Origin of the sequence: Sphaerisporangium flaviroseum (assembly GCF_039537005.1) — a bacterium.
Taxonomy (GTDB): Bacteria; Actinomycetota; Actinomycetes; order Streptosporangiales; family Streptosporangiaceae; genus Sphaerisporangium; species Sphaerisporangium flaviroseum.
The window spans coordinates 628,048-685,718 of the sequence record NZ_BAAAZR010000008.1 but is presented as its reverse complement, the minus strand read 5'-3'; the positions used below and the strand labels follow the sequence as shown (position 1 = coordinate 685,718).

Annotated in this window: 28 protein-coding genes (1 of these 28 running past the window's edge); 16 read left to right on the top strand and 12 right to left on the bottom strand. The window is 72.0% G+C overall.

Annotated features, from left to right (window positions below; translation table 11 throughout):
• The 3 genes in view from ABD810_RS19210 to ABD810_RS19200 are tightly spaced (at most 55 nt apart) and all read left to right on the top strand, a layout consistent with a single transcriptional unit that may run on beyond the window.
• Positions 1 to 1,319, top strand: the 3' portion of a protein-coding gene (locus ABD810_RS19210) for an ABC transporter ATP-binding protein (protein WP_344941682.1). The gene continues 376 nt to the left of window position 1, outside the view; 1,319 of the gene's 1,695 nt are visible here — the last part of the coding sequence; the start codon falls outside the window, past its left edge; its stop codon occupies positions 1,317 to 1,319.
• Between the two features lie 55 nt (positions 1,320 to 1,374).
• Positions 1,375 to 3,228, top strand: coding sequence for an ABC transporter ATP-binding protein (locus ABD810_RS19205; protein WP_344941679.1), 1,854 nt, complete (start codon positions 1,375 to 1,377; stop codon positions 3,226 to 3,228).
• A 22-nt stretch (positions 3,229 to 3,250) separates the two neighbouring features.
• On the top strand, positions 3,251 to 4,327 hold the full coding sequence (locus ABD810_RS19200) for an iron-siderophore ABC transporter substrate-binding protein (protein ID WP_344941676.1): 1,077 nt from the start codon (positions 3,251 to 3,253) through the stop codon (positions 4,325 to 4,327).
• Between the two features lie 77 nt (positions 4,328 to 4,404).
• On the opposite strand, the gene ABD810_RS19195 is transcribed toward ABD810_RS19200, so the two are convergent.
• Positions 4,405 to 4,608, bottom strand: a complete 204-nt coding sequence (locus ABD810_RS19195; RefSeq protein WP_344941673.1) for an MbtH family protein — start codon at positions 4,606 to 4,608, stop codon at positions 4,405 to 4,407.
• A gap of 32 nt (positions 4,609 to 4,640) precedes the next feature.
• Complete coding sequence (locus ABD810_RS19190) at positions 4,641 to 26,852, bottom strand: non-ribosomal peptide synthase/polyketide synthase (RefSeq protein WP_344941670.1); 22,212 nt, start codon at positions 26,850 to 26,852, stop codon at positions 4,641 to 4,643.
• Between the two features lie 197 nt (positions 26,853 to 27,049).
• Between ABD810_RS19190 and ABD810_RS19185 the strand changes: the two genes are divergently transcribed.
• The 3 genes from ABD810_RS19185 to ABD810_RS19175 are packed head-to-tail and all read left to right on the top strand — an operon-like array spanning position 27,050 to position 30,022.
• A complete protein-coding gene (locus tag ABD810_RS19185) occupies positions 27,050 to 28,075 on the top strand; it encodes a FecCD family ABC transporter permease (protein ID WP_344941667.1) in 1,026 nt (341 codons plus the stop codon).
• Positions 28,076 to 28,077: 2 nt separating this feature from the next.
• Positions 28,078 to 29,181: a FecCD family ABC transporter permease gene (locus ABD810_RS19180; protein WP_344941664.1), complete on the top strand. Its 1,104-nt coding sequence runs from the start codon at positions 28,078 to 28,080 to the stop codon at positions 29,179 to 29,181.
• 4 nt (positions 29,182 to 29,185) lie between these two features.
• The gene (locus ABD810_RS19175) at positions 29,186 to 30,022 is read left to right on the top strand and encodes an ABC transporter ATP-binding protein (protein WP_344941661.1); all 837 of its coding nucleotides are present in this window, start codon (positions 29,186 to 29,188) and stop codon (positions 30,020 to 30,022) included.
• 13 nt (positions 30,023 to 30,035) lie between these two features.
• On the opposite strand, the gene ABD810_RS19170 is transcribed toward ABD810_RS19175, so the two are convergent.
• Positions 30,036 to 30,983, bottom strand: coding sequence for a methionyl-tRNA formyltransferase (locus ABD810_RS19170; protein WP_344941658.1), 948 nt, complete (start codon positions 30,981 to 30,983; stop codon positions 30,036 to 30,038).
• 84 nt (positions 30,984 to 31,067) lie between these two features.
• Between ABD810_RS19170 and ABD810_RS19165 the strand changes: the two genes are divergently transcribed.
• Positions 31,068 to 32,444, top strand: a complete 1,377-nt coding sequence (locus ABD810_RS19165; RefSeq protein ID WP_344941655.1) for a lysine N(6)-hydroxylase/L-ornithine N(5)-oxygenase family protein — start codon at positions 31,068 to 31,070, stop codon at positions 32,442 to 32,444.
• Positions 32,445 to 32,456: 12 nt separating this feature from the next.
• On the top strand, positions 32,457 to 33,953 hold the full coding sequence (locus tag ABD810_RS19160) for an SIP domain-containing protein (RefSeq protein ID WP_344941652.1): 1,497 nt from the start codon (positions 32,457 to 32,459) through the stop codon (positions 33,951 to 33,953).
• Here the strand turns inward: ABD810_RS19160 and ABD810_RS19155 are convergent.
• Together ABD810_RS19155 and ABD810_RS19150 are read right to left on the bottom strand one after the other, a co-directional pair.
• A complete protein-coding gene (locus tag ABD810_RS19155; RefSeq protein ID WP_344941649.1) occupies positions 33,934 to 35,337 on the bottom strand; it encodes an amidohydrolase in 1,404 nt (467 codons plus the stop codon). The two genes, ABD810_RS19160 and ABD810_RS19155, sit on opposite strands and share 20 nt — an antisense overlap.
• Before the next feature lie 331 nt (positions 35,338 to 35,668).
• Positions 35,669 to 36,196, bottom strand: coding sequence for an NUDIX hydrolase family protein (locus ABD810_RS19150; protein ID WP_425566916.1), 528 nt, complete (start codon positions 36,194 to 36,196; stop codon positions 35,669 to 35,671).
• A gap of 149 nt (positions 36,197 to 36,345) precedes the next feature.
• On the opposite strand from ABD810_RS19150, the gene ABD810_RS19145 reads away from it, so the two are divergent.
• From ABD810_RS19145 to ABD810_RS19135, 3 genes are all read left to right on the top strand, one after another.
• Positions 36,346 to 36,576, top strand: coding sequence for a hypothetical protein (locus ABD810_RS19145; protein WP_344941643.1), 231 nt, complete (start codon positions 36,346 to 36,348; stop codon positions 36,574 to 36,576).
• Between the two features lie 231 nt (positions 36,577 to 36,807).
• Complete coding sequence (locus ABD810_RS19140; protein ID WP_344941641.1) at positions 36,808 to 37,494, top strand: SDR family oxidoreductase; 687 nt, start codon at positions 36,808 to 36,810, stop codon at positions 37,492 to 37,494.
• Between the two features lie 402 nt (positions 37,495 to 37,896).
• Positions 37,897 to 39,099, top strand: a complete 1,203-nt coding sequence (locus ABD810_RS19135) for an NAD(P)/FAD-dependent oxidoreductase (RefSeq protein WP_344941638.1) — start codon at positions 37,897 to 37,899, stop codon at positions 39,097 to 39,099.
• Here the strand turns inward: ABD810_RS19135 and ABD810_RS19130 are convergent.
• Genes ABD810_RS19130 through ABD810_RS19110 form a run of 5 tightly spaced genes read right to left on the bottom strand, consistent with a single transcriptional unit; the run spans position 39,062 to position 44,689 of the window.
• Entirely contained in the window at positions 39,062 to 40,042 is a 981-nt protein-coding gene (locus ABD810_RS19130; protein WP_344941635.1) for a hypothetical protein, read from the bottom strand. The genes ABD810_RS19135 and ABD810_RS19130 overlap by 38 nt on opposite strands.
• Entirely contained in the window at positions 40,039 to 40,971 is a 933-nt protein-coding gene (locus ABD810_RS19125) for an SCO2521 family protein (protein ID WP_344941632.1), read from the bottom strand. Before ABD810_RS19125 ends, ABD810_RS19130 begins: the two co-directional genes overlap by 4 nt.
• A gap of 14 nt (positions 40,972 to 40,985) precedes the next feature.
• Positions 40,986 to 41,942 (bottom strand): SCO2522 family protein, encoded by a 957-nt coding sequence (locus tag ABD810_RS19120; protein WP_344941629.1) that lies wholly within the window; start codon positions 41,940 to 41,942, stop codon positions 40,986 to 40,988.
• Positions 41,939 to 42,853: an SCO2523 family variant P-loop protein gene (locus ABD810_RS19115; protein ID WP_344941626.1), complete on the bottom strand. Its 915-nt coding sequence runs from the start codon at positions 42,851 to 42,853 to the stop codon at positions 41,939 to 41,941. Before ABD810_RS19115 ends, ABD810_RS19120 begins: the two co-directional genes overlap by 4 nt.
• The gene (locus tag ABD810_RS19110) at positions 42,854 to 44,689 is read right to left on the bottom strand and encodes an SCO2524 family protein (RefSeq protein ID WP_344941622.1); all 1,836 of its coding nucleotides are present in this window, start codon (positions 44,687 to 44,689) and stop codon (positions 42,854 to 42,856) included. It lies immediately after the preceding gene.
• 250 nt (positions 44,690 to 44,939) lie between these two features.
• On the opposite strand from ABD810_RS19110, the gene ABD810_RS19105 reads away from it, so the two are divergent.
• Both ABD810_RS19105 and ABD810_RS19100 read left to right on the top strand, forming a co-directional pair.
• Positions 44,940 to 46,022, top strand: coding sequence for a 2-hydroxyacid dehydrogenase (locus ABD810_RS19105; RefSeq protein WP_344941619.1), 1,083 nt, complete (start codon positions 44,940 to 44,942; stop codon positions 46,020 to 46,022).
• A gap of 94 nt (positions 46,023 to 46,116) precedes the next feature.
• On the top strand, positions 46,117 to 47,760 hold the full coding sequence (locus tag ABD810_RS19100) for a thiamine pyrophosphate-binding protein (RefSeq protein ID WP_344941616.1): 1,644 nt from the start codon (positions 46,117 to 46,119) through the stop codon (positions 47,758 to 47,760).
• A gap of 70 nt (positions 47,761 to 47,830) precedes the next feature.
• On the opposite strand, the gene bdeA is transcribed toward ABD810_RS19100, so the two are convergent.
• Together bdeA and ABD810_RS19090 are read right to left on the bottom strand one after the other, a co-directional pair.
• Complete coding sequence (gene bdeA / locus ABD810_RS19095; protein ID WP_425566915.1) at positions 47,831 to 48,763, bottom strand: bis(hydroxyethyl) terephthalate hydrolase; 933 nt, start codon at positions 48,761 to 48,763, stop codon at positions 47,831 to 47,833.
• Between the two features lie 223 nt (positions 48,764 to 48,986).
• Positions 48,987 to 51,722: a helix-turn-helix transcriptional regulator gene (locus ABD810_RS19090; RefSeq protein WP_344941613.1), complete on the bottom strand. Its 2,736-nt coding sequence runs from the start codon at positions 51,720 to 51,722 to the stop codon at positions 48,987 to 48,989.
• Positions 51,723 to 52,334: 612 nt separating this feature from the next.
• On the opposite strand from ABD810_RS19090, the gene ABD810_RS19085 reads away from it, so the two are divergent.
• From ABD810_RS19085 to ABD810_RS19075, 3 genes are all read left to right on the top strand, one after another.
• Positions 52,335 to 55,919, top strand: coding sequence for a discoidin domain-containing protein (locus tag ABD810_RS19085; protein ID WP_344941610.1), 3,585 nt, complete (start codon positions 52,335 to 52,337; stop codon positions 55,917 to 55,919).
• 340 nt (positions 55,920 to 56,259) lie between these two features.
• Positions 56,260 to 56,775, top strand: a complete 516-nt coding sequence (locus tag ABD810_RS19080; protein WP_344941606.1) for a sigma-70 family RNA polymerase sigma factor — start codon at positions 56,260 to 56,262, stop codon at positions 56,773 to 56,775.
• Positions 56,772 to 57,548 (top strand): hypothetical protein, encoded by a 777-nt coding sequence (locus ABD810_RS19075; protein WP_344941602.1) that lies wholly within the window; start codon positions 56,772 to 56,774, stop codon positions 57,546 to 57,548. Before ABD810_RS19080 ends, ABD810_RS19075 begins: the two co-directional genes overlap by 4 nt.
• Positions 57,549 to 57,671 lie beyond the last annotated feature (123 nt).

Sequence of the window (57,671 nt, the reverse complement as noted above, 5' to 3'; positions counted from 1 at the left end):
AGGACGCCAAGCGGGTCGGCGCCGTGAACATGGCCGTGGTCTCCGCGCTGTCGGCGCTGATGGGGCTGCTGGTCGGCGCCGTGGTGCTGCTGTGGACCTCGCTGACGCTCGGGCTCATAGTGCTGATGGGAACGCCGGTGCTCCTCTGGCTCGGGCACCTGCTGAGCAAGCCGCTGGAGCGGCGCAGCGAGGCCGAACAGGAGAGGGTCGCGCACGCGTCGGGCGTCGCCGCCGACCTGGTGACCGGGTTGCGCGTGCTCAAGGGCATCGGCGCGGAGTCCGCGGCGGTCGCCCGCTACCGGCGTACCAGCCGTGACTCGCTGGTGGCCACGATGCGGGCGGCGCGGGCCGAGGCCATGCAAAGCGGCATGGTGCTCGCCCTGACCGGCGGCTTCATCGCCGTCGTCGCGCTGGTCGGCGGGCGGCTCGCGGCCCAGGGGGACATCAGCCTCGGCCAACTCGTGTCGGCGGTCGGGCTCGCGCTCTTCCTGCTGGGTCCGCTGGAGGTGCTCTCCTGGGTGAACGCCGAGTTCGCCCAGGGCCGCGCCTCGGCGGCGCGCATCGCCGGGGTCCTGTCGGCGCCGCCTGCCGTCACGGCCGGCGGCATGCGGCTGCCGCGACCGGTGCGGGGGGAGATGCGGCTGCGTGGCGTCAGCCACGGCGGGCTGCGGGAGGTCGATCTGCACGTCGGGCCCGGCGAGGTGCTCGGCGTCGCCGCGACCGACCCGGCCGACGCGACCGCTCTGCTGCGCTGCCTGAGCCGGCAGGCCGACCCCGACGCCGGGGTGGTCGAGCTGGACGGGATACCCCTGCGCGACCTGGACCCGGCCGACATCCGCATGGCGGTGCTGGTGGCCGAGCATGACGCGGAACTGTTCGAGGGCACCGTGATCGGCAACACCGGCGCCGCCGCTCCCGAGTCGGCCGACCTGGACCGCGCGATGGCGGCCGCCGCCGCCGACGAGATCGTCCGGGCCCTGCCGCGAGGCGGCCAGACGTTGGTGAGCGAGCGCGGGCGCTCGCTGTCCGGCGGGCAGCGCCAGCGCGTGGCCCTCGCCCGCGCCCTGGCCGCCGACCGGCCCGTGCTGGTGGTGCACGACCCCACCACCGCCGTCGACGCGGTGACCGAGGCGCGTATCGCCGGCGGCATCCGGGAGATCCGCCGGAACCGCACGACGATCCTGGTCACCACCAGTCCCGCGCTGCTCGCGGTCGCGGACCGGGTGGTGCTGCTCGACAACGGACGCGTCACCGACACGGCCCCGCACGCCGACCTGGTACGACGCCATTCCGCCTACCGGACGGCGGTGCTCGCATGAGGCAGGACAGGGCTCGCGAGCTGCTGCCCACCGCGAACCGGACGGCGGTGCTCGCATGACGCAGGACAGGGCTCGCGAGCTGCTGCCCACCGCGTCCCCGGCTCAGGTACGCGCGACCGTCCGCGTGCTGCTGCGCCCGCACCGCGGGCTGGCGGTCGGCGGGTTCGCCGTGATGGTCGCGGCGACCGCCGTGGGACTGCTCACCCAACCGCTGCTGGGTCACATCGTGGACCTGGTCGCCGGCCGGCGGCCCATGGAGACGCTCACACTCCCGGCGATCCTCCTGGTGCTGGTCGCGGTCACGCAGGGAGCCACCACCTCGCTCGGGCTGTCGCTGATCTCGCGGCTCGGGGAGACCGTGCTCGCCCGGCTGCGCGAGCGGTTCATCGAACGCGCCCTGCGGCTGCCGCTGGAACAGGTGGAGGAGGCCGGCTCCGGCGACCTGGTAGCCCGTGCCACCGGCGACGTCTCGCAGGTGGCCGAGGCGGTGCGAACCGCCCTGCCCGAACTGGCCCGCTCGCTGCTGGCGATCGTGCTGACCTTCGGGGCGCTGGCCGTGCTCGACTGGCGGTTCCTGGTCGCGGCGCTGCTCGCCGTGCCGATCCAGGCGCACACCGCGCGCTGGTACGTGCGCAACGCCGTCCCGCTCTACGCCGAGCAGCGCGTCGCCAACGGGGCGCAGCAACAGCAACTGCTCGACAGCATCGGGGGCGCCGCCACCGTGCGGGCGTTCCGGCTCGAGGCCGAGCACGCCGAGCACGTCGCCCGGCGGTCCCGGGCCGCGGTGGAGCTGACGATGCGCGGGGTCCGGCTGGTGCTGCGGTTCTACAGCCGTCTGCACCTGGCCGAGTACACCGGGCTCGCCGCGGTGCTGGTGGTCGGCTTCCTGCTGGTACGCAGCGGATCGGCCTCCATCGGCACCGCGACGGCGGCCGCGCTCTACTTCCACAGCCTGTTCGCGCCGGTCAACACCGCTCTGGTGCTGGTCGACGACGCGCAGTCGGCCGCCGCGGGCCTCGCCAGGCTGGTCGGGGTCGCCGACCGGCCCGCGCCGGAGGAAGCCACCGGCCCGCCCCCCTCTGAGCAGGCCGCCGACCGGCCCGCGTCTGAGGCGCCGGGCATCTCGCGTCAACGGCCGCGGGCCCCCCTGGACGGGGTGGTGACGGTCACCGGGCTCGGGCACGCGTACGAGCCAGGCCGGCCCGTGCTGCACGACGTGAACCTCACCCTCCACGAGGGCGAACGCGTGGCGCTGGTCGGCCCGAGCGGCGCGGGCAAGACCACGCTCGCCAAGCTGATCGCCGGCATCCACCGTCCGGCCACCGGATCGGTACGGCTGGCCGCCGACCGGCGCGGGACCGGCCGTACGGTCGCCCTGATCACCCAGGAGGTGCACGTCTTCGCGGGGCCGCTCGCCGACGATCTGCGGCTGGCCCGTCCCGGCGCCACCGACGACGACCTGCGCGAGGCCCTCGCCCGGGTGGACGCGCTGGCCTGGGCCGAGGCGTTACCCGAAGGCCTGCGGACGGTCGTCGGCGAAGGCGGCCACCGCCTCACCGCCACCCAGGCCCAGCACCTCGCCCTCGCCCGCCTGGTCCTGGCCGACCCGCCGATCGCCGTCCTCGACGAGGCGACCGCCGAGGCGGGCAGCACCGGGGCCCGCACCCTGGAGAAGGCCACCGAACTGGCGATCGAGGGCCGCACCGCCCTGGTCGTCGCCCACCGTCTCGCCCAGGCCGCGACCGCCGACCGCGTCATCGTCATGGACGAGGGCCGGATCGTCGAGAGCGGCGGGCACGACGAGCTGAGCGCCGCGGGAGGGACCTACGCCGCTCTCTGGGAGGCGTGGTCGGCCACCCGTTCCACGGCCCATCACCGACCCCCCACGCACGACGCATCCACCATCTGACGAGAACGTGAAGGACCCCCTGATGCTCCGCTCCCCCGTAGGCAACCGGCTCACCGTGGCCCTTGTCTCCGTCCTGCTGTTCGGCTCCGTCGCCGCATGCGGCTCCGGCTCCGAGTCCCCCGCCACGGCCACCGGCGCCGGCACCACCTCCGGCTCCGCCGCTCCGGCGGCCGGCGCCTTCCCCGTGACGATCGAGCACAAGTTCGGCGCCACCACGATCAAGTCCGAGCCCAAGCGGATCGTCACGGTCGGCCTGACCGACCAGGACGCCGTGCTCGCCCTCGGCAAGGTCCCCGTCGGCACCACCGACTGGGTCGGGGGCTACGCCGGGGCCATCGGCCCATGGGCCGCCGGCAAGCTGAACGGCGCCGCCACGCCGACGATGATGAAGGACACCGGCACGGGCCCGCAGGTGGAGAAGATCGCCGCGCTCGCCCCGGATCTGATCCTCGCGCTGTACGCCGGCCTCACCAAGGAGCAGTACGCGACCCTGTCCAAGCTCGCTCCCGTCGTGGCCCAGCCGAAGCAGTACAACGACTACGGCATCCCCTGGCAGGAGCAGACCACGACCATCGGTAAGGCCCTCGGGAAGGAGGCCGAGGGCAAGAAGCTCGTCGAGGACGTCGAGGCGGAGTTCGCGGCCGTCAGGAAGGAGCACCCGGAGTTCGCGGGGACCACGGCCGTGGTCGCCACGCCGTGGGAGGGGTTCTTCGTCTACGGCAGCCAGGACCCGCGCTCCCGCACCCTCACCTCGCTCGGCTTCGCGCTGCCCTCGGACCTGGACAAGGTCATCGGCGACCAGTTCGGCGCCAGCATCAGCAAGGAACGCGGCGACCTGCTCGACCAGGACGCGATCGTGTGGACCGTGCCCGACACCGCCAAGGACTCGGCCAAGCTGCACGGCGACAAGCTCTACAAGGACCTGAACGTCGTCAAGCAGGGCCGGGAGGTCTTCCTCGCCGAGACAAGCGACTACGGCAAGGCCTTCTCGTTCGTCACCGTGCTGAGCCTGCCCTACGTCATCGAACGGCTCGTGCCGCAGCTGGCGGCGGCGGTCGACGGCGACACCGCCACGAAGGTGGCCGAGCCGACCTCCTGATCGCCTGACACCGGAAAGGGCCGGGCCGCGAAGCACGCTTCGCGGTCCGGCCCCTTTTCGCGTACCCGCCCGCCGGGTCAGCCCTCCTGCTCCACGAGGCTCTTCGGCCGCATGTCGGTCCAGTTGGCCTCGATGTAGCCGAGGCACTCCTGGCGGGTCCCGCCGTGGGCGACGGTCCAGCCGGCCGGGACCTCCGCGAACTCGGGCCACAGGCTGTGCTGGCCCTCGTCGTTGACCAGCACGGAATAGACGCCGTCGGGGTTCTCGAACGGATTGGTCATGTCGATCTCTTCTCTTCTCGCAGGGACAGGTGTCACTTGTTCAGCGCCTCCGCGCGGCGCACGAGAGCGCGCAGCGCCCGGAACCAGGTGCCGGCCAGGTCTCTGACCGCCTCCTCGGACAGCACCGTGGAGGCGAAGGACCAGTGGGCGACGAGTTCCGGCCCGCCGGGGCGGTCCTCGGTCAGCGCGTTGACGGTCAGCAGGTGCGACATCGGCATGTCCGGATCGGCGTCCAGGTCCGCGGCGTCGTCCTCGGGCGCGTAGGACCAGTCGGCCGCCTCCGGACGGGCGAAACGACCCATGTAGTTGAACTCGATCTGCGCCTCGCCCAGCCGGGCCAGCTCCGGTCCGGTCACCGGGTTCAGGTGCCGCAGCAGGCCGTGACCGATGCCGGCCGCCGGCAGCGCGGCAAGATGCTCCTTGACCCGGGTCAGCGCGCGGTCGAGGTCCGGGCCGCCCGCCAGCGCGTCGGCGAGGTCGACGGGGCCCGGGTCCAGGCGGACCGGGACGACGCTGGTGAACCAGCCGACCGTGCGCGACAGGTCCGCGTCGCCCGCGAGTTCCTCCTCGCGGCCGTGGCCCTCCAGGTCGACCAGGACCGAGGTGCCGCCGCTCCCCCCGTCGGTCCGGCGGGCGCGCCAGTCGGCGACCGCCAGCGCCAGCGCCGTGAGCAGCACGTCGTTGACGGTCGCGCCGAAGGCGGCGGGCACCCGGCCGAGCAGCGGTGCCGTGAGGCCGGCGGGCAGGGCCTGGGACAGGTACCTCGTGGTGGCGACCACATCGCGCTCGGGGTCGAGTGCCCGAGCGACGGGAAGCGGGTCGGCGCCGGAGAGGATCGAGGTCCACAGGGGAAGCTCGTCCTCGCGGGCCGGGTCCGCGGCCCGCTCGCCGAGCAGGTGCGACCAGCGCCGGAAGGACAGCCCGGCCGGGGCGAGCTCCACGGGCCCGCCTGCCGTGACGTCCCGCCAGGCCGCGGCGAGGTCGGGCAGCAGGACCCGCCAGGACACGCCGTCCACCACCAGGTGGTGGATCAGCAGCAGCAGCCGTCCGGGACGTCCACGGCCGGCGTCGAACCAGACCGCCCGCACCATGTCCCCCGCGTCCGGATCGAGCCGGGCACGGGCCTGGTGCGCGTGCCGGGCGATGGCCGCGCGCAGCGCCGTCTCACCGGCGCCCGCCGTGTCGACCCGTACCAGCATGGACGTCACGTCCACCGAACCGGGGGCAGGCACCCGCAACGCCCACGACTCGCCGCCGTCGCCGCCGGGGGTCCGCTCCAGGCGGGCCCGCAGCATGTCATGCCGGTCCACGACCGCCTGAAGTACGGTCCTGAGGCCGGGCTCGTCCAGGGTCGCGGGCGTCTGGAGCAGGGCCGCCTGGTGGTACCCCTGGATCGGGCCGCCCCGCTCCCGCATGGCGTGCATGATCGGGGTCAGCGGAACCGTTCCTGTGCCGTCGTCGTGCGCCCGGTCGCGGGAGCCGGGGTCCAGCGCAACCGCGACGGTGGCCAGGGCCGCGACCGCGCGGTGCTGGAAGACCTGGCGCGGAGTGATGCCCAGGCCCGCCGCGCGGGCGCGGCTGACCAGGTGCATGGCGACGATGCTGTCACCGCCGAGGCCGAAGAAGTCGTCGTCGGCGCCGGCCACGGGCAGGCCGAGCACCTCGGCGAAGAGCGCGCACAGCGTGCGTTCCACCTCGCCTGCGGGCTCGCGCCCGCCGGCGCCCGCCGTGAAGTCCGGGGCGGGGAGCGCCCCGCGGTCGAGCTTGCCGTTGGGGAGCAGCGGCAGCTCGTCCAGGATCACCACCGCCGCCGGGACCATGTACTCGGGCAGGGACGCCGCGGCGTGCGCACGCAGGGCGCCCGGATCCGGCGACCCGATGTCCGGTACGACGTAGGCGACCAGCTGCTTGATCGGCGGCCGGTCCTCCCGGGCGACGACCACGACCTGGGCGACGGACTCGTGCCGGTCCAGCACGGCCTCGATCTCGGCCGGCTCGACGCGGAACCCGCGTATCTTCACCTGGTGGTCGGCACGACCGCCGTACTCCAGTTGCCCGGCGGCGTTCCAGCGGGCGAGGTCGCCGGTGCGGTACATGCGCGCGCCGGCCTCGCCGTACAGGTGCCCGTACGGGTCGGCGACGAACCGCTCGGCGGACAGGGCCGGACGGCCGAGGTAGCCCCGGGCCAGCCCGGCGCCGGCCAGGTACAGCTCTCCGGTGACCCCCGGGGGGACGGGCCGCAGGGCGGCGTCCAGCACGTACGACCGGGTGCCCGCCACCGGCCGGCCGATCACGGGAGACGCGCTGTCCCCGACACGGGCGGCCAGGGCGTCCACCGTGGCCTCGGTCGGGCCGTAGAGGTTGAACGCCTCGGTCGAGCGCAGGGCGGCCAGCTCACTCCACAGCGAGTCCGGCACCGCCTCGCCGCCGACGCCGACCACGGCGAGCGGGCACTCGCCGTCCTCGAACAGGCCGGTGCCGGCCATCTGCGCGAGGAAGGAGGGCGTGACCTCGATGAAGTCGAGCCGCTGCTCGCGGATGGCCTTGGCCGTCAGCTCCGGGTCGCGGCGCGTCTCGTCGTCCAGGATGTGCAGCGCGTGCCCGTCCAGCAGCCACAGTTGCGGCTGCCAGGAGGCGTCGAAGGAGAACGACCAGGCGTGGCCGACACGCAGGTGCCTGCGGCCGGTGACGCGCTTGGCCAGGTCGTGGAGCGTCCGGCGGTGGCTGTGGAACAGGTTGACGACGCTGCCGTGGCAGACCACCACGCCCTTGGGCATGCCGGTGGATCCGGAGGTGTAGATGACGTACGCCGGGTGCCGGGGGTCCGGGGCCGTGGTGAGGTCGTCGCCTGGCTGCGCGGCGAGCCGTCCGCCGGTCTCGGGAGCGTCCAGGCGCAGCATCGGGATCCCGCTGCCGGGGAGCGTGTGTCCCGCGCCGGTGAGGATCAGCAGGGGCCTGGCGTCGGCGAGCATGCCGAGCACCCGCTCCGTGGGCAGGTCGGCGTCGAGGGGCAGATAGGCCGCGCCCGACTTCAGCACGGCGAGCATCGCCGGCAGGAAGTCCGCCGAGCGCGGTAGCGACAGGGCGACGATCCGCTCCGGTCCCGCGCCGTGCTCGACGAGCAGGCGGGCGAGCCGGTTGGCGCGCTCGTTGAGCTCGGCGAAGGTCCAGGTGACCTGGTCCGACACGACGGCCACGGCGTCCGGCGCGGCGGCCGCCTGGGCCTCGAAGAGCGCCGGGATGGTGGCGGGCGTGCCGGGGGCGACGGCGGGGATGGTGTGGTTCCAGGCGGTGAGGACGGCGTGGCGGTCGGCGGGGGTGAGGACGTCGACCCGGCCGACGAGCCGCCCGGCGTCGGCCGTCATCGCCTCGAAGATCCGCACCATGGAGCCGGCCATGCGCTCGGCCGTCGCGCGGTCGAACAGGTCGGGCCGGAACTCCGCCGTCAGGGTCAGCCGGTCGGCGGGCTCGACCGCCCAGGTGAAGGGGTAGTGGGTGGAGTCCTGGTGGTCGAGTACGGCGGTGCGCAGACCGTCAGCCGGTCCCTCGGCGCCGGGGTAGGACTCGAACACCACGAGCGTGTCGAAGAGCTCGCCCAGGCCGGCCCGGCGCTGGATGGCGGCCAGGCCGGCGTGCTGGTGGGCGATGAGCCGGGACTGCTCGTCCTGGAGGCGGTCGAGGAACGCCGACAGGGGCTCGTCGTGGCGCAGCCGGACGCGGACGGGGACCGTGTTGATGAACAGCCCGATCATCGTCTCGGCCCCGTCGAGCTCCGGGGGCCGCCCGGAGACCGTCGCGCCGAAGACCACGTCGTCGCGGCCGGTCAGCCGGGACAGCAGGATGCTCCAGGCGCCCTGAACCAGGGTGTTGAGTGTCAGGCCGCGGGACCGGGCGAGGGCGGTGAGGGCCTCGGTCGTCTCCCGGGTCAGGCGCGTGGTGTGCGTCTCCGGCACGAGCGGAGCCCGGTTGGGGTCGGCGTGCGCCAGGTGGGTCGGCTCCTCCAGTCCGTGCAGGGCCTCGGCCCAGGCGGCGGCGGAGGCGTCCGCGTCCTGCCGCGCGAGCCAGGCGAGGAACTCCCGGTACGGGGCCGGACGGGCCGGCAGGCCGGTCCCGCGGCCGTACAGCTCGGACAGCTCCCGCATCAGCAGCGGCATCGACCAGCCGTCGAGCAGCAGGTGCTGGTGGGAGATCGCCAGGCGATGACGGCCGGGACCCATGCGGGCCAGCGTCATCCGCAGCAGCGGCGGTTCCGCCGGCGTGAACCGGCGCCGCTCGCCGGCGAGGTGCCGGGTCCACCGCTGTTCCCTGGCCTCCTCGTCCAGCTCCGACAGGTCCACCTGACGCCACGGAAGGGCGGCCGTCCGCGGTACGACGGCCACCGGACGGCCGGAGGACAGGTACCGGAAGCCGGCGCGGAGGTTGTCGTGCCGGTCGAGCAGGGCCTGGCCGGCCGCGCGCAGCCGGGCGGCGTCGAGCGGGCCGTCGATGTCGTACGACACCTGGACGGTGTAGACGTCGGGCCCCTCGGCTCCGGAGTCGAAGGAGGCGTGGAACAGCAGGCCCGCCTGGAGCGGCGTCAGCGGCCAGACCTCGCCCGCGCCCGCGACCTCGGCACGCTCGTCCTCGGTGAGGGTGAGCGGCTCGGCGGAGGAGGCCGGGTCGCCCGCGGCCTCCAGCGCTCCGGCGGCGGCGGCCAGCGCGGCGGCGGTCTTGTGCCGGAAGACATCTCGGGGGGTGATCGCCAGGCCGGCCGACCGGGCCCGGCCGGCCAGCTGCATGGCGACGATGCTGTCACCGCCGAGGGTGAAGAAGTCGTCCTCCACCCCCACGCGTTCGAGACCGAGCACGCCGGCGAACAGCTCGCACAGCAGCTGCTCGCGCGGGTCGCGCGGCCGTGTTCCGGTCACCTCGGCCGCGAAGTCGTACGCGGGCAGGGCCTTGCGGTCGAGCTTGCCGCTGGGGGTCAGCGGAAGGGCGCCGACGGCGACGAATGCCGACGGGACCATGTACTCGGGAAGCGCGGCGCGGGCCAGGTCGCGCAGGGACGCCGGGCCGGGCGCCTCCCGGCCGGGCGCCGGGACGACGTACGCCACCAGCCGCTGGTCGTGGGCGGCCACCGTGGCGTGCGCCACCGTCTCGTGGCGCGCCAGCACCGCCTCGATCTCGCCGAGCTCGATACGGAAGCCGCGGACCTTGACCTGGTCGTCGGCCCGGCCGAGGAACTCCAGCGTCCCGTCACGGTTCCAGCGCGCCAGGTCGCCCGTGCGGTACATGCGCGTGCCGGGTGCCCCGTACGGGTCGGCGACGAACCGCTCGCCGGTCAGCCCTGGACGGTCCAGGTAACCCCGCGCGAGCTGGGCGCCCGCGAGGTACAGCTCTCCGCCGGCTCCCGGAGGCACCGGGCGCAGGGCGTCGTCCAGCACGTACACCCGGGTGTTCCACACCGGCCGCCCGATCGGGACGACGCTCGCGCCGGGCGGGACGCGGATCGCGGTGACGTCGACGGACGCTTCGGTCGGCCCGTAGAGGTTGTGCAGTTCGGCGGGCAGGACGGAGTGGAAGCGGGCGGCGAGGCCGGCGGGCAGCGCCTCACCGCTGCACATCACCCGGCGCAGTCCCGTGCACCGGGCGGCGGCGGGGTCCTCCAGGAACGCCCGGAGCATCGACGGCACGAAGTGCACGGTGGTGACCTGCTCGTCCCTGATGAGCCCGGCCAGGTACGCGGGGTCCCTGTGGCCCTCCGGCCTGGCCACGACCAGCGCCGCGCCGGTGATCAGCGGCCAGAAGAACTCCCACACCGACACGTCGAAGCTGGACGGCGTCTTCTGGAGCACGCGGTCGCCGGCGGTCAGGCCGTACTCCTCCTGCATCCACAGCAGGCGGTTGACGATGCCCTCGTGCGGCACCACCACGCCCTTCGGCCTGCCGGTCGAGCCGGAGGTGTAGATCACGTACGCCGGGTGCCGGGGGTCGTAGGCCGAGGGCGGCTCTCCCGGCGGGCCGTCGGGCAGCCCCTCGCGCAGCACGCAGACCGGCCGGGCGTCCTGGAGCATGAACGCGACCCGCTCCGGCGGATAGCCGGGGTCCAGCGGGAGGTAGGCCGCGCCGGTGCGGTGCACCGCCAGCAGGGCGACCACCAGGTCCACCGAGCGTGGCAGCGCGACCGCCACCGTGCGCTCCGGGCCCGCCCCCATCCCCGCCAGTGCCCGTGCGGCGCGCTCGACCTGGATGTCCAGTTCGGCGTAGGTCAGGCGGCGGTCGCCGAAGACCAGCGCGAGCGCGTCCGGCGTCCGGGCGGCCTGGGCGCGGAACAGCTCCGGCAGGGTGGTCGCCTCCACCGCTCGCGCGGTGTCGTTCCACCGCTCGACGACCAGCCGCCGCTCCGAGGGGTCCAGGACCTCGATGCGGTTCACCGGCAGTCCGGGGTCGGCAACCACCTGCTCCAGCAGCCGGACCAGCCGCCTCGCGATCCCCTCGACCGTGTCGCGGTCGAACAGGTCGGAGCTGTACTCGATCCAGCCCTGGATGCCGCTGTCGTCACCCTGCTCGATGAAGTCGAAGCTCAGGTCGAACTTCGCGGTCTCCTGGCCGACAGGTTCGTGCCGCGCGGTCAGCCCGGGGAAGCCGGGCGCGCCGCCCTGGCCGGTGAGGTAGACGACCATCACCTGGAACAGCGGGTGCCTGGCCAGCGAGCGGGCCGGGTTGATCGCCTCGACGACCCGCTCGAACGGCAGGTCCTGGTGCTCGTAGGCGGCCAGGTCCGTCTCGCGGACCCGGGTCAGCAGCTCGCCGAACGTCGGCGTTCCGGACAGATCGGTGCGCAGCACCAGGGAGTTGACGAAGAATCCGACCAGGTCTTCCAGGTTCTCGTCGGTCCGTCCGGAGATCGGCGCGCCGAGGGGGATGTCGTCTCCGGCTCCGAGCCGGTGCAGCAGCGCGGCCACGGCGGCCTGGGCCACCATGAACATGCTGACGCCCTGGCTCCGGGCGAGGCGGCGCAGGCCTTGTTCCAGCTCGGGGCCGAGTGACAGGCCGACCGCGCCGCCGCGATGGCTGCTCTCGGTGGGGCGTGGCCGGTCGGCCGGGAGCGCCAGTTCCTCGGGCAGCCCCGCCAGGGTCTCGCGCCAGAAGGCCAGCCCGCGCGCCTGCGGGCTGCTCGGGTCCCCGGCGTCTCCGAGCATGTCGCGGTGCCAGAGGGTGTAGTCGGCGTAATGGAGCGGCAGCGGCGCCCAGCCGGGCGCCCGGCCGTCGCGGCGTGCCTGGTAGGCGGCGGTGAGGTCGCGCCACAGGGGCCGGTCGGACCACTCGTCACCGGCGATGTGGTGCACCACCAGCAGGAGCACGTGCTCCTCCGGGGCGAGCTGGAAGACCCAGGCCCGCAGCGGTGGTTCGCGGTCGATCTCGAAGCCGAGGCGCGCCGCCTCGGCCAGCCGCCGGGGAAGCTCCTCCTCGGTGACCTGCTCCACGCGCGTGGTGATGCGGACCTGGCCGGGATCGAGGATCCGCTGGTAGGCGAGTCCGTCCCGCTCGGGGAACACCGTGCGCAGGCTTTCGTGCCGGACCGCCAGATCCCGCACGGCGGCGTCCAGCGCGGAATGGTCCAGCGGGCCCGACAGCCGCCAGGCCATCGGGATGGTGTAGGCGGCGCCGGGACCCTCCAGCCGGTGCAGGACCCACAGCCGCTGCTGGGCGAAGGACAGAGGCGGGAACTCGGGCCTGGCCACGGGGGCGGGCGCGGGCGTGCCGTGCCCTCCCTCCCGCAGCCGCTCGGCGAGCCGGGCGGCGGTGGGCGCCTCGAAGACGGCTCGCAGGGTGACCTCGGCGCCGAGCGCCGAGCGGATGCGGCTCACCAGTCGCATGGCCAGCAGGGAGTGACCGCCGAGCGCGAAGAAGTCGTCGTCGGCGCCCACCCGTTCCGCGCCCAGCACGGCGGCGAACAGCTCGCAGAGGATCTCCTCACGGGCGTCGCGGGGACGCCGTCCCGGCGTCGGCGCCGCCGGATCGGGCGCGGGCAGCGCGTGGCGGTCCAGCTTGCCGCTGATCGACCTCGGCAGGGCCGGGAGCCGCGCGAACGCCGCCGGGACCATGTGCTCGGGCAGCGCCGCGGCGACATGCGCGCGCAGGGCGGCGGGGCCGATGGCCCGGCCGGGCGACGCGACCACGTAGGCCACCAGGCGCCGTACGCCGGGGTGGTCCTCGCGGATCGTCACGGCGGCCTGCGCCACGTCGGGATGGGCGCGCAGCACCGCTTCGATCTCGCCGAGCTCGATGCGGAAGCCGCGCAGTTTGACCTGGTCGTCGGCCCGGCCGAGGAACGTGAGGGTGCCGTCGGCCCGGCGGCGCGCCAGGTCGCCGGTCCGGTACATGCGGCTGCCGGGCTTCCCGAACGGGTCGGCGACGAACCGCTCGGCGGTCGGTCCCGGGCGGCCCAGGTACCCGCGGGCCAGTCCCTCCCCCGCCAGGTAGAGCTCCCCCGCCACCCCGGCGGGGACAGGACGAAGCGCGTGGTCCAGCACGTGGGCGCGGGTGTTGGCCAGCGGCGCGGCCCAGGGTTCCGGCCGGTCAGCACCGGCGCCGTGCCATCCATAGGCGTCGACGGCGCACTCGGTCGGCCCGTACAGGTCGTGGACGACCGTGCCGGGCAGCGCGCGCAGCCGGTCCCAGAGCGGGGCGGGGGTGGCCTCGCCGCCCACGGCGATGAGCCCCGGGCGATGGCGGCCGGGGTCGAGGAACCCGTGATGGACCAGTTCCTGGAGGTAGGTGGGGGTGAGGTCGACGAAGTCGATGCGCTCATCGGCCAGGTAGTCCAGGAGGGCGGCCGGGTCGGTCATGGTGTTCTCGTCGGCGACGTGCAGTTCGTGCCCGGCGAGCAGCCACAGCAGGGGCTCCCACGAGCCGTCGAAGCTGAACGACGCGGCGTGCACCGCGCGAAGCGTCTCACGTCCCGCCGCCCGGCGGGCCGGGTCGATGAGGTCCTCGCGGTGGGAGCCGAACAGATTGCTCAGGCCCCGGTGGGTGCCGACCACGCCCTTGGGCCTGCCGGTGGAGCCGGAGGTGTAGATGACGTACGCGGCACCGGACGGCAGCGCGCGGACGGCCGGGACGTCATCGGAGCGGTTCCACGGCCGGCCGGGGAGCCCGGCGTCAAGTCCACGCGCGACCGGGGCGTCATCGCAGACGGGCGGCCGGTCGGGGAGTCCCGCGCCGGTGGTGGCGGGACGGCCGTCGCCGGGGTGCTCTTGCGGCTCGGACGGATTCGGGACGAGGTCGAGCAGGATCGTCTCCGCCCGCCCGGCCGGGAGCCGGGGCGCGAGGGCCGTGGTGGTGAGCACGCAGACGGGTGAGGCGTCGGCGAGCATGAACTCCAGCCGCTCGGCCGGGTACCCGGGGTCGAGCGGCAGGTAGGCCGCGCCCGCGGCGAGCACGCCGAGGATCGCGGGCACCATCTCGGCCCGGGGCAGGGCCAGCCCGACCACGCTCTCGGCGCCCACCCCGCGACACAGCAGCAGCCGGGCGATGCGCGCGACCTCGGCGGACAGCTCTCCGAAGGTCAGCCTGCGGCCGTTCGCGACCAGCGCGACCTGGCCGCTCCGGGTGCGGGCCGCCTCGGCGAACAGCTCGGGCACCGTGCGCCGTTCCACCGGGCGCGCGGTGTCGTTCCAGGCGCCGAGCGAGGCCTCCAGCTCCGCGCCGGTCAGCACGGGTATCCGGCTGACCGGCTCATCGGGGGCGGCGGCCAGCCTGCCCAGCAGGGTCACGGTGCGCTCGGCCAGCGCCCGCGCCGTCCCCGGGTCGGCGAGGTCCGCGGCGTACTCCAGCAGCAGCGTGACGCGGTCCTCGCCTGCGTGGTCGACGAAGGTGAAGTCCAGATCGAACTTGGCGGTCTCGAGCCGCGTCGGCCACCACTGGGTGGGCAGGTCCAGCACGTCCGGGTCGCCGCCGGGGCGGTAGTGGTAGCCCAGCATGACCTGGAAGAGCGGATTGCGTCCCGGCACGCGAGGCGGGTTGACCGCTTCCACGACCCGCTCGAAGGGCAGGTCCTGGTGCTCGAAGGCGGCCAGGTCCGCGTCCCTGACCCGGGCCAGCAGCTCGGTGAACGTCGGGTCGCCGGACAGGTCGGCGCGCAGCACCAGGGTGTTGACGAAGAATCCGACCAGGTCGTCCAGGGCGCCGTCGGTGCGTCCTGCGATGGGGGCGCCGAGCGGGATGTCGGTGCCCGCGCCCATCCGGTGCAGCAGCGCGGCGACGGCGGCCTGGAGCAGCATGAACATGCTGGTGCCGGTCTCGCCGCACATGGCGCGCAGGGCGCGGGCGGTGCCGGCGGGCAGTTCCCGCCGCACCATGCCGCCCCGGCCGCTGGGCTCGGCGGGACGGGGCCGGTCGAGCGGGAGCGGGATCTCCTCCGGCAGGCCGGCCAGCGCGCCGGTCCAGAACTCGAGCTGCCGGGCCCCCTCGCTTCGGGGGTCGGCCGGCTCACCGAGAAGCCGGTTCTGCCAGAGGGTGTAGTCGGCGTACTGCACCGGCAGCGGCGCCCATCCCGGTGCTCCGCCGTCGCGGCGGGCCCGGTACGCGGTCGCGAGATCGGCGAGGAACGGCCGGTCGGACCATTCGTCGGTGGTGATGTGGTGCAGCACGATCGCCACCACGTGGTCGTCCGCCGCGACCCGGAACACCTCGGCCCGCAGCGGGGGTTCCGCGCCGAGGTCGAACGGACGGCCGACGGCGGTGGCGATCCGGGCGTCCAGCTCTCCCTCGGGGCAGTCCTCGACGGTGAAGGGCGGATCGGCCTCGGCCGTGATCAGCTGGTACGGCTCGCCCTCGTGCTCGGGGAAGACGGTGCGCAGCGCCTCGTGACGGCCTGCCACGTCGCGCAGCGCCTGGCGGAGCGCGACGGTGTCCAACGGGCCGCGCAGCCGGAAGACCAGCGGGAAGTGGTAGGCGTCGCCGCCGCTGAGCCGCTCGGCCAGCCACAGCCGCCGCTGCGCCGGGGAGACCGGGACACGCTCGGGGCGGTCGGCCGGCTCCACGGCCGTCCGGGCGGGCCGTCCCGCCTGCGCGCGGCCGGCCAGCAGGGCGGGCGTCGGGGCCTCGAACAGGTCGCGGATGGCCAGCTCGGCGCCCAGCTCCGTGCGCGCCCGGCTGATGAGCCGGGTGGCGAGCAGCGAGTGGCCGCCGAGGTCGAAGAAGGCGTCCTCCGCGCCGACCTTGGGCAGGCCGAGGACCTCGGCGAAGAGCCGGCAGAGCACCTCTTCCTGAGGTGTCCGCGGTTCCCGGCCTCCCGCGGACCGCGTCGCGGGCTCGGCGTCCGGCAGCGCCCGTATATCGAGCTTGCCGTTGTCGTTCATGGGCAGCCGGTCGAGCGTCACGAGGGCGGCCGGGACCATGTAGTCGGGCAGCCGCCGCCGCAGGTCCTCCCGCAGGCGGCGCACGAGGCCGCCCGCGCCGCGCGCCGCCGTCGGGGTACTGGCGTACGGGGGCGTGCCGCCGCCGGGCAGGTGGAGACCCGAGGTCACCCGGAACCCGCCACGCACGAAGACGGCGTCGTAGCGGCCCGGCTCGCGTGACCAGGTGGTGAGCAACCGGTAGCCCTCCTCGGCCGCCAGTGCGTGCAGCGCCTCGGGCTCCACTCCCTCGGTGATCGTCGCGCCGCGCTCGCCGGCGGCCCGGGCGTCGGGCACGCCGACGATGCCCAGCCGCTCCGGCCGCCGCTCGCGCAGACGGCGCGCGAGCCCGTCCACCGATCCCGGCCCGCCACCGGAGCCGGCGGCCAGATCGCCCCGCCGCGAGGCCGGGTCGCCGTCCGGGGCGGCGACCTCCGCCCACTCCAGCACGGGCTCGTCGCCGAGCCGGACGTCGGGCTCGCCGTGGTAGAGGATGGCGTCGTAGCGGTAGCGGGCCAGCTCGTTGTGGTGGTGCCCCCGCTTGGTGCGCAGGTCGACGCCGAGGCCCAGGGTCGAGAAGTAGTCGGGGTCGACCAGGAGCTCCTTCTCCAGCGCGAGGCTCCGGTCGACGGCCGCGGCGAGCTCCTCGGGGCCGGCGTCCTCCCCCGCCCGGGTGAGCTGGACGGCCGTGTGGAAGGCGCGGGCGAGCCGCTGGTTCCGTACGTCGCCGACGAACATCGCGCCCCCGGGCACCAGCAGCCGCATGGCGCCCTGGATGACCTCGGTCAGATGGCCGGCGCTCGGGAAGTACTGGACGACGGAGTTGATGACGATCGTGTCGAAGTAGCCGGTGGGCAGCCCGTCGGTCACGTGGGCGGGCAGGTGGCGCAGCTCGACCTTGGCGGCCAGTTCGGGGTCGCGGCGCAGGTCCTGGCCGATCTTGCGGATCACCGGTGCGGCGAGGTCCGTCGCCCAGTACGCCTCCGCCTCGGGCGCCAGCCGGGACAGCAGCAGGCCGGAGCCGACGCCGATCTCCAGGATGCGGCGCGGGCGCAGCTCGCGGATGCGGGCGACGGTCTGCTCGCGCCACTCGCGCATGTGCTCGACCGGGATGGGCCGCCCGTCGTAGCTGCTGTCCCAGCCCGCGAAGTCCTCGGCGAAGACGGCGGTGCCGATCTGCTCGTACTCGTCGGAGTAGATCTCCTGCCACTCGCCGATGCGCTCCCGTTCCGCGGACTCCCGCTCCTCGGCGGTGAGCTCGGCGGGCACCACGTAGCCGACGAGGCGGCGGGCGCCGGGGGCGGAGGGGTCGTCGCGGGCGATGACCGCGGCCTGGGCGACCTCGGGGTGCTGGGCGAGCACGGTCTCGATCTCCCCCAGCTCCACCCGGTGACCACGGATCTTGACCTGGTCGTCGGTGCGGCCCAGGAAGTCCAGGTTGCCGTCGGCACGGCGCCGCACCAGGTCCCCGGTGCGGTACATGCGCTCGCCGGGCCCGCCGTACGGGTCGGCGACGAACCGCTCGGCGGTCAGTCCCGGTCTGCCGAGATAGCCGCGGGCCAGGCCGACCCCGGCGATGTACAGCTCGCCGGGGACACCGTCGGGGACCGGGCGCAGCCAGGCGTCCATGATGTGGCCGCGGGTGCCGCGGATGGGACGGCCGACCGTGGGGGTGGGGCTGTCATCCGTGCCGCCGCCGAGGGTGTTGATGGTGTACTCGGTGGGGCCGTAGAGGTTGTAGCCGTAGGTCCCTTCGGTGTCGCGGAGCCGGCTCCAGACCGTCTCCGGCACCGCTTCGCCCCCGAGCAGCACCAGCGGCGGGCGGTGCCCGTCGAGCAGCCCTTCCTCCAGCAGCAGGTGGGCGTAGGTGGGGGTGACGTTGACGACGTCGACGCGGTGGGTCTCGCAGTAGGCGACCAGGGCCTCGGCGTCGCGCCGCAGTTCCTCGTCGCAGACGTGCACCTCATGCCCTTCGACCAGCCAGAGCAGTTCCTCCCACGACATGTCGAAGGCGAAGGAGACCGTGTGCGCGATGCGCAGCCGGCGCCCGCCGGCGGAGGCGACGGCCGGGGCGAAGATCTCCTTCTGGTGGTTGAGCAGCATGTTGGTCAGGCCCCGGTACGGCGTGACGACGCCCTTGGGACGCCCCGTCGACCCGGAGGTGTAGATGACGTACGCCGGGTGTTCCAGGCTGAAGCGGGGGCGGTCGGCCTCGGTGACCGGCTCGCCGGAGAACCCCGCGAGTTCCCGGATGAGCGCCGGGTCGTCGAGCCGGAGTCGCGGGACGTCCGGCACGCCGCCCTCCAGCCGGCCGGAGACGGCGGTGGTGGTCAGCAGCAGGGCCGGCCGGGCGTCGGCGAGCGTCATCCTGAGCCGGTCGTCGGGATGGTCGAGTTCGAGCGGCAGGTAGGCGGCACCCGTGCGCAGGACCGCGAACAGGGCGACGACCATGTCGATGGAGCGCGGCAGGGCGAGCGCGACGATCTTCTCCGGCGCCGCGCCGTGCGCGAGCAGCGACCGGGCCATGCGGTTGACGCGGGCGTCCAGGTCGGCGTAGGTGACGCTCTGGCCGCCGAAGACCAGCGCGGTCGCATCCGGGGTGCGGGCGCTCCGCGCGGCGAGCAGGTCGGCGATGGTGTCCCGGATGGCCGGGACGCGGCTCTGCGCCCGCTCCCGCTCCAGCGCGGCCCGTTCGGCGGGCAGCAGGGGGTCCAGACGACCGGCGGGCGCGCGAAGGTCGCCTGTCAACCGGTCCAGCAGCAGGGTGAAGCGGTCCAGCAGGTCCCGCGCTCGCGTACCCGCGATGACGTCGGGGCGGTAGGCGAGCGTGACCCGGATCCGCTCGCCCGGCGTCACGATGAGGTTGAGGGGATAGTGGGTGGCGTCGACGTTGGCCACGGCGGTGGCGCCGTGGCGGCGCGACAGCTCCGCGAGCCGCTGCTCGGTGTCGCCGTCGCGCAGCACGAAGAGGGTGTCGAACAGCTGCCGGTGCCCGCTCTCCGACTGCACCACGCCAAGGCCCAGGTACTCGTACGGCATCAGGGCCAGGCGCTCGTCCTGGACGCGTCGCAGCAGGTCCAGCACCGGCTCGGCCGGGTCGAAGGCGATGCGGGCGGGGACGGTGTTGAGGAACATGCCGATGACGTTCTCGACGTCCGGCACCTCGCTCGGGCGGCCCGCGACCGTCGTGCCGAACACCACGTCGGTGCGGCCGGTGGCACCCGCGAGCACCAGTCCCCACGCGGTGGTGAGCACCGTGTTGAGGGTCAGGCCGTTCCGGCGGGCCGCCTCGCGCGACCGCTCGCCAAGGCCGGTGGGCAGGACGGCGTCCAGGCTCTCCGGGATGACCGGCTCCAGGCTCCGGTCGCCGGCGGCGAGCAGCGTGGGTTCTTCCAGGCCGCTTAGGGCGCTGCGCCAGGCGCGCGTGGCGACCCCGGCGTCCTGGGCCTCCAGCCAGGTCAGATAGTCGCGGTACGAGCCGGGGTGCGGCAGCCCGCGCTCGTCACCGCCGGTCTCGTACAGCGCGAAGAGCTGGCCGAGGAAGAGCCACGCGGACCAGCCGTCCCACAGCAACAGGTGCCGGCCGATGACCAGGCGGTCGCCACGGCCCTCGCCGAGACGGATCAGCAGCATCCGGAACAGCAGCGGCCGGGCCAGGTCGAACCTGCGGGTCCGCTCGGCGTCCATCAGCTCCCGTAGCCGCTCGTCCTGCTCGGCGGCGGGCAGGCCGGTCAGGTCGGCCTCTTCGAGCGGCGGTTCGGGGTCACGGACGATGAACTGCACCGGCCGGCGCAGTCCTTCGCTGGTGAACCCGGCGCGCAGGCTGGGGTTGCGGGCCAGCAGCGCTCTGGTGGCGGCCCGCAGCCGTCCGGCGTCGACCCCGGCGGCGAGGTCGAAGGACTCGTGGACGGTGTAGACGTCCAGGCCGCCCGCGTCGTACGTCGAGTGGAAGAACAGGCCCTCCTGGAGCGGCGCCAGCGGCCAGATGTCCGCCACCGCGCCACCGCCGAGGCGCCGTACGTGCTCGCGTTCCTCGTCCGTCAGTTCGAAGCCGGAGCCCGGGTCGCGCGGCTCCGCGGCGACGGTCACCGTGGCGGCGGCCGCCAGACGGGCCGGAGTGCGGTGCTCGAACACGTCCCGGGGGCTCAGGCCGAGCCCTGCCCGCCGGGCACGGCTGGAGACGCCGATCGAGCTGATGCTGTCGCCGCCGAGCATGAAGAAGTCGTCATCGACGCCCGCCTCGTCGAGCCGCAGCACGGCGGCGAAGATCTCGGTGAGGACGCGCTCGCGTTCGCCACGGGGAGCACGCGCCGGGACGCGGACCGCCTGGGGGGCGGGGAGCGCGTTGCGGTCGAGCTTGCCGCTGGGGGTCAGCGGAAGGGCGTCGAGCTCCACATACGCCTCGGGCACCATGGACGCGGGCAGCACGCCGGCGAGGTCGGCGCGCAGCGCGGCCACGTCGAGAGGACGTCGCGCCCCCGGTGCGGGGACGACGTAGGCGACGAGCGCCGCTCCGTGGACGCTCACCGCCGCCTGGGCGACCGGCGCCCGCCCGGCCAGCGCGGCTTCGATCTCGCCGGGCTCGATGCGGTTGCCGCGCAGCTTGACCTGCCGGTCGGTGCGGCCCAGGTACTCGACAGTGCCGTCCTCACGGCGGCGCACCAGGTCTCCGGTGCGGTACATGCGCTCGCCGGGCCCGCCGTACGGATCGGCCACGAACCGCTCGGCGGTCAGGGCGGGCCGGGCGTGATAGCCCCGTGCGAGCTGCACGCCGGTCAGGTAGAGCTCCCCGGGCACACCGGCCGGGACGTGGCGCAGGCAGGAGTCCAGCACCCGCAGCCCGGTGTTCCACACCGGGCGGCCGATGGGCACGGTCGCGTCCGGCGCGCCGTCGTAGCGGTGATAGGTGACGTCGACGGCGGCCTCGGTGGGGCCGTACAGGTTGTGCAGCGGCACCCCGGTGAGCGCCCGCCAGCGCGCCGCGGCGGACCCGGGCAACGCCTCGCCGCTGCTGAGGACGCGGCGCAGCGAGGCGGCCCAGGACGGGTCGCCGGTGATCTCCTCGGCCCCGAGGAAGGCGTCGAGCATCGAGGGCACGAAGTGCATCGTGGTGACGCGCTGCTCGCGGATGAGCGCGGCCAGATAGGCGGGATCGCGGTGCCCGTCGGGGGCGGCGAGCACGACGGCGGCGCCCTCGCACAGCGCCCAGAAGAACTCCCACACGCTCACGTCGAAGCCGGAGGGCGTCTTCTGCAGCACCCGGTCGTCGGCGCGCAGCCCGTACTCGCCCTGCATCCAGGCCAGCCGGTTGACGATGGCGCGGTGGGTGACCAGGACGCCCTTTGGGCGGCCCGTCGAGCCGGAGGTGTAGATCAGGTACGCCGCGTCGTCCGGGCGGGCGTCCGCACGGACCGGGCCGGCGGAAAGGCCCGCCGGACCCGAGGGGGCGTCCGCACGGACAGGGCCGGCCGCGGGAAGATCCGCCGGACCCGAGGGGGCGTCGAGAACCAGCGGGCTGAGCCCGTCGACGCCGGGCAGTCTCGGGAGCGTGGCCGTCGTCGTGACGACCGTGCTCGCGCCGGAGTCGGCGAGCATGTACGCGATGCGGTCGGCCGGGTAGTCCATGTCGATGGGCAGGTAGGCCGCTCCGGACTTCAGCACCCCGAGCAGGGCCACCATCAGGTCGGCCGAGCGGGGCACGGCGACCGCGACGATCCGCCCCCGGCCGGAGCCTCGGGCGCGCAGCCACCGGGCCAGGGCCTCGGCGCGCACGTCCAGTTCCTCGTACGTGAGGCTCTCGCCGTCGTGGACCACGGCCGTGGCCCCCGGGGTGCGCGCCACCTGGCTCTGGATGGCGGCGGCCAGAGTGGTCCCGGGAAGCTCCCGATCCTCCCCGCGCATTCGGGCGCGCGCCGCCTCCTCCTCCGACAGCAGGTCGACGCGGGCGGCGGATCGCCCCGGGTCGTCGGCCATCGCCAGGAGGATCCGGGTCAGCCGGTCCGCGACCCGCCGTACGGCCTCACCGTCCAGCCGCTGAGCGTGGTATTTCAGGCGCAGGTCCAGCCGTCGGCCCGGCTTGACGATGAGGGCGAGCGGGTAGTGGACGGCGTCGTTGAACTCGTGACCGGTGATCCGGACCGTGCCGGAGGGGTCGGCGAGGCCGGTTCCCGCGGGGTAGTTCTCGAACACGACGAGGGTGTCGAACAGCTCCCCGGCGCCGGCGAGCCCGGCGAGGCGCTGGAGTTCCGACAGCCCGAGGTGCTGGTGGTCCAGCAGCCGGGCCTGCTCGTCCTGGAGACGTCCCAGCAGGCCGGCGAGGGTGGCGGCCGGGTCCCACCGGAAACGGGTCGGCAGGGTGTTGATGAACAGGCCGACCATGGACTCGATGCCGTCGACCTCGGCGTCGCGGCCGGAGACGGTGGTGCCGAAGACCACGTCGTGCCGGCCGGTCAGCCGCCCGAGGAGCAGGCCCCACGCCCCCTGGACCATCGTTCCGAGGGTCACGCCGTTCTCCCGCGCGCGAGCGGCCAGCCGGGCGGTGGCGCGCTCGGGCAGCTCGACGCGCACCTGTTCCGGCCTGAGCGGCGCGCCGTCCGCCGGGGTGCCGACCAGCCGGGTCGGCTCGTCGAGCCCGTCGAGCGCGGTCCGCCAGGCCGTGCGGGCGGCGTCGCGATCGGCCACGGACAGGCGGCGCAGGTACCGGCGGTAGGGCGTCACCTCGGGCAGGGCGGCGGCACCGGCACCGGCACCGTAGGAGGCCATCAGCTCGCGGTGCAGCACCGGCAGCGACCATCCGTCGGCGACGATGTGATGGAACGTCAGCATCAGGAGGCTGCGGTCACCCCCGAGCCGCACGAAAGCGCACCGCACCAGCGGCGGCCGGGCCAAGTCGAAGCGGCGGGCGCGCTCACCGGCCGCGACGGCGTCGACGAGCGCAGGGCGCTCCCCCGCGTCCCGGCCCGTCAGGTCCACCTCGTGCCAGGGAAGGTCCAGCCCACCGGCCACGATCTGCACGGGCCGGCCGTCCGGGCGCGGGCGGAAGCAGGCGCGCAGCGGGGCGTGCCGGTCCAGGAGTGATCGGGCCGCGCGGCGCAGGGCCGCGCCGTCGACCGGGCCGGTCAGCTCGATGACCTGCTGGACGACGTAGGCGTCACCGGCCGAGCCGTCGAGGAGGGAGTGGAAGAAGAAGCCCTCCTGGAGCGGGCTGAGCGGCAGCACGTCCTCGACGGTGACCGGGTCCTCGCCCAGGACCTCCGCGAGCTCGGCCTGCGACAGCCGGACGAGCGGGAGGCCGTCCTCGCCGTCCCCGGCGTCCGCCTGCTCCACCGCGACCTGGGCGAGCGCGGCCACCGTCCGGTGGCGGAAGACGTCTCGGGAGGTGAGCCGGAGTCCTGCCGCGCGGGCGCGGATGAGCAACTGGATGGCCACGATGCTGTCGCCGCCGAAGGCGAAGAAGTCGTCCTCGGCGGAGACCGACGGCAGGTTCAGCACCTCGGCGTACAGCGAGCAGAGCAGTTCCTCGCGGGCGCCGCGCGGGGCGCGGCCGGAGCTGAGGCCGGCGTAGTCGGGGGCCGGGAGCGCGGCGCCGTCCAGCTTGCCGCTCGGGGTGACCGGGAGCCGGTGAAGGGGGACGATGGCGGAGGGGACCATGTACTCGGGGAGCCACTCGGCCGCGTGCGAGCGCAGTGTCCTCATCAGCGCGGCGACGTCCCGGAACGGCGCGGGGCGGTTGGCGTGCGGGAAGATGCCGGCCGGGCGGTACAGGCCGCCGGGCGGCGTTTCCCCGAAGACCACGTCGAGGCCGCCGTCGTCGGCGTGGCCGTTCCAGGTGACGGCCACGCGGTAGCCGTGCCGGGCGCCGAGCGAGTGCAGCAACTCGGGGTCGGCGCCGTTCTCCGGGGCGGCCGGACGGCTGCCGTCCTCGATGTCCCGCAGCGCGGCGAGGTCCTCGGCGAGCCGGGCGTTGGGCACCCCGGTCACCCGCAGCCGGGCGGGGCCCTCGGCCAGCCGCGCGTCCAGCTCGCCGAGGCCGCCGATCTCGGACCAGTGGACCTCCTGGGCATCGTGAGGCGCCGGCGCCGCCTCGGCCGAGGCCCGCTTCCGCAGCACCACGTCGTAGCGGTACCGGGTCAGTTCGTTGTGGGTGGCGCCCCGCTTGACGTGTACGTCGGCCTCGAAGTCCTCCAGCGCCGCGAAGAAGTCGGGGTCGAGCAGCAGCTCGCCCTCCCAGAGCACGGACCGCTCGACGGCGGTCCGCAGGGCCTGCTTGTCCTCCGGGTCGGCGCCGCGCCGGGTCTCGACGGCCGCGCGCAGGCAGCGCAGCAGGCGCAGGTTCCGTACGTCCCCGACGAACAGGTGACCGCCGGGGGCCAGCAGCGTCGCCGCCGCGCGCAGGACTCGCGCCAGGTACTCGGCGCTGGGGAAGTACTGGGCGACGGAGTTGAGCACGATGGTGTCGAAGAAGTTTTCTGGCAGTCCGGTGACATCGTGCGCGGGCTGGGCGCGCAACTCCACCCGGCCCTCCAGCTCCGGTACCGCGCCGGCCTGGACGCGCAGCGCGCGCACCGCCTCCTCGGAGACGTCGGTGGCCCAGTAGGTCTCGCAGCCGGGTGCGACGCGGGAGAGGATGAGCCCGCTTCCCGCGCCGATCTCCAGCACCCGGCGGGGCTGCAGCGCCTCGATGCCGGCGACCGTGGCGTCCCGCCACTCCCGCATGTCCGCCACCGGGATGGGCAGGCCGTCGTACATGCTGTTCCAGCCCGCGAAGTTCTCGCGGAAGTCCTCTGAGCCGGCGGCGGAGTAGAGCAGTTCGTGCAGGTCCTTCCACTCCCCGACCTGCTCGGTCTCCTCGCGGCCGGCCTCGGCGACGAGCGATGGGACCACGTAGGCGGCCAGCCGCCGGTCACCGGGCCGGTCCTCGCGGACCAGGACCGCGACCTGGTCGACGGCGGGATGGCCCCGGAGCACGGACTCGACCTCGCCCGGCTCGATACGGAAGCCGCGGATCTTCACCTGGGAGTCGACGCGGCCGAGGAACTCAAGGCGCCCGTCGGACTTCCAGCGCACCAGGTCGCCCGTGCGGTACAACCGCTCCCCCGGGGCGCCGAAGGGGCAGGCGACGAACCTTTCCGCGGTCAGGTCCGGCCGCCCGAGATACCCCCGCGCCAGACCGGCGCCGCCGAGGTACAGCTCGCCCGCGACCCCCGCGGGAACCGGCTCAAGGCGGGCGTCGAGCACGTAGGCTCGCGTGCCCGGGTCGGGGCCGCCGATGGGCACGATGGCGCCGGGCGGGGTGTCGGGGTCGCACAGGCCGAGGGTCGAGTTGGTGGTCGCCTCGGTCGGGCCGTAGGCGTTGAACATCATCCTGCCGCGCGCATAGCGGCCGACCAGCTCGGGTGACACGCGTTCCGTGCCGGCCAGCAGGGTGGCGGGCGGAAGCCGGACGTCGTCCGGCATGGCGGCGAGCAGGGCCGGGGGCAAGATCATGAAGGTGACGCCGTTGGCGTTCGCGTAGTCGGCGAGCGGCGCGCCTGGCACCCGGCGTTCGGCCGGTACGACGACGAGGCGGCCCCCGGAGAGCAGACCGAGGCACAGGTCCCAGAAGGCCACGTCGAAGCCGGGCGAGGCGAACTGCAGGACACGGCTGTCCGGCCCGACGCCGAAGCGCTCGCTCTGCGTGGCGACGAGCTTGGCGACGCCGGCGTGCGTCAGGACGACGCCCTTGGGACGGCCGGTGGAGCCCGAGGTGTAGATCACGTACGCCGCGTTGCGGATGGTCAGCGGCCCCCGGTCCGCCTCCGCCGGATCGTGGCCCGGCCGCGCCGCGAGCTCCCGCACGGTCTCCGGCGCGTCGAGGACCACCGGTTCCATGCCGTCGCACGCGGGGATGGCGTCCGCCGTGCCGGCGGTGGTGACGAGGCAGGCGGGTGCGGCGTCGCCCAGCATGTAGGCGATGCGGTCGGCCGGGTAGTCGGTGTCCAGCGGCAGGTACGCGGCGCCGGACTTCAGCACGGCGACCTCGGCGACGATCAGCTCGGCCGATCGGGGCAGGGCGAGGGCCACCACACGCTCGGGACCGGCACCGCGGGCGATCAGCAGGTGGGCCAGGCGGTTGGCGCGCTCGTCGAGCTCGGCGTAGGTGAGACGGGTGTCCTCGAATACCAGGGCGACGGCGTCCGGCCGGCGGCGGACCTGCTCGGCGAACATCTCCGGCCAGGTCAGCGGCTCGACCGAGTGGCCGGTGTCGTTCCATTCGACGAGGATCCGGCGCCGCTCCCGCGCGCCCAGCAGTTCCAGCTCCGCGATGGGGGCCTCAGGACGGGTGAGGCCGTCGGCCAGCAGCGTCGTGTAGTGGCCCAGCAGCCGTTCGGCGGTCGCGGCCTCGAACAGGTCCGTGCGGTAGGTCACCCGTACCTCCCCCGCGGTGACCTCCAGCACCACGTCCAGCGGGCCGGCGGTCTCGGCCGGGGTGCCGCCGTGTGCGAAACCGGTGTTGAAGAACGCCGCGCCGCCACGCGTGGGCTCGGGCCTCAGCTCGGCCACCAGGTGGGAGAGCGGGACCCGGTGCGCGCGCGCCTCCTCGCAGGCCCGGGTCACGCGCCGCACGACCTCGCCGAAGGCGGTGTCACCGCTCAGCTCCACCCGCACCGGCGATCCGTCGTATCCGACGGTGATGTCACCGGAGCCGCCATAGCGGTGCAACAGCGCGACGTACGCGGCGAGCAGCGACATCTCGGGTGCGGTACCCGTGAGCACGCGGCTGCCCGTCTCCCGGTCCGCGGAGGCCTGCGACGGATAGGGGAAGTCGACCGGAAGGACCGTTTCCTGCGGAAGCGGAGCCAGCCGCCGACCCCAGTACGCCATCGCCTCTTCACTAGCGGACACAGGTGACCGCGCCTCCCAAGCTTGACGGAACCGGCTCAGCCGAGCCCTGACCGCACCACATACTAAGGTAAGCATTACCTAAGTAATAGACCTCCCCGCGCGAAGGCGGCCGGATCGGTGGGGGCTAAAGTTAAGGGCTGCCTAACCTAAGGAAGTCGCAACGTGGAGACAGCTCGGTGACCCGGAGCGAGGCGTTTCGCCCCGCCTTTCTCGTGGCGGTCCTCTGCGCCGCCCTGGTCGTGCTCTGCCTGCTGTCGATCGCGCTCGGCGCGCGGAGCATCCCCCTCGACCAGGTCGTGCAGGCGTTGCTCGGGCGCTCACCCAGCCGGCTCGTCGAGAACGTCGTCTGGTCGGTGCGCGTGCCGCGCACCGCGCTGGGGCTCACCGCCGGGGCCGCGCTCGGACTGTCCGGCGCGCTGATGCAGGCCCTCACGCGTAACCCCCTGGCCGACCCCGGCCTGCTGGGCGTCAGCGCCGGCGCCGCCTTCGCCATCGTGCTGTCGGTCGCGGTGCTCGGCATCGGCACCCTGTTCGGGTACATCTGGTTCGCGTTCGCGGGCGCGCTCGTCGCCAGCGTCGTGGTCTTCCTCCTGGGCAGGCTGGGACGTTCCGGCCTGACGCCGGTCAAGCTCGCACTCGCCGGAGTCGCCGTGACATCGCTGCTGACCTCGCTCACCAGCGCCGTCGTGCTGACCGACCCGGAGGCGCTCAACCGCTACCGCTTCTGGGCGGCCGGTTCGCTCGCCGACGGGACCGGCGACGTGGTGCTCCAGATCCTGCCCTTCGTCGGCGCCGGCGCGGTGCTCGCGCTGGTCTGCGCGCCCGCGCTCAACAGCCTGGCCCTCGGCGACGACGTCGCCGCCTCGCTGGGGCGGCGGCTCGGCCTCGTACGCCTCCAGGGCGTGGCCGCGGTCACGCTGCTCACCGGCGCGGCGGTGACGGTCATCGGGCCGGTCGTCTTCATCGGGCTCGTGGTCCCGCACCTCGCCCGCATCCTCGCCCAGCAGGCGAGGCTGGGTCCCGACCACCGCTGGCTGCTGCCGCTGTCGGCGATGCTCGCCCCCTGCCTGCTGCTCAGCGCGGACATCATCGGGCGGGTCGCGGTCCGGCCGTCCGAGATCCAGGCCGGGATCCTCGTCGCCTTCATCGGCGGGCCGTTCTTCATCGCCATGGTGCGCCGGCGCCGGCTCGCGGAGGTGTGAGCATGGTCCGCTCTCCTTCCCTCCCCCGGAAGACGCCGTCCGGCCCCGGCCGCACGGTCCTCACCGGCTCCGGCCGGCCCTTCCGGCTGGCCGTGCCGCCCGTCTCGGGAATCCTTCGCATCCGGCTCGTCGCGGTGTGCGTGGCACTCGCCGTCGCCACCTTCCTTCTCTTCTGCTGGGGCGTCTCTGTCGGCGACTACCCGATCGGCCTGGCCGAGGTCACGAAGGCGCTGGCCGGCTCCGGCGACCCCGGCACCCTGCTGGTCGTCCGGGAGCTACGGCTGCCACGCGCCGTGGTCGGGCTGCTGGTCGGCACCGCCTTCGGGATCTCCGGCGCCCTGTTCCAGACCATGACCCGCAACCCGCTGGCCAGCCCGGACATGATCGGGCTCACCGAAGGCGCCGGCACCGCCGTCGTCGCCGGCATCGTCTTCGGCTGGAGCGGCGGCCTCGGCACCCAGTCGCTCGGCCTGCTGGGCGCGCTGACCACGGCCCTGCTCGTCTACGTCCTGGCCTGGAGGCGGGGCACCACCGGCTACCGGATCATCCTGGTCGGCATCGGGCTGGCGTGGATCTGCACCAGTGCCACCGACTATCTGGTTGCCAGGGGCGGGCGCTTCGAGGCGCAGGCCGCACTCGGATGGCTGGTGGGCAACCTCAACGGCCGCGCCTGGGACCAGGTGCCGCCGCTCGCCGCCGCCATGGCGCTGCTGGTGCCGGCGGCGCTGATGCTGGGCCGGCTGACACGGACCCTGCAGCTCGGTGACGACGTCGCCGCGGGCCTTGGCACCCCCGTGCAACCGGTCCGCCTCGCCCTGCTGCTCACCGGCGTCGGGCTGGTCGCCTTCGGCACGGCGGCGGCGGGGCCGATCGCCTTCGTCGCGCTCGCCGCGCCGCAGATCGCGCAACGGCTGACCCGCACCGCCTGGCCGCCCCCGGTCGCCTCCGGGCTCACCGGGGCGCTGGTCGTGCTCTCCTCCGACCTCATCGCGCGCAAGCTGATCCCCGGCACCGAGATGCCGGTCGGGATCGTCACCGGCGTGCTCGGCGCGCCCGTCCTGCTCTGGCTGCTCATCCGCGCCAACCGCGCGGGCTCAGGAGGCTGAACCCATGTCGACCACCGACCCCGACCTGAGGGCGAGCGGCCTGCACCTGGCGTACGACAAGCGGCTGGTCGTGCAGGACCTCGACCTCGTCGTCCCGCCGGGCCGCATCACCGCCATCGTCGGCGCCAACGCCTGCGGCAAGTCCACGCTGCTTCGCGCCCTGGCCCGGTTGCTCACGCCGCGCCAGGGCGCCGTCCAGCTCGACGGCCGTGCCCTGCACTCCATACCGACCAGGGAGCTGGCCCAGCGCCTTGGCATCCTGCCGCAGTCGCCGGTCGCCCCGGAAGGACTGACCGTCATCGACCTGGTCAACCGCGGCCGTTCACCGCACCAGACCTGGTGGCGGCAGTGGTCCAAGGCCGACGAGTCGGCCGTCCACGGCGCGCTCGCGGCCACCGGCATGACCGACCTCGCCGATCGCGCCGTCGACGAGCTGTCCGGCGGCCAGCGCCAGCGCGCCTGGATCGCCATGGCCGTCGCCCAGGGCACCCCGGTGCTGCTGCTGGACGAGCCCACCACGTTCCTGGACCTGGCGCACCAGATCGACGTCCTGGACCTGATCACGGATCTCAACCGGCGCGAGAACCGTACGGTCGTGATGGTCCTGCACGATCTCAACCAGGCCTGCAGGTACGCCGATCACGTCATCGCCATGAAGTCGGGGCGCATCATCGCCGAAGGCTCCCCGCCGGACGTCATCACCGCGCGGACCGTCGAGGACATCTTCGACCTGCGCTGCCAGGTCACCACGGACCCGGTGAGCGGCACTCCCCTGGTCATCCCGATGGGCCGCCACCACGACGCCTCCGGCGCCGAGGCGGTGACCGGGGCGGCGGGCTGACGGCCCTCCGTGTTCACGGCCGCGCGGTGAGATATCCGCCCATGGTCCGGAAGTAGTCGGCGGCGGCGTGCTCCGTGCCGTCCTCGGTGCGCAGCCGCTTGACGACCAGGCCGTGCCGCCGTCCGCTTCGCGCGTCCGCGCCGGCGACGATGACGACCCCGTCCCCCTCACGGATGAAGATCCGCCCCGGGGTTCCCCCGTACCGTGCCCGCGACACCCCTGCCGACAGGATCCGGACGCGCTCTCCGCGGTGGTAGGTGAACGCGTTGGGATAGGGGTCGGACTGGGCGCGCACCAGCCGCGCCAGATCCTCCGCCGGCCAGTTCCAGTCGATCCTGCTGTCTTCTATGGACCGTTTGTGGAAGAAGCTCGCCTTGCTGCGGTCCTGCGGGATCCAGCGCGCCCGGCCGGAGGCGATGAGGTCGAGCGCCTCGTGCACGATCGGGCCGATCAGGCCGACCGTCTTGTGGAACAGGTCGGTCGCGGTGTCGTCCGGCCCCACCTCCACGGCCCGTTGCACCACGATGTCGCCCGCGTCCAGTTCGGCGTTCATCCGGTGCGCGGTGACGCCGACCTCCTTCTCACCGTTGATGAGGGCCCAGATCAGCGGCGAGAAGCCCGCGTACGCCGGCAGCAGGGAGTCATGGATGTTGAGCGTGCCGTGCGGCGGCAGGTCGAAGAGCTCCGACGGCAGCCAGGTCCGCCAGTTGTTGGCGACGATGATGTCCGGCGCCGCGTCGCGCAGCGCGTTCAGCAGTTCCGGGTCGTCCGGCCGGTGACGCAGGAGCACCGGGACGCCGTGTTCCGCGGCGAGGTCGGCGACGGAGTCGTCCCAGATCTTCTCGTAGGCGTGGTCGCTCTTGGGATGGGTGACGACGAGGGCCACCTTGTGATCGGAGTCCAGCAGGGCCCGCAGCGTGCGGTGGCCCCAGGTCTGGTAACCGAGCATGACGACCCGCATACGTGAATCCTCTCGTCGAGCGCAATCTTGCAAGGTAAGGCTAACCTTATCTAACATGACCCCATCAAGGGAGGCGATGCCGCGGTGAACACGCTGCACAGTGGGCCGGACAGCACCTACGACGTCCTCGGGATCGGTTTCGGGCCGTCGAACCTGGCGCTGGCCATAGCCGTCGAGGAGCACAACGCACGGAGCCCCGCCTCGGAACGGCTGCGTGCCGCGTTCCTGGAGCGGCAGCCGCACTTCGGCTGGCACCGGGGCATGCTCATCGACGACGCGACGATGCAGGTGCCCTTTCTCAAGGACCTGGTCACCATGCGCGACCCGGCGAGCGACTTCAGCTTCCTGTGCTACCTGCAGGCGCGGAACAGGCTGGTGGACTTCCTCAACCAGAAGACCCTCTTCCCCCTGCGCGTCGAGTTCCACGACTACTTCGAATGGGCCGCCGCCCGGGTCAGGCACCTGGTCACGTACTCGGCCGAAGTCGTGGACATCGAGCCGGTGACGGCAGACGACGGTGAGATCCGCTGGTTCGACGTGACCAGCCGTGATCCGGACGACCCGCGCCGTACCGTCGTGCGCCGGGCCCGCAACATCTGCGTCGCCACCGGCCTCGAACCGCATCTGCCGCCGGGCACCGTCCTGTCCGACCGGGTCTGGCACAACAGCCAGCTGGTGCCGCGCGTCACCGAACTGGCCGCCGCCGGCACCCCCGTGCGCCGGGCCCTCGTCCTCGGCGCCGGGCAGAGCGCGGCCGAGGCGGTCGACTACCTGCACCGCACCTTCACCGAAGCCGAGGTCTGCGCGGTCTTCGCCAAATACGGCTACACCCCCGCCGACGACAGCCCCTTCGCCAACCGCATCTTCGACCCCGAAGCGGTCGACATCTACTTCAACTCCCCGCCCGGCGTGAAGCAGGCCCTGTTCGAGTACCACCGGAGCACCAACTACTCGGTGGTCGACCTGGACCTCATCCAGTCCCTGTACGCGACGACGTACCGGGAGAAGGTCCAGGGCCGCGAGCGCCTGCGCATCCTCAACATCTCCCGGATCCGGGACGTGCGCGCGCTGGACCACCATCTGGAGGTCACCGTGGAATTCCTGCCCAGCGGCGAGCGGGAAGTGCTCACCGCGGACCTCCTCGTCCACGCCACCGGCTACCGCTCCCCCGACATCGGCGCCCTTCTCGGCGACGCGGCCAAGCTCTGCCTTCGCGACGAGGAGGACGCCGTTCGCGTCGGCCGCGACCACCGCGTCGAACTCGCCCCCAACGTCACCGCCGGCGTCTACCTCCAGGGCGGAACCGAGCACACCCACGGCCTGTCCTCCACCCTTCTGTCCACCACCGCCATCCGTGCCGGCGAGATCCGCGACTCCCTCCTCGCCGGGCGCGTGTTCGAGACGGCCGGCGTCGACGCCGCGGCGGCACCGGCTTTCCTCGCCGGCCGCCATGCCTGGTAGAAGGGCGTGCCGGTGACGCAGTCGCGTACCGAGTCCCGTGAGGACCACAGCGAGGCGATGCTGGACAGCGCGTTGGAGGCCCTCATGCAGGCGGGCGTGCACCTGCGGTCAGGTGGCAGGCTCGCCGACGTCGGATGCGGAACAGGAGAGGTCGCCCTCGCCATGGCCGAGTGCGAGTTCACCGTGACGGCGTACGACGCCTCCCCGTCGATGGTCGAGGCGACCAATGAGCGATGCGCGGGACTGCCCGTCTCCGCACGGATCCAGGACCCGCGCACGCTGGTGCTCCCCGAAGGCGGGTACGAGGTCGTGCACTCCTCCTGGATGCTTCACCGGCTCGGCCAGGCCCATGACACCGTGCGGACGATGGCACGCGCCACGAGCCCCGGCGGCCTGGTCGTCCTGCAGTGGACCAACGGCGGGGCCATGTACGACCATCCGCCCCACCAGGTGTGCGGCGTCCTCGAAGACGAGGGGCTGGAGATCCTGCTGGCGCGGGACGACGTACGGATCGAGAACGCGTACGGACCGGCCGGCGCCATCACGGGCCCGGCGCACGCTCCCGGCGATGACGGCGACCGGCCGGCGCATGCTCCCGGCGATGACGGCGCCCGGTTCGCGGGCGCGTCCGCCGACGCGCCGGGTACCCGGAACGTCCGCGTGGTCGCGCGCCGCCCCCTGCGGAGCTCCAAGCTCGCGCGACCCGCGCCGCGGTCATCGGTTCGGGCCTTCCCGCTCTCGGTGGGGACGCTGCGGGTCGTCTCCAGCGAGCGGTTGTCTCCGCTGATGCGACGCGTCGTGTTCCAGGTCGTGGACGCCGGCCCGCTGCCCATCGAGGAGCCGGCGGAGACGATAACGCTCATCTGGCCGGCCCCGGGCGCCACCAGGGCCGTACTGCCCGAGCTGAAGCGATGGCGCTTTCCCGAGGGGACGGGCAGGCAGCACACGGTGAACCTCACCGTGCGCCGCTACGACCGCGCCTCAGGACTTGTGACCACGGACTTCTTCATGCACGGGGACGACGGACCGGCCTCCCTGTGGGCGTGCGGCGCGGCGCCGGGTGACGAGGTCGGCTTCGGCGGCACCCGCGTGCACTGGGTGACCGATCCGACCGCGGAATGGACGCTGCTGATCGGGGACGAGACGGCGGTCCCCTCCATGGCCGCCATCCTGGAAGGGCTTCCCGCCGGCCACCGTGCCATCGCGGTGGCCGAGGTGCGCGACGCCGGCGAGCACGTGGCGCTGGACGCGCCGCACTCCGAGGTGCACTGGATCCACCGCGGCGAGCGCCCGCCAGGGGAAGGTCGCGCCCTGGAGGAGGTCGTACGCGGTCTTGACCTGCCGTCCGGCCGCGGCCAGGTCTGGGCGGGCGGCGAGTCGCTGGTGATCCAGAGCCTGCGCAGGCACCTGCTGCGGGAGCGCGGTCTGCGCCGCGACGAGGTGTGCGCCCTCGGCTACTGGAGCATCCCGAGGACGCGACGCGCCACGGTCAGCCCGCCAGAAACGTAGGGCGCCCGGCGAGCAGGGTCGCCCTGATCGGGATGCCCGGCAGCTCGCGTGCGGGCAGCTCACGGGGGTCGCAGCCGGTGACGACCAGGTCCGCCTGGTCACCGACGCGCACGCGCGTGCGGCCCCCGCTGGCCGCGGCCATGGCGGCGTCCAGCGGGATCGCCTGCTCGGCGTGCCACGCCGGGCGGTCGTCGCCGGTGCGCGCCACCGCGGAGGCGATGCCGTTCCACGGGTCCAGCGGCGAGACCGGCGCGTCGGAGCCGAACTCCAGGCGCACACCGGCGGCCAGCATCGCGGCGTAGGCGTACGCCCGCCCGGTGCGGCCCGGCCAGTACCGCTCCGCGACGTCGCGGTCATCGGGAGCGTGCGCCGGCTGCACTCCGGCCCGTACGCCCAGCTCGGCGAAGCGGGGCAGGTCCTCATGACGTACGAGCTGGGCGTGCTCGATGCGCCCGGGACAGCCGACCATGGCGAACGCGTCCAGCGCGATGGTGTTGGCCCGGTCGCCGATGGCGTGCAGGGCGGGGTGTATGCCGTGCCGGGCGGCCCGTCGCATCACCGGCACGAGCTCGTCCAGCGGCGACACCAGCTCCCCGCTCGAACCCTGCCCCGGGTAGGGATCATGGCAGTAGGCCGTGCGGGTGTTGAGCGACCCGTCCACGAAGAGCTTGCAGGGACCGACCTTCAGCAGTCCTTCCGACCCGGGGATCACCTCGCCGGTGCGGTGCCGGCGCTCGATCGCGCCGTCGAGGGCGAACCGGGCGATGACGCACGAGACCCGCACGCTCGGCGTCCGTAGGCGCAGGCGGCGGGACCAGTCCGCGACGGTGTCGGCGTATTCGAAGTCGACCACCTCGGTCACCCCGCGGGCCGCCGCGTCGTCGGCCGCCTCGAGCACCCACCGGTCCTGGACCTCGGCTGAAGCGGAGGGCAGCGCGGCGGTGATCTCCATGCACTCCTTTTCGGTGAACACCCCGCTCGGATGATCCCGCCCGATCAGCGCCAGCGCCGCCGGGCTCAGCCAGCAGGTGTGCAGATCGTTGCTGAACAACGCGACGGGCCGGCCGGGCAGGGCACGTTCGAGCAGGTCCTTGTGCGGCCTGTCGGGCCACAGACCGTCACCGAAGTGGGCGCCGAAGAGGAACTCGTCAGGGCGGGCCGGGCCAGGCATTCCCTCCAGAGCGGTGACCAGCCGGTCCACCGCGGCGACGGCCGAGTCCGCCCCGGCCAGGGAGATCCTGCGCCGGGCACCGGCCCACTGCAGCATGTGCACGTGCGCGTCCACCAGTCCCGGCAGGAGCGACCCGCCTTCCCCATGCACGACCAGGGCGCCGTCGGCGCGTTCACCGGTCGCGGCGATCGAGGCCACGCGCCCGTCGACCACCCGCACATCGCATGGAGGGCCATCAGCCTCGACACGGACATCGCGCACCAACGTGTGCGAAGTGCCATCTCCCCGCATTGCTCGCTCCCCCTGTCACCACGTCCCTTTGGCCCACGACCTGTGCGCATTCGGACGGGAGTACGGTATTCGAACTTCCGTGGCCCCTGCTGGAACGCAGCCTGAAGGCCTCTTCAGGAAGGAGTGCGGTTTCAACTCGGTCTTCCGCAAGTCCGCGGACGCGACCTGCCCCACGGGCAAGCGGGTGCTCAGCTCCGGAGGAACGTTCTTCGCCGGCAGTGGATCCGGCGGTGCCGGCGAGGTGCTGCCCCGATCAGGGCAGGCGGCCGACGTGGGCGAGTGCCTGCTTCAGCAGGACTCCCTGTCCGCCGATCATCTCCTGCTGCACCATCGGGGAGGCCGCCTCCTCCGGCGTGAACCAGATGAGGTCGAGAGCGTCCTGCCGGGGGCGGCAGTCCCCCGCGACCGGGACGACGTAGGCCAGGGACACGGCGTGCTGCCGTGAATCGTGGTACGGGGTGACGCCCGGCGCCGGGAAGTACTCCGCGATGGTGAACGGCTGCGGGGTGACGGGCACCTGGGGCAGCGCCACCGGGCCGAGATCCTTCTCCAGATGGCGCATGAGGGCGTCGCGGACACGCTCCCGGTAGAGCACCCGCCCGGAGACCAGTGCCCGGCTGACCACCCCGTCCGATCCGATGCGCAGCAGCAGGCCGACGTGGGTCACCACGCCCTTGTCGTCCACTCGCACCGGCACGACGTCCACGTAGAGGATCGGCATCCGTCCCCGTACCGACTCCAGCTCTTCAGGAGCCAGCCAGCCGGACGCGGTTTCGGTCATTTCGGTCACCCGCCAATCGTACTTCCCGGCCGGGCACGCCCGTACGGCTCCCGTGGAAGCTTCCGATCGGGTCTCAACTTGGCAATCGCGGGAGGTCACAAGCCGAGGCACCGTGCGCTCATGGGCTCGGTGGGCGCATACTAGTAACAATGAAGTCGCACCGGACCGCGACCCGGCGTTTTCTGCCTGGTAGTCCCTTCAACGTCCCGACCGTCCCTCCCCCGCCTCTGGAGCAGTTCGCCCTGAACGACAGGGTGTCCCATGACAAGTACGGCCTCGGCATGGTCATCGGTGTCGAGGACGACATAGCCGTGCTCGTTGACTTCGGCCCGCAGCAGGAGCGCATCCTCGCGCCGTACGCCAAGCTGGTCAAGCTCTGAGCAGGTAGATGTCGTTCGACCCATAGGTCCTGGGTTCACCATTCCGCCCGCTCCGCTCAGACATCGCCGCCGACCTGCTAGGTCACCGATGGCGAGGTGAGAAGGCCGGCCAGGAGCCTGCGGGCGGCGTCCGCGGTGGCACAGGACCTGAGTTCGACGACCGCCTCACCCGGTCGGCGGACCTACTCCATCGGAGATCGCTAGTGTTGGCGTCCCGACTTATGGAGTGTCATGCCCACCACTCTGGTCACCGGCGCCACCGGAGAGATCGGATCGGCCATCGTCAGGCTGCTGGCCGGGCGTGGTCACGAGGTGATCGCCCTCGGACGTGATCGTTCCCGCCTGCGCCTGCTCCAGGAGGAGCTGCCGGGGCTCCGGCCGATCGCGGCAGATCTTCGCCGGCCGGAGGAGCTGGAGGAAGCCGTCTCCGGCATCGGGTCCCTCGGCGTCCTGATCCACTGTGCGGCGATCTCCGAGGTCGCCGTCGTGGAGGACGCCCCCTACTCCCTGTGGCACGAGACGCTGACGGTCAACGTCGCCGCCGCGGCCGAGTTGACCCGCCTGCTCCTGCCGCCGCTTCGCCGGGAACGCGGGCACATCGTGTTCATCAACGCCTCCCCCGGCCTGCGTGCCGTCGCCGGCTGGTCCACCTTCGTGGCGAGCAAGGTCGCGCTTCGAGAGCTGGCCGACTCCCTCCGCGAGGAAGAGGACCCCAACGGGATCCGCGTGACCACCGTCTATCCCGGAGGCACCGCGACAGAGCGCCTGCGCCGGGTCCGGGAGCAGTTCAACCGGCCCTACGACCCGGCCATGGAGATGAGCCCCGCCTCCGTGGCCCACATGGTGGGAATGGTGCTGGAAACGCCTGACGACCTCCAGATCATCGAACTGTCCTGCATCAGGGCTCCTCGCGGTTGACCGGGAGAAAACACGCTGATTTCGCGATATTCCGGGATTGTTCGCGCTCGGCCTGGCCGACACCAGAGCGAGAGCGGCCTGCCGATCGGAGTGCGGATCGCGGCCCCCTACGGCCGTGAGGACCTGCTCTTCCGCGTCGCCGCCCGCCTCGAAGAGGCCCAGCCCTGGAGGGACAGAAGGCCCCGGTTCTTCGTGGGCGCGCGCTGATCGCGGAAGGCGCCGGGACGGGTGGGCGACGGACACATCCCAGACGCGAAGGCGCGATCACGACTGGGGCTATTTCCCGGCTCAGAACATTACCGCGCGATACAGTTCGGCCGAGGCCACGCGTCTGTGACCTTCTTGAACGACCCGTCGTCGCTTACTGTCGAAGCGAGGAGACGGCGATGCCTGGGAGCCTGCGTGCCTGAGACCTGCGACGTCGCGATCATCGGTGGTGGAGTGATCGGGTGCGCGATCGCGCACAGTCTCGGCTCGCAAGGCCGCAGCGTCATCGTGGTGGACGCCGGCTCCCGCCTGGGGCTGGGCGCCTCGGACGCCGCGATGGGCGGCATCCTCACCCAGACCGAGCCGTCCTGTCTCGGGATACTCAGCACGGTGATCAAACGCAGTCGCGACATGTACCCCGGCTGGCTGTCCGAGCTCGGCTCGATCTCCGGTGCCGAGGTGCCGGTGCTGGAGGGCGGCGACATCCAGGTCGCGCTCGACGAGGTCGAGATGCAGCGGCTGGAGACGCAGGTCCTGCCGCGGTGGAAGAACTCCCCGTTCGCCGTCGAACGCCTCACCGCCGCCGACGCCAAGGCACTCGAGCCGCTGCTGAGCGACGCGGTCATCGGCGGGTTCCTGCTCCCCGACGAGCTGGCGCTCGATCCGAGAGAGCTCATGGCCGCCCTGGTGAAGACGCTGGCGGCCGGGCACGCCCGCATCCGCGTCCTGACCCGCGCACGGGCGCAGACCGTGGAGTCACGCCCCCAGGGAGCGGAGCTCGCGCTCCGCGACGGCACCCGCATCTCCGCCGGCACCGTGATCGTGGCCGCCGGCCACCACAGCGGCGCCTTCCTGCCCGACCACCAGCGGCACCTGTTCCCCATCAAGGGCGAGGCGTTCGACGTGCGGCCTCCCGGGGCGACCACCTATCCCCTGCGCCACCACGTCTTCACGGAGATCAGGGACGGCGACTTCGAGGGCTTCCCGTATCTCGTGCCGCGCCATGACGGCAGGGTGGCGGTCGGTGTCACCTACGAGCCCGACGTCGCCGAGACGACGGTGACCGGCCGCGCGCAGGAGGAGATCTTCCGCGGGGTCGCCGCGCTGATGCCGGAGGCCGCCACCTGGCCCATCGAGCGGGCCTGGGCGGGCCTGCGCCCTGGCAGCACCGACCACATGCCGATCATCGGGTACGTCGACGAGCACCACCGGATCCTCGCGGCCACCGGCCACAGCGGTCTCGGCATCACGCTCGCCCCCGTCACCGCCGAGCTGACCGCGGCGCTCCTCAACGGCACCGCCGACGAGAGCGCACAGAAGCTGCTCGCCATCTGCCGGCCCGACCGGGAGTTCGTCGCGCCTACGCCGGAGGGGACGCCGCTTCCCATAGCTCCTTGAACCGGTCGACCTTCTCCCGCACCTTCTCGGGCTCCCGCACCAACACCGTGCTGAGGATCATCGGGGCGATGCCGTCGCCTCGCTGCGGCGACGGGTTCGACTCGTAGTAGATGACGCCGTCGAAGAGGATGAAGTCGGACAGCGAGCCGCGCAGGGTCACGGGGGCATCGCTGTAGGGCAGGATGCGCACCTCGATGCCGACCTCCGTCTGCCATTTCCAGATGCGCCGGAAGACCTCCGAGTCCAGCGACTCGGAACGCTCCACCAGGAAGATGCGGCGGGCCCGCACTCCACGCTGGACGAGATCCCGCTGGGCCTTGACGTAACGCTGGCCGAGGTCGGTCATCCAGAAGCCGCCGTCGAACTCGGTGTCCCGCGCGTCGACGCTGCTCAGGCTGATCGCGTCGAGACTGACGCGCGTGTTGGCCGCGAGCGCGAGGAGCCAGTCGCGGTCCTCTCCCTCGTAGATGGTGTGCCCGCCGTCGCCGAGCTCCTTGAGGAACTTCGACATCCGGGAGATCTCGTGGTGTACCAGGTTCTTCACCAGCTCGGGCTGGTCCTCGCCGACCTTGGTGGCGTTGCGCACGAACTGGGTCACCACGTCGGTCTGCAGCGCCGAGGCCTCCATCAGGCCGAACAGCTTGCTCGCTTCGTTGATCTTGGAAAAGCCGTCGGCCACGAGCACGTGGGTGCTGGCGTGCTGCGTCCGTTGCTCCTGCCGTACGGCCTCAAGCTGGGTGTCCACGTCGACCAGGAACTGCACCACGAACAGGACGCCGCTGATGAAGGTCGCGAGCAGCAGGCTCCACAGCTCCTCGTTCTCGCCGTGGATCAACGAGTTCGTCACGAGATAGCTCATGCCACCGATCAGCACGGTGATCAGGACCTTACGGACGATCTTCGGGAGGTACGCGGGGGATAGCTTGCTTACTTTGTCGCTCATTGCGCGCTCCGTCCAGCTTCAGCGGTTACGCGAAGAAGGCTCAGGGTGTTCACGGCGACCTGGTCACGGACCCGGTCGACCAGGGACTGCCACTGGCGAGTGAAACCAGGACGGCGGTCGAGGCTCTCCCAGAAGGGCGTCAGCGCGTCCTCGACGCGTGCCGCCGGCATCCAGAGGTGCAGGAGGTGATCGATCGCCGGCGACAGCTTGGCCGCGGCGTCCGGTCCGGACGTGCTTCCGATGCGAGCCCGCTCGATGATCACCAGGAGTGTGGTCAGCAGCCAGTCGTGCAGCGCCAGATCCTCGCAGAGATCCGCCACGGCCGGGGTGAACTCCCCCTCGTGGACCAGGCGCAGCGTGCGTACCTGGTCGGTGTCCAGGATGAAGCGGATCGACGGCTCTCCGCTCTCGGCCGCCCAGCGGAGCCGGGTCCTCGGAATCCTGAAGGGCGCTCGGCGGTCGAGGAGCGACGACGACTGGACCAGATCGACGAACCGGCCGCTGATGGCCCCGAGGTCGAGCCCGCCCGTCGAGCGGTCGTCGGTCAGCCCGTCGGCGATGTCCCGCGCCTTCACCTTCCCCAGCACCTCGACCACGCCCGGGCGCGCGAGGTAGTGGGACCAGGCGAGCCGCCGATCGGCGGCGCCCCGCACGATGCGGACGTACGACGAGCCCTGGACGACGCGCCCGCCCGTGATCGAGCACCGGGACAGCACCGTGCCCACCCCCCTGATCCGCGACCGGGAGGCGGAGGGAAGCCGGCAGTCGACTCCGGTGAGCCGGTCGGGCGACAGCGCGTAGATGATCGGACGCCGGGAGACGCGCACCCTCTCGCCCGCAAGCAGCGCGAGGACCTCGCGGCACGTCGACTCCGAGATCTCTCCGGAGTTCTGCAGCAGCCCTGTGTGGACTTCCCCGATGACCAGCATCTGCTCTGGGTCTCCTAGCCGAAAACGTAGGAGATGCGATCGACGAGCTCGTCCTCGAGCCCGATGCCCTCTACCTCACTTCGGTCGGCCACCTGCCGCAGAACTTCGGCGTCCACGGCGACCTGGCTCAGGATGGTGCGCACGGCCAGCTCGACCGGCAGGAATCGGGGCGAGAGGACCGACAGCGTGGTGTAGGCGCTGAACGGCGGGGCCAGGTCGTTCAGCTGCACGATGGCGGGCAGCGAGTTCCAGTCGGCCGGCCAGGCCTCCCCGCGCGGCACCGGACGTAACGGCAACTTGCCGTCACTGCGCAGCAGCCCCAGCCGCAGGAGCTGCCAGACGGCGGCCAGGAACGGGCACGACCAGGTGCGTTTGGGCCCGCTCTCGTCCCACAGCTCCACGTCGACGAAGATGGAGTGCCCGCGCTTGGCGTTCTGGACCGGCGGCGCCCACGACGGCGCCTTGCCCATGGCCTGCACGGCCCCGATGTGCGGGGACCGCGCCCCGTTGCACAGCCAGCCGGTCTCCTTGACGGCCGGACGCGACCCGTTGGTCTCGGGCGGGGGGTCGTCCACCAGCCGGTCTTCCACCAGCCTGGCCAGCTCGAGACCGTCCGACTCGGCGCAGGCGGACTCCCTGGCCAGGTAGTCGATGGACAGGTCGCTCTCGGCGGCCGCCTCCAGGACCATCGGCACCAGCTCGGCCGGAGAGCTGAAGCGGCTGAAGTAGTCGTCGATGAGGAAGCAGGTGCTGACCCTCGCCCGCTGCCCGGGCACGCGCTCCTGCCAGCTCGACCGCACGGTGCGCGCCCAGGGTGCCACCCGGCGGAACTGTTCCCGGAGCCGTTCGGGCCCCGCCTCGAAGTCCTCCATGTAGAGATGGCCGAGCTCGATGGACACATGGGAAAGTGGCGCGGACGCGATGCGGCGCTCCGCCGCGACCTCGCCGAACGTCGCGTTCACCGACGTCACAGACCCTCCCACGCGCTGTCGTCGACGATCTTCTTGGCCAGTTCCTCGAACGCCGCCGCCGTCTCCGCGTTCGCGATCTTGCTGGCCAGCACGTCCTCGTCGGAGATGAGCTGCTCCCGCCACTGCAGGATGGGATCGAGCGGTACCTTGCCGAGCATCGCCGTGCGCCCGACGCCGTGCCGGCCGGCGAGCTCGCGCAGCTCGCTGTCGCAGGCGCTCAGCCAGGCCCTCTGCTCGTCGCGCAGGCCCATCAGCTCGGCGGCGTCGGGCTCCAGGACGGCCGTGCGGACGAAGCGGATGCGGTCGCGCAGGGTCTCGGCGTCGTGCCCGAACCTGACACCGACGTCGAGGATGCCGTCGGCGCCGGTCACGAGCCCGTCGGCCGCGATGATGTGCTGGCGGGTCCAGCGGTGGAAGACCAGCCAGCGGAACGGGACCGGCGGCAGCCGCACCGTGGCCTTCAGCACCAGCTCGGCGGTGAACGAGCGCCCGGCGCTGACGTCCACCATGCACAGGTCGAACTCCTCCTCCAGCCTGCTGAAGAGCTGCACGCACCTGCGCACCATGTCGTCGCCTATCAGCGACAGCTCGCCGCCTCCCTCGCTGCCGGGGAGCAGCACCAGCCGGCCCGCGCCGGGGGGCTTGGTCCTCAGCCCCTCGCGGTCGGAGTCGGTCCAGATGTCGATCCGCGCCGGCTCCGCGCACTCGTCGCGCAGGTATTCGTGCAGGCCGTTGCGCTTGACGCCGCGAGCCACCGAGCTGACGCTGAAGATCGCCCCGGCGGTGGGAGAGCCGAAGTCGAAGTCCAGGTAGCAGACGTCGTACCCCTGCAACGCGTGCCGGTAGACGATGTTCGTGCTCGTGACCGAGCGCCCGGTGCCACCCTTGTCGGAGATCGCGAAGACCAGCATCTAGATGGCCTCCGATGCGCTGTCACGGGCGGCGGCCAGACGCTCCAGGCTGAGCAGGGCGTCGTTGATCAGCGCCTGGGAGGTGGCGGGCTTGTCGCTGAGGATCGCCCTGGCCCGCTGGAGCGATGCCTGGATGCTGCGCAGCTTCGGCTGGATGGTCTGCCCGGCCACCAGCGGCCGGGTGACCAGCTCCTGGTCGAGCAGGTGCTCGGCCTCGCTGAGCATCTGGGTGGCCAGCTCGACGAGCTGCGGGCTGCGCAGCGGGGAGTCGCCGCTGGCCTGCGCCGCGGACACCAGGAACTCCACGACCCGCTCGCTGAAGTACCAGGACGGCTCCTCGTGGATCACCTCGATGTCGGTGAAGACGTTGGCGGGCTGGTCCCACAGCCCTCGTGCCGCGCCGTTCGCGCAGCGGCGCAGGGCGATGTGCCGCCAGATCTGGTCGGCCAGGGCGAGCAGCCGCTCCCTGGGCCGGGTGTTCTGCGCGATGGAGGCGGCCCAGATCGTACGTTTGAGCAGCGTGATGGCGAAGTCGGACACGACCCAGGTCAGGTCGGGGCCGAGCAGTTCGCTGCCGCGAAGGCTGACCGGCACTCCGGGAGAGTGCATGAGGACCGGGGGGTCGCCGGGGACGGCCCGGCGGATGATCCTCGCCCGTACGGCCAGCTCCTCGAGCACGCCGGCGACGCGGCCGAGGTCGATGTCGGCGGCGCGGTTGTTGACCAGGCTCTGCACCACCATGGCGGTGACGCCGAGGCTGTAGTACTCCGACTCCTTCTCGTCGGTCGTCTTCCAGGGGATGTCCTCCAGCGGCCAGGTGCCGCGGCCGAACATGGCGATGGTCCGCCAGTAGAGCTGGGTGAGGTCCCAGCGGCGCTGGATGGCCTGGGCGAGCGTGAGCTGGTCATCGTTGAGCAGGCCGAGGACGCGGGTGCGCTCGGAGAACAGGTCGCCGATGCCGACCAGGGCGTTGACGGTGAAGTACAGAAAGGGCGTGTCGGCCGCCACCCCCTTGGGCTGCGGGCCGATGTTCAGCGGCGTGACGATGTCGGGGGCGTCCTTCACGATGCCCCACGTCCATCCGCACTCGAACAGGAGGTTCTCGTTGTCGAGGTCGACCTGGCTACCGGATCCGATCGTGAGGTCACGCAGGCCCGCCCGGACCGGGCGCAGCTCCCGCCGCAGGTCTTCCAGCACGCGACGCTGGGGAGCGCCGGTCTGGTTGACGCTTCGCATCAGCGCGTGGCCCTGCGACGAGCCCGGATCGAAGGCGTTGACCGTGAAGCTGCGCAGCAGGCCGACCATGGCGGCCGACAGCCGGCTGCTCGCCAGATCCTCCAGCTCCCGGATCTCCCTGCGGATGGCCTCCCTGCGCACGCTCTGCCTGAAGACCTTCAGGAAGCCCAGCGCGCCCAGCGCGAGCGTGACCGACATGGAGAGGGAGTCGACCACGTCGAGCTGTAACTGCTCGGGTGTGATCTTGGCGTCCTCTTCGGCGGTCTGGAAGTAGCTTCCGCCGGAGAAGATGGGCCGCCCGTCCTCCGCGGTGTAGGTGCGCAGGTACTGGCCGAGCACCTTCAGCAGCAGCTTGGGAATCTCGACGGCGTCGCCGAGCCCGGAGAGCGAGGCCAGCACGTCGTCGGAGGTGTCGTCCGGGGTGTCCAGCCGGAAGCCTGGAAGCTCGGACGCGGGATACATGAAGCAGAGAAGCTGTTCGGCGTCGGAGATGGAGTTCGAGCCGTCCCGCCCGCCCCAGGTCCAGATCCCGTCGCGGTAAGAAGTACGGGCTGCCGCCTCCCAGACCTCAAGAAGCTGCTGGCGAGGCTGGAGTTTCATATGAACCCTTTCTGCACTACGAAGCACCTACGTAGCTCGGCGGGGCGGAGGTGGGGCCCCCACGGCCCACCTAGGGGTTTCGTTTTACTTCTTAAGGGCAGACGAAACCACCAAGACCCTTATACCATTAGATTCCTGCTCCGTCGCCTGGACCACCCGTGGATTTCGCACGCTACTTGGTTTGTCGTGATAGGGGAGATACCAAAGGAAAAAACGGACATTTGTGTCCTAACTCTGAGAGATATTTGATATGCCCCAAACAGTGGCGACCAGGGATGTATCGGATCGGCATCTGACGAGGCCAGGCTCCGCCGGCGAGGTGGCGGGCAAGGCCGGGACGATCCTGGTCACCGGCGCGGGCATCGACCCCTCGCTCCTTGAACCGCTGCTCGATCTGGGGTTCGACCTGCGGCGACCGCGTCAGCCACTGTCGGAGAACAGGCTTGTGCACGAGCTGAAGGGCGCGGTGGCCTACCTCCATGGGGGCGAGGAGCGTGCCACCGCCAGAGCGCTGGAGAGCGCGGCGCACACCCTGAAGGTCGTGGCTTTCCTCGGCGTGGGGTACGAGAACTTCATCGACGTGGCACGGGCCGACGAGCTCGGCATCGTCGTGACGAACACTCCGGGAGCGGCGACCGACTCGGTCGCCGAGTTCACCGTGGGGCAGATCTTCCTGGCCAATCGCCGCATTTTCGAGCACCTGGGCAATCGGCTACCCGACTGGACAAGCCCGGAGGAGCTACCTCACAACCTCCGGCGCCGCAAGATCGGCATCGTGGGCATGGGCTCGATCGGCACGCGGATCGCCGAGATGCTGACGATGGCGTTCGGAGCCGAGGTCGCCTATTACAGCCGGACTCCGAAGAAGGACGTCGAGGAAAGGCTCGGCATCACCTTTCTTCCGCTTCACGAGCTGGCCGAGAACAGCGACATCCTGGTCGTCATGGTCCCGCTGACCGAAAAGACGAATCCCATGATCGACGCCGGCGTTCTCGCCCGGCTGCGCCCCGGCACGATTCTCGTCAACACCGCCCGCCCCGCGGTGGTCGACCCCGGAGCCCTGCACCTCTGCATGGCGGAGGGCCGGGTCAGCCTGGCCGTGTTCGACGGCTTCTACGGGCCGGATTGCGCGAGCGCCAACCGGCTGCTCGCCGACTTCGGCCACCGGCTTCTGGTCACCGGCCATATCGCCTCCCACACCCGCGAGGCCATGGATCGCATGGTCTGCCAGGCCGTCGCGTCCATTGAAAACGTGCTGGAGCACGGAGCCGACAAACACGCCGTCGGCAATCGCGCCGGCCGGGTTCCAGGAGTGCCGCGAAACAACTCCTGATACCGAATAAAGTCCTTGTTGCCAGAAACGCGTATGGCATTGCCCGGGAGGGGAAACGTATTATGAAAACCCTTCCCTCCCCTGGACGTGATACGTGGTCGATCATGATGTGATTCCCGCGGCGGGACGGATCACGACGCTCACGGGAGCGTGTGCGCTCGTCGAGGCCCTCCGGTTGCACGGTGTTGACACGGTCTTCGGGATCCCAGGAACGCACAACCTGGCCATCTACGACGCGCTCACCCTCTCGCGGATCAGGTGCGTGACCCCCCGCCACGAGCAGGGCGCCGGGTACGCCGCCGACGGGTACGCCCGGGCCACCGGCCGGCCGGGGGTGGTCGTCACCACCACGGGCCCCGGTGTCGTGAACGCCGCCACGGCGCTCGCGCAGGCCTATTCCGACTCCTCGCCGATCCTGCTGATCTCCCCCGGTGTGCCCACCTGCCACCCGTACAGCGGCCGGGGCTACCTGCACGAGAGCAAGGATCAGTCGCGGGCGATCGACGCGCTGTGCGCGTGGAGCCATCGCGTCACCTCCGTGCGCGAGATCCCGGCCGCCGTCGCGCGCGCGTTCGGCCGGTTCGCGGAGGGACGGCCTCGCCCGGTTCATGTGGAGATCCCCGCCGACCTGCTCGACATGGAGGACAGCGTCAAGCTGGTCTCGCCGTACCGGATCATGCCCCGTGTGCCCGACCCCCTCGCGCTCGACGAGGCCGCCAGGCTGCTGCGCGGGGCGAAGCGCCCCGGCTTCGTCCTGGGCGGAGGGGCCCAGTGCCCTGACGAGGACGAGCCGCCGGTCGGCCGGGCGATCATGCGCCTCGCCGAACGCGTCGGCGGAGCGGTCGTGACCACGGTCAACGGCAAGGGTTCTGTGCCGGAGAGCCACCCTCTCGCGCTCGGGGCCACCCTGCACCTGCGGGCGGTCCGGCGCTGGCTCGCCGAGTGCGACGTGGTGCTGGCGATCGGCACCGAGTTGGGGCCGGCGGATCTGTGGGAGGAGCGGTTCTCCCTCGCCGGGACCCTGATCCGGGTCGACGTGGACCCCGGGCAGATGCAGGGCGACCATGTCGCCGACGTGGCGATCGTGGCGGACGCCGCGCTCACCGTCGAGGGCCTCAGCGAACGGATCCAGCGGCGCAACCCCGTGCCGCGGTCGCGCCAGGAGCCGCGATACGACCACGAGCGTGAGCTCGGTGAGCTGACGCAGAGATGGGCGGAGCACGTACGGGCGCTGCGCCGGGCGCTGCCGAAGGAGACGATCGTCGTCGGCGACAACTCGATGATGGTCTACCACGGGGCGGTCGTGGCCCTGCCGATGGACCCGCCGGGACGGTTCCTGTTCCCGAGCGGGTACGGCACGCTCGGCTTCGCGCTGCCCGCCGCGATCGGCGTGAAGCTCGGCAGGCCCGACCGGCCGGCCGTCGTGCTGGCGGGTGACGGCGCGTTCCAGTTCAGCCTCCAGGATCTGGCCACCGCCGTCGAGTTGCGGCTCAGCCTTCCGATCGTCATCTCCGCCAACGGCGGTTTCGGGGAGATCCGGGAGGAGATGCAGCAGCGGGGCATGGAGCCGGTGGCCGTCGACCTGCACTGTCCCGACTTCCCCGCCCTCGCGCTCGCGTACGGCGCCCGGGGTCAGGTGGCGAAGACGCCGGACGATCTGCACGAGGCCGTCACCGAGGCGCTCGAGGTCCCGCTGCCGACGGTGATCGTCGTCCCCGAGGGCGACCGGGCGGTCTGAGCCGCCGAACCGGCCCCTGACACGCCGATGGCGGCCGCGCGCGGCGGCCGCCATGGCAGGCAGGTGAGGATCAGGCGTGCGGGCAGGTGTCGCGGTACTCCTCGATCGCGGTGCTTCTCGGAGCGGGGCAGAGGAACTGCTCATAGCGGGTGTCATCATCGATGAACCGCTTCATCCACGAGATCATGTACTTGGCCATCGTGGTGTTGGACGTCTGCGGGAAGAAGTGGGAGGCGCCGTTGAGCTCCATGTACGCCTTCTCCGCCGACGCGGGGATGCTGGTGTAGAACGGCTGCGAGTGCGTGCTCACCGGGGCGACGGTGTCCGACTCGCCACCGATGATCATCGTGGGGACGTTGATCCCCGACCAGTTCTTCGTGGCGTTCCACGGCGCGAGCGGGATGGCCGCCTGCAGCGACGGCCTGTCGTCCGCCGCCTCCAGCGAGCCGCCGCCGCCCATCGAGTGCCCGGCGACGGCGAGCCGACCGGCGTCGATCCGGCTTCTGACGGAGCTGCTCTGGACCAGGTAGTCGAGCGCGGCGAGCAACTGCCGCCCGCGGCTGGCCGGCTGGTCGTACAGCGTGTTGGTCTCGATGCCGATCACGACGAATCCCTGGGACGCGAGGCGGGGGCCGAGCCAGCTGAGGCTGGACCACCTGGCGGTGTAGCCCGGGGAGATGGCGATGGCTCCGAACGTGCCCTGGCTGGTGTCGGTCGGGTAGTAGATGGTCCCGCCGCCGAAACCGCTCGCGCCCAGCGAGGGGACCGAGGTCTGCGAGGTGGCGAACGGGCCGCGGGAGGCCTCGATGCTGGCGTTGGTGGGGGCGGGACCGCGCTCGTAGGGGTTCTCCGCGGCCTGGGCGCCGGGGGCGAGGGCGACGCCGCTGCCCGCCAGGGCGAGCGCCAGGCAGACCTTGGTGATCAACCGCACTCCGCGAGAGCGCCGGGAGGGGAGGGAGAGGGAGGGGTGGGGGGTGAGGGAGAGGGCTTCGCGTGGCTGCACGTTGATGTGCTCCCTGCTCGTGGGGGAAGGAGGCCGCTGGGGCGGCCGACCGTGCCCGCGACCGTCCCTATGCGCGGGACGCCGCGGGTGCACGGTGCCTGATGGCCTCCTGATGACTGCTGACTGTCGTCATTGTTAAGTCGCCCGGTCATCCACGCATCGGCGAAATCACTTGCCTTGTGGTGAGGTGGTGAGGTGGTGAGGTGCGGTGGATCCACCGGGGTCAGGACAGCAGGCGCGCCAGCTCGACACGGGAGCGGATGCCGAGCTTGGCGAAGATGTTCCTCAGGTGGTGCTCGACGGTGCGCGGGCTGAGGAAGAGCTGCGCCGCCACCTCGCGGTTGGTCGCTCCCTCCGCGACCATCCGCGCGATCTGGAACTGCTGCGCCGTCAGCTGATCGGCCTTCCTGGGGCACGTGGACCGTACGGCCTGACCGGCGGCGCGCAACTCGCCCCTCGTCTGGTCGATCCACAGCCGGGCCCCGAGGCGTTCGAACGTCTCCAGGGCGCTGCGCAGGTGCTCTCTCGCCGCGCCCGGATGCCGTTCCCGGCGCAGGGCGCTGCCGAAGAGCAGCTGCGTACGGGCCGTCTCGAACTCGCAGGACCCTCGATGGTGCAGGTCGAGGGCGTGGCGGAAAAGCTCTTCCGCCTCGCCCGGCCCGGCGAGCAGCGCATGGCATCGCGCCGCGAGCGCGAGACGGTCGGGGCTGCGGGTACTGTCCGCCCAGCGGTCGAGCACCCGTAACGCGGACATGGCCTGCTCCCGCTCCCCCGTGCGCGCCGCGGCCTCGATGAAGATGGGGGTGGCCATCACCCGTACCACCACGTGACCGTTCCTTCGCTGTTTGCGCAGCCGGTTGGCGGCGTCCTCGGCCCGTCCCGCGGCCAGGTCGAGATGGGCGAGCGCCCAGTTGCCGAGGGCTCCGGCGACGCCCAGCCCATGGGCGTCCGCCATTTCGAGAGCGGCCCCGGCCCTGATCCGGCACGTCTCCTCGTCGCCCTGGACCGCCGCGGTGAGCGCCAGCCACGCGAGGTGGTGACCCGCGGTGTTGAGCTGGCCGGTCTCCTGGGCGAGCCGGAGTCCTTCGATCGCGTTGGCCGCGACGGAGGCGTAGCGGCCCATCCAGATCTCTGCGTGGATCACCGCCTCCAGGAGCTGCGGCAGCGCGGAGGCGACCCCGCGTCCGCGCGCGTTCTCGACGGCCCGGGTGGCCAGCATGAGGGCGTGGGCGTCCTCGCCGAGCAGGAGGCTGGCCACGCCCGCCCAGACCAGCATGGCCGGGCCGCGTACGGAGGGGGCCAGCCGCAGGACCCGGCGCAGCGGATCGGCGGCCTCGGCGTGCTCCCCCCTGAAGGTGGCCGCCATGCCGGCCAGGTACTCGAACATCAACTGGGTGGTCCCGGACTCGTCGGGCCGGCGCAGTGCGGCGGCGCGGCGGGCGATGGCGAAGAACCGCTGGTTGTCCCCGGCGAGGTAGCCGGCCTCCGCGGCGCGCACGAGCGCACGCACGCCGAGGGCGCGGTCGCGGTCGAGCAGCCATCCGGCGGCGGCGAGGAACCTGTCGTGCGCGTTGCCGGTCTCCCCGGCCAGCAGCTCCAGGCTTCCGTGGAGCAGCTCGGTCTGACCGCGCATCTTCGCCGGGACGGTCAGACAGGAGAGGCGGGCGAGCAGTGACCTGGCCCGTTGCGGGTGCCCGGAGATGGAGGCGTGGCGGGCGGCGGCCGCCAGCCGGCTCGCCTTGAGGTCGCCGTCCTCGGTCAGCTCGGCGGCCCGCTCCAGGGCGAGGAAGGGCTCCGGGTGGCAGCCGTGAGAGGATGCGGCCTCGGCGGCGGTGGCCAGCTCGCCGGCCAGCACCTCGCCGGGACCGTCGAGGGCGACCGCCCGGTGCCATGCCCGCCTCAGCCGCTGGTGGTCCGGGTCCAGCACGCCCGCCAGCAGGCGATGCGCGGCGCGCCGGCGGGCCAGAGAGGCGCTGGAGTACACCACAGAGCCCATCGCCGGCTCCGTGAAGTGGTAACGGTCCCCCGCCGCACGGACGATGCCCGCGCTCTCGGCCGGTTCGAGCGTGAGGAGCGCGCACCGCGGCTCTGCCAGGCGGACCAGCGTCGCGGTGTCCAGCTCGGGGTCGGCCGCGATCAGCAGGAGCAGGTGCCGGGCGTCCGCGTCCAGCCGCGCGAGCCGCCTCGTGTAGGCCTGCCACAGCCGGCCACCCCGGGGCAGCGAATCCGGCGGCGCCGAGGTGCCCGCCATCTGGCCGGGGCTCAGCGAGCCGACGAGCTCGGTGAGCGCCAGCGGGTTGCCTCGCGCGATGCGGTCGAGCGACGCGCGGAGATCCTCCCCCAGTCCCAGCGGCACCAGGTCGTCGACCAGTTCCCTGGCCTCGGCCGGGCAGAGCCGGTCGAGGACGCGCACGGGGATGCCGCCCGGCACCGTACGGTCGTCGTGCGCCGCGAACAGCAACGCGACCCGCTCGCCTGCCAGGCGGCGGGCCGTGAAGAACAGCGCCTCCCTGCTTGCCGCGTCGAGCTGGTGGAGGTCGTCGACGCAGGCCAGCACCGGCTTGTGCGCCGCCACCATGGAGAGCAGGTCGAGGACCGCGGCCGCCAGCGCGAGCCCGCCGTCGGTGACGCCCAGCTCCAGGGCCTTTCTCAGGACGGCGGCCTGCGGCCGGGGCAGCTGGGCCGACGACTCCTTGACCGGGCGGAGCAGGCTGTGCAGTCCGGAGAAGGAGAGGTGGGACTCGGTCTCGACACCGGCGGTCCTGAGCACGACGAAGTCGTCGGCGCGGGCCGCGGCGAAGTCGAGCAGGGCGGTCTTGCCCGTGCCGGGTCCGCCGAGCAGCAGCATCGCTCCGCCCGATCCGTCACGGGCGCGCTCCAGCATCTGCCGTAGAGCGTTCTGCTCGCCACGTCGTCCGCGGAGGATCGGTGCCTGCTTGGTGCGGGAGGCGGGAGACACGCCCCTAGTGTTACGCGCGGATGTCGTCGCCGGAAGAGATGTGACAGGCCGGTCACGCCTCCGGAGCGCAACCGGTGATTTCACCGATGCGCGGCGCTGCCGTACCTCACCGCTCCGGGTACGGGGGCGTCCGACGCCCGAACCGGCCGTGACCTGCCGGGTCGTGAGAGGCGACCGGGGCTCGGGGCGGTGGCCGTCTGGACGACCCGGAGACTCCGCTCCCGCCGTCCTATCGGGGTCACCCGTAAGGCCTTCGTGGCCTGTCAAGACGGCCTGACCAAACCGTTGACGCGGCCGTAGCATGTATGTAACCTTTGGCCAACGTCCTGCAAGATTCTTGCAAACTACTGTTCTCTTTCTGTCTATTCTCCGCAACTTCTGGCTGGAACGCACTGCGTCCGTGCACCCGCCCCGCCCCCGTCCATGGAGGCCTCAGGTGATGTCGGCTACGGCATTGCGCGGTCGGTCGCCGCCCGGGCGCTCCCCCGGCCACAGCGCTTATCGCCCTCTGCGTTGAGATCAGCACCCCCCGGCGACACACGGAGCGTCGCGCGGCGGACGTCACGGACTCCCGTTCCACCCTGTCGTTCCAGACGAGAGATAGAGAACGCAATGAGAAAGAGACAACCACTGTTACGGCTGGTCGCCGCGATGGTCGCGGCCGGCCTGCTCGTTCTGGTGGGGCCGGTCCTCCCGGCCTCGGCGGCGGGCCCCAACCTGGCAGCGGGGAAGACCGCTTCGGCGAGCAGCGTCGCCGACGTCTACCAGGCGGCCAACGTCAACGACGGCAACCAGGGCACCTACTGGGAGAGCGCCAACAACGCCTTCCCGCAGTGGGTGCAGGTGGACCTCGGCTCCGCGGTCAGCGTGAACCAGGTCATCCTCAAGCTCCCGCCCCCGGCGGCCTGGGCCACCAGGACCCAGACCCTCGCGGTGCAGGGCAGCACGACAGGCTCGTCCTTCTCCACCATCGTCGGCTCGGCCGGCTACGTCTTCAACCCGTCGACCGGCAACACGGTGACGATCAACTTCACCGCGACGAGCACCCGGTACGTACGGCTGAACATCACGGGGAACACGGGATGGCCGGCCGGACAGATCTCCGAGTTCGAGGTGTACGGGCCCAGCACGGGCGGCGACGCCACGCCGCCGACCGCGCCCGGCAACCTCGCCTACACCCAGCCCGCCTCGGGGCAGATCAGGCTGACCTGGAACGCCTCCACCGACGACGTGGGCGTCACCGGCTACGACGTCTACGCCAACAACGCCCTGCGCGGCAGCGTGGCCGGCAACGTCCTCACCTACACCGACAACCAGCCCGACACCGCCACCGTGTCGTACTACGTCAGAGCCAAGGACGCGTCGGGCAAGCAGTCCCCGAACAGCAACACCGTCACCCGCACGGGCAGCGGCGGCGGAGGCTCCAACCTCGCGGTCGGCAAGCCGATCACCGCGTCGTCCTCGGTCTTCACCTTCGTGGCCACCAACGCCAACGACAACAACGTCGCGACATACTGGGAAGGCAACGGCAACAGCTACCCCAACACGCTGACCGTGCAACTGGGCGCGAACGCCGACGTCAACTCGGTCGTGCTGAAGCTGAACCCCGACAGCTCGTGGGGGACGCGCACGCAGACCATCCAGGTGCTCGGGCGCGAGCAGAGCGCCACGTCGTTCACCAACCTGTCCTCGGCGGCGGTCTACACCTTCAACCCCGCCTCCCAGAACACCGTGACGATCCCGGTCAGCGGCAGGGTCGCCGACGTCCAGCTCAGGATCACCACGAACTCCGGTGCGCCCGCCGGGCAGGTCGCCGAGTTCCAGGTCGTCGGCACGGCGGCGCCGAACCCCGACCTGACGATCACCGGCATGACCTCGGCGCCCGCCTCCCCGGTCGAGACCGACGCCGTCACGCTGACGGCCACCGTCAGGAACGCCGGGAGCGCCGCCTCCGGCGCGACGAACGTGAACTTCTACCTCGGCACCACGAAGGCCGGCGCCGCGTCCGTCGGCGCGCTGGCAGCGGGGGCGTCCGCCACCGTCTCCGCCAACATCGGCCCGCGCGACGCCGGCACCTACCCGCTGAGCGCCAAGGTCGACGAGGCCAACGGCGTCGTGGAGCAGAACGAGACCAACAACACCTACACCAACCCCTCCTCGCTGGTGGTCAGGCCGGTCGACAGCTCCGACCTGATCGCGACGACGAGCTGGACGCCGAGCAACCCCGCGGCCGGCAACGTCGTCACCTTCTCAGTGGCGATCAAGAACCAGGGCACCGTGGCCTCCGCCGGCGGCGCGCACGGCATCACGCTGACGGTCACCAACGACTCCGGCACCGTCGTTCGGACGCTGACCGGCTCCTACAGCGGCGCCATCGCCGCCGGGGCCACCACCAGCCCGGTGAACCTGGGCACGTGGACGGCGGCCAACGGGAAGTACACCGTCAGGACGGTCCTGGCCAACGACGCCAACGAGCTGCCGGTGAAGCAGGCCAACAACACCAGCACGAAGCCCTTCTTCGTGGGGCGCGGCGCGAACATGCCGTACGACAGCTACGAGGCCGAGGACGCGGTCGTCGGCGGCGGCGCGGCGGTGGTCGGCCCGAACAGGAACATCGGCGACCTCGCGGGCGAGGCGTCCGGCCGCAGGGCCGTCACGCTGAACTCGACGGGAAGCTACGTCGAGTTCACCACCAAGGCCAGCACCAACACCCTGGTCACCCGGTTCTCCATCCCCGACGCGGCGGGCGGCGGCGGGATCAACTCGACGCTCAACATCTACGTCAACGGCACCTTCCTCAAGCCCATCAACCTGACGTCCAAGTACGCCTGGCTGTACGGCGCCGAGGCCGGGCCTGGGAACTCGCCGGGACCGGGACCGCGTCACATCTACGACGAGGCCAACGTCATGCTCGGGACCACCGTCCCGGCCGGCAGCAAGATCAGACTGCAGAAGGACCCCGCCAACACCACGACCTACGCGATCGACTTCATCAACACCGAGCAGGTGTCGCCGATCGCCAACCCCGACCCCGCCCGCTACGCGGTGCCGACCGGCTTCGGCCACCAGGACGTCCAGAACGCCCTCGACAGGGCACGCCAGGACACCAACCTCGTCGGCGTCTACCTGCCCGCGGGCGACTACCAGACCACGGGCAAGTTCTACGTCTACGGCAAGGCGACCAAGGTCGTCGGCGCCGGTCCCTGGTACACGCGCTTCTTCGCGCCGACCACCCAGGACAACACCGACGTCGGCTTCGACGCCCAGTCGTCGGCCAACGGCTCGACGTTCTCGGGGTTCGCCTACTTCGGCAACTACGTGACGCGCATCGACGGCCCCGGCAAGGTGTTCAACTTCTCCAACGTCGCCAACATGGTGATCGACAACGTCTGGGTCGAGCACACGGTCTGCATGTACTGGGGCGCCAACACCGACAACATCACGATCAAGAACTCCCGGATCCGTGACACGTTCGCCGACGGCATCAACATGACGAACGGCAGCACGAACAACCTCGTCAGCAACATCGAGGCCCGCTCGACGGGGGACGACAGCTTCGCGCTGTTCTCGGCCATCGACGCGGGCGGGGCCGACGAGAAGGACAACGTGTACGAGAACCTGACGGCCATCCTTCCCTGGCGCGCCGCCGGTCTCGCGGTCTACGGCGGGTACGCGAACACCTTCAGGAACATCTACATCGCGGACACGCTGACCTACAGCGGCATCACGATCAGCTCGCTGGACTTCGGCTACCCGATGAACGGGTTCGGCGCATCCCCGCCGACCACGTTCGACAACATCTCCATCGTGCGTGCCGGCGGCCACTTCTGGGGAGCCCAGACCTTCCCCGGAATCTGGATCTTCTCGGCCTCCAAGGTGTTCCAGGGCATCCGCGTGAGCAACGTGGACATCGTGGACCCGACCTACAGCGGCATCATGTTCCAGACGAACTACGTCGGCGGGCAGCCGCAGTTCCCGGTCAAGGACACGATCTTCACGAACGTCTCGATCACGGGCGCCCAGAAGAGCGGGGACGCCTTCGACGCCAAGTCCGGTTTCGGCATCTGGGTCAACGAGATGCCCGAAGCGGGCCAGGGCCCGGCCGTCGGCTCGGCCACCTTCAACAACCTCACGCTCAGCAACAACGCCGTGGACATCAAGAACACGACGTCGACCTTCACCATCGTCCGCAACTAGCCGGCGCCGATCCACCGGGTTCCGGGACCCTGAGTCGGCCCCGGAACCCGCCCTCTGACCGAAGTGCCGCCGAAGACCTCGTCTCCGGCGGCACTTCCGCGTTTCCGGCCCGCCGCCCCTCCCGGCACCCATGTGATCGGGGAACCCGGTGGATTCCCACCCGACCCAGAGCGCGCGATGAGCATCGTGGACGCCATGATCGCGCTGCGCGCGCACACCAGAGGTGTCCCGGGCGGTTGATCTGCGAACATGCGCCGGTCCCCGCGCCGTCGCCCGGAGGGGCGCCCATCGCGGTACACGCCGCCGCGCTCACCCTCGCCGAGTACGTAAGCGTCTCGCTGTGCCTGTGCGTATAGGGGATGTGGAGCATCTGAAGTTCGAGGATTTTTACCAGGAAAACCGGGATGCCTGCCTCCGGGCGGTGCTGGCCACCACAGGCGACCGGCAGTTGGCGGAGGACCTGGTCGCCGAGGCGTTCACGCGGGCGTGGATGTCGTGGCGAAGGGTGAGCCGGCATCCGGCGCCACACGCCTGGATCGTACGCGTGGCGCTGAACACCCGGGTCACCTGGTGGCGACGGCGCCGCCACGAGGTGGCCCTGACAGATCACGAAACCGTGAACCCCGCGATGGCCGATGGGATCGACGTGGACCCCACTCTGCTGGTGGCGCTGCGGCGGTTGCCGCAACGGCAGCGGGAGGTGGTCGCGCTGCGCGTCTTCCTCGATCTGGACACCGAGACCACGGCCAGGACCCTCGGGATCGCTCCGGGAACCGTCACCGCACATCTGTCGCGCGCCGTCGCGACCTTGCGCGGGGATCTCGCAACAGTCAACAGCCAGGAGGGCGAACGATGAACGACGAAGACGTACTGGGCACGGTGCGGGACGCGATGACCGGGGTGCACATGCGCACGCCGGTGCAGGCTCTCGTGGCAGCGGGCCGGTCTCGCCGCCGCCGCAGAATCGGGGGCGTGGCGGCAGGCGCGGCCTTGGCGACGGGGCTGGCACTGACGCCGGCGATCGGCAGCCCCCAGGTGAACGCGCCGCCGGTGGCCACCGGCAATGAGGTGCACATGCACCTGGCCGCGTTCTCCGTCGACACCAACCCCGACGGCACGGTCACCGTGAAACTCACCAAGAGTGAGTCACTGGATCCGGAGATCATGCAGCGGACCCTGGCCCAGGCCGGCATCCCCGCACAGATCACGATCAACAAGTGGTGCGGGCCATCGGACCCGTCACAGAACCTGACCGAGGACTTCGAGAAGGTCATCGGGGAGGCGAATCAGCCCGCCGAGCCCCCGGCGACGGTCAACACGCCGTCGGCGCAGGACAAGAAGGCCAAGCTGGAGAAGCGGCAGGACCTGAAGAAGCAGGAGAACTCCGAGAAGCCGGAGACCATCGAGAAACTGCACGAGCAGCCTGACGGACGCGCCATGTTGGTCATCACACCATCGGCCATGCCCCCGGCGACCAAGCTGGTCATCGGCATGAGGACTCCCGACTACCAGCCCGACTCCCCGAGCAGCATCGCGGTCATGATGAGCCTGGTGCCCAACGATGCCCCGCTGACCTGCTCCACGGACGTCCCGGTCGGCCCGCCGCGCGAGTCTTCGTCCACGTCCTGAATCACCAAGGGTTCTCCAGACGGCTCGTAGCCGGGTGACTCTCGTACGGTCACCTGGGACGTCTACCTTGGCCCCGGTTGTCGTCAGCGTTGCCGTCAGCGCCCACAAACGCCCCGAGCGGAT

Excerpts from the sequence above, each read along its gene's own strand:
- ABD810_RS19085 (WP_344941610.1), top strand. The coding sequence starts at position 52,335 with ATGAGAAAGAGACAACCACTGTTACGGCTGGTCGCCGCGATGGTCGCG.
- ABD810_RS19195 (WP_344941673.1), bottom strand. The coding sequence starts at position 4,608 with ATGACCAATCCGTTCGAGAACCCCGACGGCGTCTATTCCGTGCTGGTC.
- ABD810_RS19180 (WP_344941664.1), top strand. The coding sequence starts at position 28,078 with ATGGTCCGCTCTCCTTCCCTCCCCCGGAAGACGCCGTCCGGCCCCGGC.
- ABD810_RS19205 (WP_344941679.1), top strand. The coding sequence starts at position 1,375 with ATGACGCAGGACAGGGCTCGCGAGCTGCTGCCCACCGCGTCCCCGGCT.
- ABD810_RS19125 (WP_344941632.1), bottom strand. The coding sequence starts at position 40,971 with ATGCTGGTCATCGGGGAAGTCCACACAGGGCTGCTGCAGAACTCCGGA.
- ABD810_RS19110 (WP_344941622.1), bottom strand. The coding sequence starts at position 44,689 with ATGAAACTCCAGCCTCGCCAGCAGCTTCTTGAGGTCTGGGAGGCGGCA.
- ABD810_RS19105 (WP_344941619.1), top strand. The coding sequence starts at position 44,940 with ATGCCCCAAACAGTGGCGACCAGGGATGTATCGGATCGGCATCTGACG.
- ABD810_RS19140 (WP_344941641.1), top strand. The coding sequence starts at position 36,808 with ATGCCCACCACTCTGGTCACCGGCGCCACCGGAGAGATCGGATCGGCC.
- ABD810_RS19115 (WP_344941626.1), bottom strand. The coding sequence starts at position 42,853 with ATGCTGGTCTTCGCGATCTCCGACAAGGGTGGCACCGGGCGCTCGGTC.
- ABD810_RS19175 (WP_344941661.1), top strand. The coding sequence starts at position 29,186 with ATGTCGACCACCGACCCCGACCTGAGGGCGAGCGGCCTGCACCTGGCG.
- ABD810_RS19075 (WP_344941602.1), top strand. The coding sequence starts at position 56,772 with ATGAACGACGAAGACGTACTGGGCACGGTGCGGGACGCGATGACCGGG.
- ABD810_RS19190 (WP_344941670.1), bottom strand. The coding sequence starts at position 26,852 with ATGGCGTACTGGGGTCGGCGGCTGGCTCCGCTTCCGCAGGAAACGGTC.
- ABD810_RS19200 (WP_344941676.1), top strand. The coding sequence starts at position 3,251 with ATGCTCCGCTCCCCCGTAGGCAACCGGCTCACCGTGGCCCTTGTCTCC.
- ABD810_RS19170 (WP_344941658.1), bottom strand. The coding sequence starts at position 30,983 with ATGCGGGTCGTCATGCTCGGTTACCAGACCTGGGGCCACCGCACGCTG.
- ABD810_RS19150 (WP_425566916.1), bottom strand. The coding sequence starts at position 36,196 with ATGACCGAAACCGCGTCCGGCTGGCTGGCTCCTGAAGAGCTGGAGTCG.
- ABD810_RS19145 (WP_344941643.1), top strand. The coding sequence starts at position 36,346 with ATGAAGTCGCACCGGACCGCGACCCGGCGTTTTCTGCCTGGTAGTCCC.
- ABD810_RS19130 (WP_344941635.1), bottom strand. The coding sequence starts at position 40,042 with ATGAGCGACAAAGTAAGCAAGCTATCCCCCGCGTACCTCCCGAAGATC.